Genomic DNA, 57267 nt, shown 5'->3' with positions numbered 1-57267 from the left:
TGCTGTTCTCTTGGGCCAGGCGTAGTACCGGTGCTCGGATCGAGCGCACGGTGCGGGGCCGGCCAGACCGCTTGGGACGGGAGGCCGCGGCGTGCTTGCGGGCGATCAGATTGCGATGCCACCGCCGGACGGACTCCGGACGCACCCGTGGCGGCAGGCTGCGCAGGGTCGGCCGCGGCAGCGCATGCAGGAGCGCGGCGAGCGGAGCACGGTCGGCGGGCTGGAACTGGATCCGTTGGCCGTCGAGCTGGCGGTGCGGCACGGCGAGTTGGTGCCGCAGGATGAGGATCTCGATGTCCTCGTCCTCGACGAGGCCGTTCCGGACGTCGACGCGCTGTGCCATGTGTGCCGTGCCGTGCATGTGACGGCGTGGAACCGAGGGCAGCCTTCAGGCTTGGCCCTGATGGGTGCTGTCGAGGTGTTCGCGGAGGGCTCTGGCCACCAGGTGCTGCGGCGCGGACGCGTCTATGACGACGAAATCGTCGAACTCGGAGAGGGCGCGGTAAGCATCGTCGTAGGCAGCGAGATGCGCGGGGTCCTCCAGGTCGCGGCCTCGGGCCTCGACGCGGCGGGCGGCCTCCTGGGCGGGGACGGCCAGATAGAAGGTGATGTCCGGCCGGGGAAACGTGGTGTACAGGGCGCGGGCAATCCGCTCGCCCCGGTCGCCGCGGGCGCGGATCATGGCATACTGACAGTAGGTGTAGCGGTCCATGACGGCGGTCCGCCTGGTGACGACGGTAAGCAGAATCGCACGGGCGATCGTGACCCAGCGGCACAGCGTCTCGGCGACCACACGACCGTGGCGGCCAAGCAGACGCCCGCCGTCGCGCAGGCCGAGCCGCTGCGCCACCCTGTTGACGATGCGTCGCCCGGCGGCGTTCTTGAAGTATCGCGCTGGCGTCCCCGTCGCGGTCAGCTCGTCGGCCAACCAGTGCGCCAGCGTCGTCTTCCCGGCGCCGTCGACTCCTGTCAGGATGATCAATTTCGGCATCAGGCGCACGCTTGACGGTATCTGCTACAGGATTGTAGAAGTTCGTCGGTGTGCCGACATCCGTGGGGGCACTGTTGCATCGAGCCAGGCCAAGCGATCTTGACCGTCCTGAAGACCCTGGGGCTACCTCCCACGCCGGCACGACAGACCGGCACGACCTGGCGCCAGTCCTACATACCCAGGCCTCGACGATGCTGGCCGTTGACCTCTTCCACGTGGACTGTGCCGTGACGCTGCGGCGTCTGTACTGCTTCTTCGTCATGGAGGTCGGGTCCCGATACGTCCACCTCGTCGGAGTCACCGCGAAGGGAGCCCTGACCGGCCAAGATCCACCGGCAACCGAAGGGCCACCATCCCACCCAGGCGAGCGCGAACGAGAGGGGTCGCCGATTCCCGAGCATCACGCACTCAGCGATCCGGAGCGAGAACGATCGCTACAGACCGCACAGGTACCGAAGAGTCAGGATGAACTTCAAGAACCAAGCAGGCGCGTGTCAGGAAACGGTACCGAGAACTCCAGTCTGACAGTTCTCCGCAACCGCGCCGGCACCGGCCACGGCCCGACCGCCACCCGCACCAGCCTAGGCACCCGGCACGCTCATCTCGCGGTCAACGCCGCCCTCACCTGGTGCCAGCTCATCCTCGACACCCTCGCCGATCCAGAGGCCCCCTGGCGCAAGAACCCCGGGTGAGTCCGCCGAGCACGCCGAGCGCAGCCAGCGGAACGTGGCTACGTAGCAGGCTCAGGCGTGCTTGACACGCCGAACTCCAGTCCTCACGGCACCAGCAGCCAGCGGCCGGCGGAGCCGGGCGCCGCCATCGCCTCCGCGTAGACCTTGGCCGCCTCGGCCAGCGGGCGCCGCGCGGCGATGCGGACCGGAGCCTCACCCGTGGCCGCGAGGGGCAGCAGCTCGCCGAGGCTGGCGCCGTCCGGCTGGGTGAGCACGACGGAGACGGCGATGCCGCGCTCGGCCGGCACATCCCGCCCCGGCTTGGTGCCCACGAAGCGACCGGCGTCGCGGACCGCCGCGATCGCGGCCTCCTGGAGGGCGGCGGCGTCGAGGACCGCGTCGTACGTCGGCCCGGGCAGCTCGGTCAGGACCGTCGACGCGCCGGCGGAGCGGGCGATCTCCTCTGCGCCGGGCCGGACGAGGGCGTCAACGGCCCAGCCGTCGCGCTTGGCCAGGGCGACGGCCCAGCCGCCGACGGAGCCGGCGGCTCCGGTGACCAGGAGCCTGCCGCGCTCCGGGCCGAGCAGGTCGAGCGCCTGGCGGGCGGCCAGGGCGCTGAGCACGCCCGAGGCGGCCTCCTCGGGCGCGAGGCCGTCAGGGACCGGGGCCACGGCGTCGGCGGGGACGACCACCTCGGAGGCGTGCGCGCGGCTCGGCGCGGCCGGGTCGGCGTGCATACCGGCGACGAGGTCGCCTGGCTTCAGCCCGGTCACCTCCGGGCCCACCTCGAGCACGGTACCGCTGAAGTCGAAGCCGAGGCCGATCACGTCCGGCAGGCCGAGCGTGGCATGGTCACCGGCGACGAAGGCGTCAAACAACGTGAAGCCGGCGGCCGCCACGCGGACGCGGACATCAGCCGGGCCGAGCACGGGTGACTCGACCTCCTCGACGGCGGGCGTCGGGTCGGAAGCACGGGATATGAGTGCATACATTGTGTCGTTCCTTCTGGATCTACCGGCCTGGACGACACCACCATCGGCGACTTACTCTCCAATGGGAAGTAGGCACTTTGAGGTGGTGTACCCACCCGGAGGTACGTGATGGCGGGAACGGCAACCGCGCAGCAGATCGAGGCGGGCGCGACGGGCTACGACGCCTTCGCCCTGAACTGCCCGAGCCGGCGGCTGATCGACACGCTCGGCGACAAGTGGGTGAGCCTCGTCGTCGTCGCACTCGGAATCCGCGGGCCGTTGCGCTACTCGGAGCTGGCCGCGCAGATCGAAGGGGTCAGCCAGAAGATGCTCACCCAGACCCTGCGCGGCCTCGAGCGCGACGGCCTGGTCACCCGCACGGTGACCCCGACGGTGCCGCTCCGGGTCGACTACGAGCTGACCGACCTCGGCCGGTCGCTGCTCGTCGTGCTCGGCCACCTCAAGGAGTGGGCCGAGCTCCACATGGGCGCGGTCGACGCCGCCCGGGCGTCCTACGACGCCACGAACGCGTCCTAGCCGCGGTCGGCTCAGCAGCCGGCGGGTTGTGGACGTGAACCTCAGGTTCCGGAAGTGCCGGCGACCTGTCGGTGGCCGTCTAGAACTGCCCGCTCGCGGCCAGTGGGTGCCCGATGACGGCCACTACGGAATGTGGTGGACCCAAGGGAAGGTTCTTCGACGACGATGGTCACGGACCCGGCGTTCGAGAGCACGCCTGTGTCGACCTCGGCGTTGTGGCGGAGTTGCCAGGCCCGCGTGCCCAGGGCAGCCGACCTTCAAGCCGAGACTCAACTGGGCTGGTACCGCAGAGCGACCGCCCCCGACCGGAACTCCTGGCGCCCCACGAGCTTCAGCTCGAGCCGCTCGCTCAGGCCTGCGAACAACGTCGGCCCGTGGCCCGCCACGATGGGCTGCACGACGAACTCGTACTCATCGATCAATCCCAGATCCGCCAAGGCCAGCGGGAGGGTCACGCCTCCCACGAACAGTCCTCTGCCAGGCTCCCCCTTGAGCTGCGCAACGGCTTTCCCCAGGTCACCCTGCACAAGCTCCGCGTTCCAGTCGACCCGGTCCAGGGTGCCCGACACGACGTACTTCTTTGCCCCGTCGATCGTCCGGGCGAAGGGGACCATCCAGTCAGCCATCCAGTCAGGCCACGTTCCCGTCGCCGGCTGCCGCCACGCTTCCATCATCATCTCGTAGGTCACCCGGCCGAAGAGAAGGGCATCGGCTCGTTCCAGACTGTCGGCCCAATAGCGATGCGACTCCTCGTCCGGGATCATCCCCACCCGGTGGTCGCAGCAGCCGTCGAGGGTGACGTTGATCGAGTATCGGAGCGGTCTCATAGGATGCTCTCCCTTGCTGCGGTCGCAGGCACCTGGCGGACCGTAATCAGACCCGCGCCGCCACCCTTTCTCATCGGTCCCCCGGTCGGACCCGCCGGGAGGGCGCGAGGATCGCACACCCGTGGCACCGAAGGACCTGCGCCCTGTCCCGCGAGGTGGGTTTTTGCCTCGTCGAGTCCAGCGCCGCAGAGCAGCTGGATCTCGATCGAACAGTGCGCGTCGAAGTTGGCCTCCTTGGCCCTCCAGACCGTCAGGACGTCCGCCAGCGCACCGGCGTTGAACAGCTGCACGCAGCCCACCCGCATCAGTTCGACGTCGGCGTCCCAGCCAAGCGCCGTCTCGGCACGCACCATTTCCCGCACCTCGCCGAGATCCGTCGCGACGGGTCGCAGGCCATACCGCTGGACCCACGCCTCCCATGACTCCTCGTCCACCGCGCGGCACCTCCCGTCACGTCACGGTCCCGGCCGAATGGTCGCATACGCGTGGCCGGCAGCGGGACGGCACTAATGGGAGCCGCCGAAACTCCGGCCTCGACACCGGCGACACCATGAGCACCACCGCGCTGCGCGCAAAGGGACGCACAGGCCGCCGAGCTCGGACCGTCACGAGGGTCTGCCGCATCGAGCCAAGCCGCACGATCTTGCCCGTAGATCTTCCTACGAACTGGCCTCAGGAGCCGAATGGACCACCCTCGGCCACCCCTTTGACCGTCCCCGAGACCTCCGGACCGGAGATCCACAGTGAAGGCCCCTTGACCTGGCTCGATGCAGCAGACCCCGCCGGGCCCGCCCGCTTGGAGAGCCGGATCGCCCTCGAGGAGACCCTGCGGCGCTTCCCGACCTGGGAGGTCGACCACGCGAACGCCGTCCGCCTGCACACCAGCACCGTCCGCGGCTACGAAAAGCTCCCCATCGCCATCTGATCCCACCCGGCCCGACCTCCGCGGAGACCGAAGCCGACCGCCCGTCGCCGCACCCGACTCGCCAGCCCACTAGGCTCTCCGCGATTTGCCAGGCAATGCTCCCGTTTGGGAGCGGATCGCCGGTCTCCATTGCGGGCGAGGATAGGACGGTCATGACGGCTGGTTCGACATCGGTCGACGGCACTCCGCCGACGGATGACACACCTACCGGTTCGGAAACGACGTGTACGACTGGTCCGCCGGACGTGCCATCGGCGACCGCGGCGCCGGTCGACCCGCCGGCCTCGGACGCCGATGTCGCACCCGATCCCGCGGCGGCGCCAGCCGACGCGGGCACCCCGGCCAGCCCACCGCCGGGCAGGCAGCACTCACCGGCGCCGACGGCCGAGCCCGGAACCGCGGGCTGGGCCCCGCCGACCGGAAATCCCTGGCCGGCGCCCATGCCCCCGTCACCGACCGCAGTGTGGGGAGGGCCCGGCGGCCCGAGCGGGAACGGCCAGGCCATGGGTGGCCCGGGTCGAGGTGACCAAGGCTCGGGGGGCATGTCCGGGCCGGGCAATGAGCCGCGTGGGCAGCGCCCTGCGTTGCTGACCGGGCTCGTCATCGGCCTGGTCGTCGCACTGGTGGCCGGCGTCGTGGTGATCGGTGTCGAGCTGCGCGACCGGGGGAGCTCGTCGCAGGCCCCGGCTGCAGCCCCCGCGGCTCCCGAGCAGCCGATCGTCACCCCGTCGGCCTCGCCGACCCCGGCGTACAAGCCGGCTCCCGTCCGCGGACCCGGACCCGCCTACGCGGGCGAGGCGTTGCAGTTCGTGAATCTCAGACCGGAATACGTGTCGGTCCGTCAGGACGGCACGCTGTACGTCTCCGGCTATTCGAACGCGGCCACGCTCTACTGGATCGACGCCGACGGCACGGCCGTGCCGGTTGTCGGTGACAAGCCGGTGGCCACTCTGAGCGAGGAAGCGGGAGCCCTGATACCCGGCGCCGGGCAGGTCGACTGGGACGACGCGGGCAATCTTTACGTCCCGGACATCAACGGCTACCGCATCGTCAAGATCGACCTGAAAGGCGTCGTGACCCCCGTAGCCGGCAACGGCACCCCCGGCTTCTCCGGCGACGGCGGCCCCGCGACGGAAGCGCAGATCAGCAGGATCGAGGAGGTCGCCGTGCTCGGCGACGGCACGGTCTACTTCGCCGACGACGGGAACCAGCGGATCCGCAAGGTCACACCCGACGGCGTCATCACCACCATTGCCGGCACCGGTCAGCCCGGCTTCAGCCGCGGCCCGACGACGGCCGCGTCCGCCAAGCTCGGCGGCCCGAACACCATCGAGGACGCCCCGGACGGCAGCCTCTACGTCACGAACATCGTCAGCGGAACCGTCCAGCGCATCGACCCCGCCGGCCGGCTCACCACCGTCGCCGGCGTCGGCGGCTGGGACATCAGCTCGACCGGCCGCGCAGGCGAGGGCGGCAGGGCCACCCGGGCGAAACTGACCACCCCCAGCGTCGGCCTCGGCCCCGACGGTTCGCTCTACATCGTCAGCCCTCCGCACGCCAATGTCCGCAAGGTCGGACCGGACGGAATCATCAGGACCATCGCTGGCACCGGGCACGAGGGCGCCGACGGCGACGGCGGCTCGGCAATGGCGGCGACGTTCCTCTATCCCAGGACGGTGGCGATAGACGTCACCGGAGCGGTCTACGTCGCCGACAGCGGGAACTACCGCGTGCGCCGGATCTCATCCGACGGCACCGTCACCACCGTCGTCACCTCGTCGTAACGACCGTGGTCGCGTGATCGAGATCGGCAACCGGCGCCGCAACCTGTTGGGTGCCAGAACGCGGAAGCGGCTCGGGGCCCACCCAGACAGTTGGGCGAATAATGTGGGTAGTAGCGTCGGAGCAACCTCTGGACTGATCTTCGTCACCGAGCCGTCGAGACCCGCCCACAGACTCACAGGGAATGTTGCGACAGTGCCTCAGGAGCCGATTTCACTGCCCCGGTACCGGCTGACCCAACCGCCGCTGTCCGAGACCCGCATGAGCATTGTCTACCGTGCGACGGATACCCAGCTGAACGACCGACCGGTCGTCGTCAAGATCCTCTCTCCGCAGCTCGCGCACATTCCCCAGTATCGCGAACGGTTCTTCCGCGAGGTGCGGGCCGTGGCCACGCTGCGGCACCCGCACATCGTCGACGTCTACGAGGCGGCCACGGAAAGGACCGCGGAACAAGCCGCGGCCGGGCGCTACCAGGGCAGCGGTGAGCAGGAGCCTCTCTACCTCGTCATGCCGTACATCGAGGGCTCCAGCCTACGCGGACTGCTCGCGGACAACAGGCAGCTGGACCTCGCCACCGCGGTCCGGCTGTGCGAGCAGATCGCGTCCGCGCTGGACTTCGCCCATCGGAGGGGAATTGTTCACCGCGACGTCAAACCGGGGAACATCCTCGTCGAGTCCGAGACGGGACATGCCTACCTGTGCGACTTCGGCATCGCCAAGGTGGGCTTCGAACGGGCGCTGACCGCCGTGGGCGGCTTCCTCGGAACGCCCGACTACTCGGCGCCGGAACGCTTCGACCCGGCCCGGTTCGAAGAGCTGCCCATGGCCCTCCGGCCGACAATCGAGCGGCCGCCGCGCGAGGTCGCCGAGGAGAAGCTCGTCGACATCTACGCGCTCGGCGTCGTGATGTACGAGTGCCTCACCGGCAGCCGCCCGTTTGGCCAGCTCGGCGAGCAGGTGCGGCGGGACCCCCCGGCCCTGACCGAGCTGCGCCCCGACCTCCCGCCCGCGCTCGACGACGTGCTGCGGGCCGCGATGGCACGCGACCCCACGCGTCGTCCGTCCTCCTGCGCCGAGTTCGCGAGCAGGCTGGCGGCCGCGGCCGCCAGCCTGCGCTCCGCCCCGTCGCCGGTCGGCCCGGCCTCGCCACCTTCGACGACGACGCGGTTCACCTGGACACCGCCGAGCACCCCGCCAGACCTACCGTTCGGCGCCCCGCCGCTCCCGCCCGGCGGGGCCTGGGGCCCGCCGCCGGGCTCGCCGCCCCCGGCCGACGCGCTCACCGCGTCGCCGGCCGGCGCGACTGGGCAGACCCCGACCGGTCAGGTGGCGCCCGGGCCCGGGAGGCGTCGGCTCGTGGCTGCCCGGCGGGTGGCGGCGCGGCACAGGCGGCCCCTCATCGCGGCCGGGGCGAGCCTGATCGCCGTCGGCGTGCTGCTCGGAGCCACGCTCCCGGCCGCCCTGGACAAGCCGGGAGTCGGAGACCGGCCCGACCAGCGGCAACTGGTCCGAATTCCCGAACCGCTGCGCGCCGACTGCGCCCGCGACAAGCCGGCGGGCGGGGCCGACGTCGTGGTCTGCCACGACGTCGACCAACCAGTCCAGTTCTCCTTCTTCGCCAGCCTCGACGAGATGGACAGCGCCTACGGCGCCGCGACGCGGGACGCGGGGGTCAGCCGTGGCACCGGGGACTGCAGCGTCGCGGTGGGCACCGGCGCCGAGCATCGCTATCCCGGCGTGGACGCGAGCCCCGGCGGCCGGCACGGGCGCCTCCTCTGCCACACGCGCGACGGCACGACCTCCCTCGTCTGGACGGACGACAAGGCGATGGTTCTGGCGACGGCCAGCAGCCGCGCGGGCGACGACCTGGCGCTGCGGGAGTCCTGGAGCCGCTGGGTCGGCCTGAAGGCCTTCCCCACCACCGAGGAGAAGGCTCTGGTCAACCTGTACGACCTCAAGGACTGCCGCCGGCCGGCCGCAGGGACTCTCGAGCGGTTCCACGGCATCGTCGCCGCCATCGAGTGCGCTCCGCCGAACGCCGACGAGGGCGCGACGACGGTCTGGTACTACCAGTTCACGGCCCTGGACGGGCTTCGGTCGACCTACGACGCCCAGGTGAGCGCCGTGCAGGCGCCCAAGGACACATACTGCGGCGATGGTGGCGAGAACCCCGGCACCCTCGGCACCAACCAATGGGACCTTCGCGGTGTCGACCTGGGCAACCTGCTGTGTTACCGCGGCTCCGGGGGCGTTCCGACCATGGAATGGACTCTCGAGTCCATGCGTGTCCTTGGCCGGGTGGTCGGGCACGATCCAGCGGACCTCGCGACCTGGTGGGCGGGCAACCACGGCCCGTCGCAGGTGGAGATCACCAAGGCGGTCAACCGCACTTCCACTCCCCCGTTCCCGACCGCGGCGGAGCGGCAGTTGCTCACCCACATTCCGCCGGCGGCCCGGGTCGACTGCATGCGGCTGTCCGAAGACCAGGTCAAACAGAACGTCGGCGACCAGAAGCCGGTGGCCGCCATCGCGTGCGACTCCCAGGCCGGCAATCCGCGGATCATCTTCTATTACCAGATGGCCGACGCCGCCGCGTTGGCGGCCACCCTCCGATTCAACGATCCGGGCACGGACGCCGACTGCACCCAGCAGCCACCGGACTTCCTCGGCGGCGCCCCCTACCTGAACAACGGCGACACGGGACGTCTCGTCTGCGGCACGAACCAGAGCGGCGCTCGATACCTGATCTGGTCGAACGACCGGCTGAACATTCTCGCCTGCGCGTTCGGCAGCCGCCTTCCCCCCGCGGACCTGATCGCCTGGTGGAGCGCCAACGCCGGTCCCCGGTAGGGCCGACCGGAGACGCCGCGCCCGGTGCCCTGGTGCACTAGGTGCACCTGGTGCGGATCTTCCGGGTTCGGGACCCCTCCCGGAGCGGGAGGGCTAACCTGTCGCCACCGAGCCGGGAGGTGCGGGAGTCGTGAACTCGCTGGGCCGCGCCGGATCGAGCCAGATGGACCTGCTGCCACGGGAGATCGGCAGCCTGGCGCACTGGCAGCCGGAGGCGCCGCCGGGCACGCTGTTCGCCGTCGGGGCCAACGGCGGGATGCGAGTCGCCCCGCGGCCCGGACTCTCGCTCGTGTTCGGGCGCTGCGAGCCCGAGGTCCACGTGTGCGTCGGCGCCGACGACCAGTACGTCAGCCGCCGGCAGGGGCACATCGGCTGGGCCGGCTCACGCTGGGTCCTGACCAACGAGGGCCGCCGGCCGATCCGGCTGCCGGTGACCCGGCTGCTGCTCGGCGGCGACCAGTCACCCCTGGCGAGCGGCTACACGCCGCTGTTCATCGTCGCCCCGAACCAGGAGCACCTGCTGGAGATCCGGATCATCGGTCGGCCGGCTCCGCGGCGTCCGGAGGACGGGCCGGACGCCCAGACGCGGGAGGGCGAGGTCTGGCCGCTCAGCGAGGTCGAGAAACTGGTCCTGGTCTGCCTCGGCCAGAGCTACCTGCGAGGCGACCCGCGTCCGCAGCCGTTGACGTGGAACCAGGTCGAGGCGGAGCTGAGTGAGCTGCGCCCCGAGGAACGGTGGACCGGCAAGCGGGCGGCGCACGTCGTCGCCGCCGTCCGCCGTCGCCTCTCGCTCGCCGGGGTGCACGGGGTGATGGAGGACGAGGTGCCGCCGCCGGCCACCTTCATGATCAATAACAACCTGATCGTGGAGCTGCTGACCAGCACCACCCTGGTCCGCGTGGACCTGTCCCTGCTCGAACGCGAACTCCCAGGTTGACCCGCCGACGGTGGTGGAGTCGACCCAGGTCGGGTGCGGGCCGAGGACCGCCTTGGGAAGAGGCGGAAGGCAGCCCGGTAGGAGAGATGCGAGATGGTTGTTACGCGGTCCGGGGCTTGTTTCCTGCTCGGCCTGCTGGGCCTGGGTTTCGCGGCGGTGCTCGCCGGCTGTGGCGCTGACGCGGAGCCCGCCGGTACCGGGGCGGCGCCGGCATCCGTCGGTGACCGGCCGGCGTCGGGCTCGCCGTCCACAGCGGGATCTCCGACGTCGGCTCCCGCGACGACTCCGGCGCTGCGGGAGGCGCGAGACGGCCGGGACTTCGCTGCCTGCCTGGACCGGGACTGTCAGGTGGAGGTCACCGCGGGCGACGTCATCCAGTTCGCCCCCGAGTTCGTGACGAACACGTTCCTTGTCGACCAGACCGCGGGCGAGCGTGTGGACTTCCGGGTGCGGGACGACCGGTCGGGCGCGTTGAAGGGCTACGTCGCGGGCGACGGCAGCGTCGACACGGGTGATATCCACGTCGACGTGACCTGGCTGGCCGACGGCAGGCTGGTCCTGACCTTCCGTCCTCGGTAACGGCCGGGTGCCGTACCGGGCGAGTCCAGCCCGACATCGGCCCAGCTCACAGGCTCCGGCCGACTTTTCGCACCCCGCAGGCGTCCGGCGCGTCGGGCCGGAAACGCCGATCTTGAAACATTCCCACCAACAGCGGAAAGGTTAAAGATCAAGCCATGACGACGCGTTCAGAATGTGACCGTGCGGTCTCTGGTCACGGTCGGGGTGGCGATGACCGCGTCGAACGCGTCGCCCAGCGGGGTGTGGGTGACCGCGCTCTGCGTACGGATGTCGGTCAGCAGCGGGCTGCCGTCAGGAGCCGTGGGCGCTCGGCGCAGGTCCGTGAAGGTGATCTGTTCGCGTAGGCCCGCGCCGACCAGCGCGGCTTCGATGCTGCCCGGCTGCGGCTCGGGAAGGTCCTCGTCCCCGAGGGTGAATCCCACCGGGGCCGCGGGATCCGGGTGCATCTCTGGCACATGACCGTCGGTATGCGTGAGGCCGATCGCCACGTAGTCGTTGCCGAGCATCCGGGCCAGGTGCTGTCCCATCGGCAGCGCGGTGGTGGCGGGGCCGAAGACGTTCGCGGTCTTCTGGATGTGGTTGTTGTGCGCCGCGAGCACGATCCGGGCGCCGGGCGGCGCGTGCTCGAGCTGCCAGCGCAGTGTCTCGGCCATGTAGATGTCCCGTGTCGACAGGTCGGCGGTGCGGCCCGTGCCCGAGTACAGGTCGTTCATCGCGCGGAACATGTAGTCCACGGCGCAGGCCCCGGCCACCAGCCGTTCGGCGACCGCGTAGCTGTGGGCATCCCCGCGGGCCTCGACCAGTGGTTGGATCGCCCGGAGGCGCAGCTGCAGGCGGGCCAGGACGGCGGTCAGCTCGTTCTGCTGGGCGGCGTCGAGCCGGGCCCAGGCCGGGGCGGCCGAGGCGCCGGAACGCAGGCCCGCCAGGAACGAGTCGCTGATGCGCAGCGCGGTCTCGACCAGGGGCGCGGAGTCGGGATCGGCGATGGCCAGGTAGTCGGCCAGGGGTTCAAGAACGGGGCGCAGCGCGCCGCCGGCGTCCGGTATGTCGATCCCGACGAACCGCAGCGGGTTGCCGCTGGTGGTGTTGTGCTCGCGCAGCCAGGCCAGCAGTCCGCCGGCACCCCAGTCCGCGGCGGCCGGGCTGACCTCGCCGAGGGTCCGGCCGTCCTGGCCGGCCAGCCAACGGTCGAGCACGCCCGCACCGGCGAAGCTGAACTCGAACGCGAAGACACTGAACCCGCAGCGCTCGGCCAAAAACCGCAACACACGCTGACGGATCGTGGAGAACTCCTCGACGAAATGGGCGTTCTCGCCGATGGCGGCGACGCGCGCGTCGCCGACGATCTCCCGCAGAGGTTCAAGATCCGCAAGGTCCGCGCTGGGATCGATCGTGGTCAGGACGGTGCTGTGTTCGCGGATCCACCCGGCTGGCAGGACAGAAGGAATGGCGTTCACAGGGTCCTCGTCTCGTGGTGGGCAGGGGGCTTGCCGCTGCCGTCGCGGCGCGCACACCCTCCGGGGCCGCGGGGCAGGGGTGGTTTTCTCGTCACCCCGACACGATCAGCTCATAGCCGGGAGTGAGGCAGTGGGCCGGGTCGAAGCGTTCCTTCGCCTCGCGAACGGCCGGCCACAGGTCGCGGAAGTGTTCGGCCCAGTCCTGGGGCCGGAAGGACAGGGCGCTCACCGGGTAGAGGACACCGCCGGCGGCGAGCACGCGGCGATACAGCGACGCGTTCTGCTCGAGCACGCGGTCGACGTACTCGCCGACCACCGGGCCGGGCGGTGCGAACCGGATCAGGTTGAAGGTGAAGGCGATGTCGTCGTCGGGCATTCTCACCAGCGGAGTCGTGATCCGACTCGTGCGCAGGGCGGAGAACACGACCATCCCATGGGTGCCGAGGTCCTCGGGCGCGACCTCGGCGAGCGCGGCGCGGGCGATGTCGTCCGCGGCCGATCCGGGCAGGAAGGTCAGCCACCACAGGTGAGGAGCGGCCCATTCGCCGGTCGACCGCACGAGCTCGGTGAACCGGTCGAACGCCTCGACATGGTCGACGTAGGACATGTCCTCGATCTGGGCCTGGGCGCGTTCGTCCGCCAGGCCGGCTAGGACGGCGTCGTCGTCCGGCAGGTCGGCCAGGTCATGGAACAGCACCATCTCCAGCTGGTGCCGCCAGGCACGGGCGTCGCCGTCGGGGCCCGCGTCCAGCGTGATCGCGCCCTGAAGGTGGTCCGCACGGTCCTCGCCTAGCAGCAGCCGCTGGTCGGCGGCCAGACGACCGAGATCGGGATACGCGAGGGTGTACCGGCGGGCCCTGGTGGGCGCGGGGATGAGGGTGAGCGTCGCTCGGGTGATGATGCCGAACTGGCCGAGCCCTGCTCGTACCGAGTGGAACAACTCTGGGTTGTCTCGCGGCGAGCAGGTCACGATCCTGCCCTCGCCGGTGACGACCTCCAGTTCGCACACGCTGTCGGTCTGCATGCCGTACCTGTGTGTCGTCCCACCGACCCCGCCCACCGCCAGGGTGCCGCCGACGGAAAGATCCAGGAAGTTCGGGAGAACCGGGGGGACGAGCTGGTCGGGCAGAGTGGCGGCGAGGACCGAACGCCAGGTGGCGCCGGCACCGACGGTCAACCGGTCATCGCCCGTCCGGTGGATCTCGTCGAAACCCGTCATGTCGACGACGACTCCGCCGTCCACCTGGGACCGGCCGAAGGTGGAGTGGCCCTGCCCGCGGGCGGCGATCCCACGGCCGGTGTCGGCCGCCCACCGCACGGCGACCGCGATGTCCCGTGCCGAAGCTGGCCGGAGCACTCCCAGCGGCATCCGCCTGATCACATGTCCGAAGTCATCCGCCGCCGCCGCTCGGACGTCGTCGGCGAACGACACGTCACCGTCGAGCGGCAGAACCTCCCGCCGGGGAAGGCCGCGGCTCGCGCGCATCGTCCTGTCAATCATGTGTCACGCTCCTCGTGGCAGGAAGCAGGCATCACCCGGCAGCATGAGCAAGGGACGGCGGGGCCGTCTTGAAGGAAATTCACCGTGGCCGTCCGGGAGGTCCGCGACGATGTCCCGCGGGGGCCTGTCACCTCGACCAGGCCGCTCGGGTCCGGCTGGTCCAGGTGCTCGGTCCGGCTGCCGGCGGGCCGCCGGTACCAGGAGGCGTAGTCCATGGGTTGGCGCCTGCCCGGTCGCCCATGATGGAGGGTGACTGGTCGTCGAGGAGGTGACTGTCACTCGGCCGCGCGGGCGGCCCGCCTGGCATGGACGACTCCGCCGGCCTGGCCCAGGCCATACTCGGCGGCGACCTGGACGTCAAGCCCGAGGAGCTGGTGGTCGATGACGACGGCTCGGATGATGACCCGGCAAGCTGGCCGGCCCGACGCCGCCGGAGCGCGAGCCGGTACCGCCCGACGGCGCCGTTCACGACTCGGCGATGGCGAGCCTGAGCGGGCCAGATGGCCTCGGGTGGACGGCGCGCCGCACCCCCGGGTGCGTTCCCTGCTTGCCCGTGGCTATGCCGGTTTCACCGACGCGACCAAGCCGTCCCGGCTCGTCATCCCGGCGAGCGCGGCAGTCCCGCTAGTCCTGAAGATCCGCGATTCGGCTGAGCGGCCCCCGGCCTTCGTGCACGGCGTGCATCGTTCGTACGCGGCCATGATCGGCGCCTGTGCGCCGACCTACCTCGAGGCGTGGCTTGCTCCGCTGGGCGCATATGCACTGTTGGGCCTGCCGATGGACGAGCTCGAGGGACAGGTCGTCGATCTGGGCGACGTCGTCGGCGCCGCCGCTGGCAGGCGCCTGACCGAGCGGGTCCGCGAGGCGCCGACCTGGGGCGACCGTTTCGCGCTCATGGACGAGTTCCTGCTGCGCCGGGCGGCGGAAGGGCCCCGTCCCTCACCCGAGGTCGGCTGGGCATGGCGACGGCTGGTGATCACCGGCGGCAGGATCCCGATCAGCCGGCTCGCCGGTGAGGTGGGCTGGAGCCACAAACGCCTGATCGCCGGGTTCAGACGGCAGATCGGCCTACCGCCGAAGACGGCCGCGCGGCTGGTTCGCTTCGACCAGCTGCTCGCGCGTCTCGACGAACGCCGGCCACCACGCTGGGACCAGCTCGCCGCCGAGGGCGGCTATTCCGACCAGGCTCATCTCGTCCGCGACTTCCGCGAGTTCACGGGAGCGGCGCCCACCGCCTTCATGGCCCGCGTCCTCGCCTCGCCTCAGGCCGCGCCGGCCCCGAGCTGGACCCGAACGCGAACGTCAGGCCGACCACCACAACCATGATCACCGTGACGAGCGTGACCACCGCGTCACGCCCCTCCCCCAGACCGTCCCACATCCGGACGGTCCACCACGGCGGCGCTGTGCGCGGCCATCAGACGTCCCCTTGGCCGGCGCCCGAGTCCTACCGGGTCCGCACCGCTTGACAGGCGGGGTGTATGCCTGGGCTCAGACATGCAGGGTTGGCCGGTAGATGAGCTCTTGGATGTGGCCGTCGAGCGTTCGGCTGTCAATCAGCTCGAGGTCGAAGTCGGCCGCACCCTGGAAGATCGGGTCCAGCCCGGTCTGACCGGTGATCACAGGGAAGAGCGTCACCTGGACGCGGTCGACCAGACCAGCGGCCATCAACGCCCGGTTCATCGACAGGCTGCCGTGCGAGCGCAACGGCACCTCAGACTCCTCCTTGAGCCGAGCGACGACGTCGACGGCGTCGCCGCTCACGACTTTCGCATCCGGCCAGTCGAGAGATCCCTCCAGCGTGGTCGACACCACCGTCGCCGGCAGGCTCCTCATCCGTGTGACCCATGGGTCACGCACCTCGGACTCCTCGGTGCCCGAGGCCAGCATCCGCGCGAACGCCCGATACGTGTTGGCCCCGAAGACCATCCGCTGCTCCTCGCCGTACAGGGCGAGGCGGTGGTCGAGGAGCTCGGGGCCTTGCTTGCCCCAGTAGCCGGTCCAGGTGCCGCTGGCGGCACCGAAGCCGTCGAGGCTGGAAAAGACGTCGAAGGTGTAGGTAGCGGTCATGACGCTCTCCTCGAGTGCGGTTGATCGCGTGTCGGAGATACAGACCGGCAGCCACCGCGAGACTAATCGCCCCTGCTTGCCTTGGCCGGCACCCTGTGGGGTGTCAGAAGTCGGCCCTGGCCCGTGACCTGCGGCGATGCGATGGTCCGGGCATCGGCATGATGGTCACCGTGCTGGCCGAGTACACGCGGCACTACAACGGACGCCGTCCACACCGCGCCCTCCAGCTCCAACCACCTCGCCCCGATCATCCGATCGCCGACCTCACAACCGAACGGATCAAGCGCCAACCTATCCTCGGCGATCTGATCAACGAATACGAGCTAGCCGCATAAAACCGCAGGTCAACCCCGGTGGCCGAGTTCTGGCACCCAACACGTCCGTCCGGCCCCGACAGCGCACACACCGGGATGTCGCCCGCTGCCGCCGGATCCAGCTCGGCCTGCACCGCGGCAGCGACGGGATCTGGGACAAGAAGCGCTGATCAGGCGGCCGCCGCTGCGGCCGGCGCGGTCAGGCTTCCTCCAAGGCCTCCCCGAAGTCGCGCAGGGCCTTGCTGTGGCGGCTGGTCGCCAGCGTGTGGCCGACCACGAGTATGACCGCCACCGGCCACTCGATGATCTCCAGCACGGCAAGGGCGGCGACCCCGCCGAGGAAGGCCAGCTGGTCCAGGGATGGCAACGCCACCTGCCGGTGGCCGGGCAGGTCGATCCAGACGGCACTGCGGGCTGCCGCCCGCTCGGCCGCCGCCCGGGCTCCAGACCCCGCCGGGGACGAACGCACTGAGACCGACGTCATACCCAGGGTGTTCCCACCCGCCGTCCCGGTGTAGCCCCGCCCGGCCCCCGCGTCTTCGCGGGTCGCACCCCTCGTGTGCAGCGCTGGCAGGCGGTGTAGTCCGGCAGTCTTTCGTGAAGCGGGACGTACACAATGCAACCTCCTGCATACGAAATATAGTTTTCGACCACGGCACCCCTGCCACTTCAGCGGGGCAGCCGACCGGCGTGCGCTGAGGACGGCTGGTGCAGCGGGTATAGCGAAGCGGGACCGTGGCGCAGAACTGCCTCCAGCGTTTCGGTGGCGTCGATCAAGCTGTCCGTGATCGCACGACCCGAGGGTCGGGCGCGGTCGGCTGGTCGTTCGAGAAGATACTCACCTACGCCCGCCGGTTGAATCTGCGCCGCCGCCCCCGCCCCCCGTGATTCAACCGGTCCGGAGGATGTAGCGGTCGACGGCGTTGGCGAAGCCGTCATCGTCGTTGGCCGTGGTGACCCGTCGAGCAGCCCGCACAACTTCGAGGCTGGCGTTGCCCATCGCGACGCTGAGACCCGAGTGCGCGAACATCAGCACGTCGTTCGGCATGTCGCCGATCGTCGCTATCTGCCTGGTCGGGATGCCGTACCTTTCGCCCAGATACCGCGCGACGCACCCCTTGTTCGCATCCGGGTGGGTCACGTCCAGGTAGTACGGCTGGGAGCGGGCGGCTGCGACGTGGTCGCCGAACTTGGAGTGGGCTGCCGTCGCGGCGGCGACGACGCGTTCGTAGTCGTCACTCACGCCGACAATCTTGACGACGTCCGCGAGGTCGGCGTAATCCGGCGAAACCGTCGGCGCGAACCCGACGGTCCTGGTCTCGCGATCGACGTGGGGCCCTTCGGGGTCGCGCACGTACCAGTCGGTGCCCTGGTAGAGCCAGACATCGAGCGCGAAGGACGTGAGCAGCGCGATCATAGGCCCGACCACATGGCCGGGAACCACCTTCTGCGCTAGGACGGACATGTCGGGTTGTGCGTAAACACCTCCGTTGAACGCCGCGATGGGGGTGGCAAGGGCAAGCGGCTCGACGAGCATGGACATGCCCCGGGGCGGGCGGCCGCTGGTGACTGCGAAGAGCACGTCGGCGTCGCCCAGCCGGCGGACCGCGTCGATGGTCCGGTCGGTGAGGACCTTGTCCGAGGTCACCAACGTTCCGTCGACGTCGGCGAGAAGGAGGCGGGTCGCCGGGCTGGTCATCGGCTTTCCGGTAGGTGCCAGCGGTGGGGTGTGATCAGCCGGTCGATGGACTCGGGTCCCCACGATCCGGGAGCGTACGGTTGCACCGGCGGCGGGTTATCGAGCAGCGGGCTGGAGACCTTCCAGAGGCGCTCGATACCGTCCGATCGGGTGAACAAGGACTGGTCGCCGAGCATGGCATCCAGTATCAACCGTTCATATCCGGCGAGGCTATGCTCTGCGTTGAAGCAGTCGGCGTAGCGGAACGTCATTTCTGCCTCGCCGAGACGCATGGCGGCGCCGGGCTCCTTCGCGAGGAACTGGGCGGTGATCCAGCCCGGGTCAGCGAAATCGATGACAAGCTTGTTGCCGCTGCTGTCCAGCCGCACGTCGGGGTCGAGCTGGAACATCCGTAGCGTCGGATCCCGGAAACCCAGGGTGATGACTTCTCGGCGCTGCGCCAGTTTCTTGCCGGAACGCAGGTAGAACGGCACGCCGGCCCAGCGCCAGTTGTCCACCTCCACCCGCAGCGCGACGAAGGTCTCCGTTCGCGACTGCGGGTCGACACCTGGCTCGGACCGGTAACCGTCGTACTGGCCGCGCACCACGTGTGCCGGATCGACGGGTTTCATCGCCTCGAAGACCTTGGTCTTCTCGTCCCGCAGCGACGTCGCCCGCAGAGCGGTCGGCGGCTCCATCGCCACGAAGCCCAGCACCTGGAACAGGTGTGTCACGATCATGTCCCGGTACGCGCCGGTCCGCTCGTAGAAGCCGGCGCGGCCACCGATTCCCAGGGTCTCGGGCGCGTCGATCTGCACATGGCTGATGTGATCGCGGTTCCAGACCGGCTCGAACAGGCCGTTCGCGAAGCGCAAAGCGAGGATGTTGTCCACCGCCTCCTTACCGAGGAAGTGGTCGATACGGAAGGTCTGGGATTCGTCGAAGACGGCGTGGATCGACCTGTTCAGCTCCCGGGCCGACGGAAGATCGTAGCCGAACGGCTTTTCGACGATCACGTGGGCGTTCGTCGCGAGACCCGACGCGCCGAGCATCCCGATGACCGACCCGAACGCCGCCGGCGGCACTGCAAGGTGGAATAGGCGGCGGGGGCAGCCGCCGATAGCCTTCTCGGCTGTCCGCACCGCCGCAAGGAGCGGCTCGGGAGAATCCTCGTCCGCGGCACCGAAGTCGAGCGAGTCCTCGAACTCCCGCCACGCCGCGCCCGACGGCGTGACGAGGCCGAACTCGTCGACCGCCTCCCTCGCGCGCCGCCGGAACTCGTCGGGCGTGACCGCACCCTTGACGGGCGCCGACCCCACGATCCGGTATTTGGACGGCAGCAGGCCGGCCGCGGCGAGGTGGAACAGGCCGGGGAGGAGCTTGCGTCGGGCGAGGTCCCCGGTCGCGCCGAACAGGACGATCACATGGTCGTCGGGCACCGCGGTCGCCCCTGTCACCGGCCGGCTATCCGGGGCAACCGCTGTCGCTGTGCTCATTGCGTTGACCTCCTTCTCGTCCGCTTAGCGCTACTTGTCGCCTGCGCTGCGTTCAGGTCGACCTGTCGGCCGAAGCCGCCGATTTCTGCGTTATATGACCTTCGCCCTCTTCTCTGCGTGTCCGCCGAATTCGCTGCGCATCGCGGAGAGGACCTTGTCGGTGAAGTCGCCGAGGCCGCGGGAGTAGAACCGCTCGCTTAGCGCCGTCGCGATGACCGGGGCCGGCACACTCTCATCGATCGCCGCGTGCACGGTCCAGCGGCCCTCGCCGGAATCCGACACGCGCCCGGCGAAGTCCTCCAGACCCGGTGAGCGGGCAAGCGCGTCGGCGGTCAGGTCGACGAGCCAGGAGCCGACCACCGAGCCACGCCGCCAGACCTCGGCGACCTCGCCGACGTCGATCTCGTAGCGGTAGGCCTCGGGGTCGCGCAGCGGGGCCGTCTCCGCGTCAACGGTGCGGTCCCGCCTGCCCGCGTCGGCGTGCCGGATGATGCTGAGACCTTCCGCGATCGCGGCCATCATGCCGTACTCGACCCCGTTGTGGATCATCTTCACGAAGTGGCCGGCGCCGCTCGACCCGCAGTGCAGGTAGCCGTCAGGGGCCGTCCCGTCGCGGCTCCGGCTGGGCGTCGGCGCCGCGCTATCGGCGCCGGGCGCGATGGTCCCGAAGATCGGATCCAGCCGCCGCACCGCGGACTCCTCGCCGCCGATCATGAGGCAGTAGCCCCGTTCCAGCCCCCAGACCCCGCCGGAGGTCCCGCAGTCCACGTAGTGCAGCCCGCGGTCGGCGAGCCGTTTCGCGCGGGCGATGTCGTCCCGGTAGTGCGAGTTGCCGCCGTCGACCACGATGTCGCCGGGCTCGAGCCGGTCGCACAACTCGTCGAGGGTCGACTGCACGACCGCCGCCGGCAGCATCAGCCAGACGACCCGCGGTTTCGTCAGCTTCGTCACCAGGCCGCCGAGCGAGGTCGCGGCCACGGCCCCCTCGGCTTCGAGCGCGTTCACCGCGCTCTCGTTCACGTCGTAGGCCACGCACCGGTGGCCGTCCCGCATGAGCCGGCGGACGAGGTTGGCACCCATCCGTCCCAATCCGATCATGCCGAGCTGCATGGGTCTGTCGGTTGCCATCCCGGCTTCCTTCCTTCTCGCGGCGTTCGTCCCGCGCATTCCTGGCGCTGTCGCGGCCAGGTCCGCGTGAGCGCCGGCGCTAGCCCTTCAGGGTGCGGTAGCGGCGGATCAGGGCGTTGGTGGATGAGTCGTAGGTGAGCTCCGGTTCGGTCCCGCCCGCCAGCTCTGGGGCCATCCGGGCGGCGAGCACCTTGCCGAGCTCGACGCCCCACTGGTCGAAGGAGTCGATTCCCCAGATCGTTCCCTGCGTGAACACGCTGTGTTCGTAGAGCGCCACCAGTGCGCCGAGCACGCGTGGCGTCAGCTGCTCGGCGAGCAGGACCGTGGTGGGGCGGTCGCCCGGCATCACCCGGTGCGGCACGGTCCGCGCCTCGATCTCGTCAGCCTGGATCTCCTCCTCGGTCCGGTGGCTGCGGTGTCGTGGGCGAGCAGCGGGGAGACCTCAAGGGAAACCCAGCCGTCGACTCCGTCGGTTCGGTCGTGAACACCGAGGAACTCGTCCGCCGCGCGCTGCAGGTCACCGATCGCCAGCTCGGTGAAAACCTCCTCGTCCGAAAGGCCGGCCGCGGCGCAGACCCGGATGGCGTCGTCGTAGCCGCCGGATTCGATCGCCTTGTCGAAGATCGACGGATTCGACGTGAGGCCGGTCACCGCGAAGCTGTCGATGTAGCGGCGAAGCTGCCCGGCGTCGAGCATCCGCCGCGTGATGTTGTCGAGCCAGAGGCTCTGCCCGCGTTCGTGCAAGGTCTCGGTCGGCTTCATGCGCTCACCTTCGTCCAGCGCCATGTCCGACGGGCATCCGCCGTTCGGTGGCCACGAGGTCCCGGGCTACCTGCGTGAGGTGGTCCGGGGTGAACCCGAACTTTGTTACGAGTTGCCGCAGCGGCGCGGACGCGCCGAAGGTGTGCATGCCGACGACGGCACCGTGGTCCCCGACGTAGCGGTCCCAGCCCAGGGTCGAGGCCTGTTCGACCGCGACGCGGGCCGTCACGTCCGCCGGCAGCACCTGCTCCCGGTACTCCGGCGACTGCCGGTCGAACAGCTCCCAGCACGGCATGCTCACGACCCGGGCGCCGATCCCGTCGGCCGCCAGCTCGTCGCGCGCGGCGAGGGCGAGCGCCACCTCCGAGCCGGTCGCGAGCAGGATCACGTCTGGTTTCCCGGGACCCGCGTCCGCCAGCACGTACGCCCCCTTTGCAACCCCGGACGCGGCGGCGAGCCGGGACCGGTCGAAGGTGGGCAGGGCCTGCCGGGAGAGAACCAGCGCGGCAGGCTCGCGGCGCAGCGCCGCCACGATCCGCCAGGTCTCGACGACCTCGCCCGCGTCGGCCGGTCGGAAGACGAGCAGACCGGGCATGGCGCGCAACGACGCCAGCTGCTCGACCGGCTGGTGGGTCGGCCCGTCCTCGCCGACCCCGATCGAGTCGTGGGTGAAGATGTGCAGGGTAGGGATCTCCATCAGCGCGGAGAGCCGGATCGCCCCCCGCGCATAGTCGGAGAAGATCAGAAAGCCGGACCAGTACGGCCGGAGCTTCGTGAGCGCCATGCCGTTCGCGATCGCCGCCGAGGCATGCTCCCGGACACCGAAATGCAGGTTGCGTCCCGACTCCGCCCCGGCCTGGAAGTCGCCGGCGCCGGCGAAGGTGAGCCTGGTCTTCGTGGACGGCGTGAGGTCAGCCGAACCGCCGAGCAGCCACGGCACCGCCTGCGCGAGCGCGTCCAGCACCCGCCCCGAACTGTCCCGCGTCGCGATGCCCGCAGGATCGGCGGGGAAGGAGGGCAGCGCGGCCTCCCAGCCGTCCGGCAGCTCCCGGCGCTGCATGCGTTCGATCTCCTCGGCCAGCTCCGGGTAGACGTCGCGGTACTCGGCGAACCTCGCCTCCCAGGCGGCCCGAGCCGCCTCGCCGCGCGCCCGGATGCCCTGGGCGAAGTGGTCGTAGACCTCGGCGGGGACGAAGAAGTCGATGTCCGGGGGCATGCCGAGGAAGCGCTTGGTCGCCCGCACCCCCTCCCGGCCGAGCGGCTTCCCGTGGGCTTTCGGGGAGTCCTCGACGGGCGAGCCGTAGCCGATGTGGCTGTGCACCAGCACCAGGGTCGGCCGGCTGACTTCGGCGCGGAAGCTGTGCAAGGCACGGGCCACCTGGTCGAGGTCGTTCGCGTCGGCGACCGTCGTCACGTTCCAGCCGTGGGCGATGAAGCGGGCGGCCACGTCCTCGGTGAACGTGAGGTCGGTGTGGCCCTCGATGGTCACCCGGTTCGAGTCGTAGATCCAGCACAGGTTTGCCAGGCCCAGATGTCCTGCGAGCGAGGCCGCCTCCGCCGAGATGCCCTCCATCATGCAGCCGTCCCCGGCCAGCGCGTACACGTCGAAGTCGAACAGCCGAAACCCGTCCCGGTTGTACCGCGACCCCAGCCACCGACCCGCGATCGCCATGCCCACCGACATCGCGACACCCTGGCCGAGCGGGCCAGTCGTCGCCTCCACACCACTCGTCCACCGGTACTCCGGGTGGCCCGGGCAGTGCGAGTCAAACTGACGGAACGTCTTCAGATCCTCGAGGGTCACCGCCCGCCGGCCGAGCACCTCGTAGTCGGGATCGACTGCGCGCGCGCCGGCGAGGTGCAGCAACGACCAGAGCAGAGCCGACGCATGCCCCTCGGACAGCACGAAACGGTCCCGATTTGGCCAGATCGGGTCGCCCGGGTCGAAACGTAGGAACCGCTGCCAGAGGGTGTAAGCCACCGGAGCGATATCCATCGGCGTACCGGGATGCCCGGAGGCGGCGCGTTCGATCGTGTCCATACACAACCCACGGATCGTGTTGGCACACAGCATGTCCAGGTCGGTCATGGTGGGCGTCTCCAGTCGGCGCACTGGGCGGCGGGGCCTGAATCGACCCTCGATACCTCAGAGTTACCCACCCACTACCCGATGCAAATGGTGATGTCGGCGGGAGACCGAACGGCAGGCCCGGCAGCTGGCGTGAGCAGAACGGCCCTCGGCGGATCGTCTCCAGCGACGCCGATAAAGCTGTGATCCGCATGAGATCACCGGTTCGACCGTCAGCAAGCGGGGGATGGCACACCGTAGCGTGACCGCGGCAACGGTGGTGGAGGTGTCATGGCGGACACGGACGAGGTCTTCGACGTAATCGTGATCGGCGCGGGACCGGTCGGGGAGACAGCTGCCGCACGCGCTGTCCGGGGCGGTTTGACGGCAGCGGTCGTGGAGCAGCGCCTGGCCGGCGGCGAGTGCCACTACTACGCCTGCCTTCCGAGCAAGGCGCTGCTGCGGCCGGTGGACCTGGCTGGCGACGTGAGCCGGGTGCCGGGGACGGAGCTGCGCGGCCCCATCGACACCGCCGCGGTGCTGGCCCGCCGCGACGAGATCGTGGACCACCTCGACGACGGCGGCCAGGTGAGCTGGATCGAGAACCTCCCGGCGACGTTCGTGCGCGGCCGGGGACGCCTGGCCGGGCCCATGCGGGTCGAGGCGACGACGCCGGACGACGGGACCCGGGCGCTGCGGGCCCGCCACGCCGTCATCGTCGCGACCGGCAGCAACCCCGCCATCCCGGACGTGCCCGGGCTGCGGGAGGCACAGCCGTGGACAAACCGGGAGGCGACCGCCGTCCAGCACGTGCCCAAGCGCCTTGCGGTGATCGGCGGTGGGCCCGTCGGCTGCGAGATGTCCCAGGCGCTGCACGCCCTCGGCGCCGAAGAGACCACCATGCTGGTGCGCGAAGACCGGCTGCTCACCCGGACCGAGCCGTTCGCCGGTGAGCTGCTGGCGAGGTCCCTCCGAGCCTCGGGCATCGACGTGCGCCTCGGCCGCTCGCCGGTCCGGGTCGAGCGGCCGCTGCCGGACGGTTCGGTGACCGTCCACACCGACGACGGCTCGCGGGTCGAGGCCGACGAGATCCTCGTCGGCGCCGGCCGCAGGGTGGCTGTCGGCGACCTCGGCCTGGACACCGTCGGCCTGGCGGCCGACGGCCCGATCGAGGTGGACGCCAGCATGCGGGCGACCAACCTCCACGACGGCTGGCTGTACGCCATCGGCGACGTCAACGGCCGCAACCTGCTCACCCACATGGGCAAGTACCAGGCACGGGTCTGTGGCGACGTGATCGCCGCCCGTGCCGCCGGCCAGCCCGACGACCTCCCCGGGATGCGCGACACCGCCGACAACCGGGCCACCCCCCAGGTCATCTTCACCGACCCCCAGGTCTGCGTGGTCGGGCGCACGGAGTCCCAGGCCCGCGCCGACGGCTTTCCCGTCCGCACAGTCGACTACGACATGGGCACGGTCGAAGGCGCCCAGCTACAGGCCGCGGGCTACACCGGCCGGGCAAAACTGGTCGTCGACTCCGACCGCCGCGTCCTGCTCGGCGCCACGTTCGTTGCCCCTGAAGTGGTTGATCTGCTGCACTCGGCGACCATCGCGGTGGCCGCGGAGGTTCCCCTCGACCAGCTGTGGCACGCGGTCCCCTCGTTCCCGACCGTGAGCGAGATCTGGCTGAAACTGTTGGAAGAGTACGGCCTGTAAGCCCGGACGGCCCCAACGATGATCGGGCTACCTTGGCGAGGTAGCCCTCACCCGGCCGACGGATGCGGAGCTCGACGGTTGATCGGCGTTGTCGGCCGCATCGGGCTTGTCAACGCCCAGCTGACCCGCGACTGCTCGCCAGCAGCTCCCCCAGCCGGTCGGTCAGCGGAGGTGTCCAAATGAAAGCGATCGTGGTGACAGATGAGGCCGCGGGAWCGGCCGGGATGACGCTGGTGGAGCGGCCCGAGCCGGAACCGGCACTGAACGATGTCGTCGTTCAGGTTCATGCGTCGGGATTCACTCCGGGTGAGCTGACGTGGTTCTCGACCTGGACCGATCGCTTCGGCCGTGACCGGACACCGTCGATTCCCGGGCAAGAGCTGGCCGGAGTGGTCACCGCCCTCGGCTATGGCACGACGGGGCTGTCGGTGGGACAGCGGGTGTTCGGCCTCACGGACTGGACTCGCGACGGCACCCTGGCGGAGTACGCGGCTGTCGAGGCACGCAACCTCGCGCCGCTGCCGGGCGACGTCGACTTCACGGTGGGCGCGAGCCTGCCGATGCCGGGCCTGACCGCGTGGCAGGGACTGTTCGAGCACGGCCGCCTTCAGGCGGGGCAGAGCGTCCTCGTGCACGGCGCGGCCGGCGCAGTCGGGTCGATGGTGACGCAGCTCGCACGAGAGGCCGGCGCGTACGTCATCGGCACCGGACGCGCTGCCGACCGTCAGAAGGCGCTCGACTTCGGCGCGCAGGAGTTCGTCGACCTCGACAACGACGCCCTGGAAGACGTCGGCGGAGTCGATCTGGTTTTCGATGTCATCGGCGGCGGCATCGGGAAGCGGTCCGCAGGCGTGATCCGGTCCGGAGGAACGCTGGTGTCCGTCGTCGGGCCGCCGGAGGCGCGGCCCGCGGACGGCTTGGCGATCGATTTCGTTGTCGTGTCCGATCGCGCCCAACTTGGTGAGATCGTCCAGCGGGTGCGGGACGGACGACTRCGGACGAACATCGGCAACGTCTCGACCCTCGACGATGCCGTCGCCGCCTTCAACCCGACCGAGCGGATCACCGGGAAGACGATCATCCGCTTTCGTCCGTAAGGACTTTGGGACAGTGACCGGGCCTCGTGGATCAGCGTCATCCGCGAGGCCACGCGGTATCCCCACGACGTCCGGATTTCGGTGAGCGCCGACCTCCGGGGCGACGCCTCGGAGGACCTGGTCCGAGCGCTGTCCCGCCCCGACACGGCCCATGCTCAGAGCCCTGAAACGAGCTTGCCGCACCCACTGTGGATCATGGAGATCCTGTCAGACTGTCCATATGGCGACACCCTCGAGGACCCCTGCCCGCAGGAGCGGGCGTCCGACGAGCGCGCAGGCCGCCCGGCTCGAGCAGGATCTCAAGGAGGCGGCCCTGGAGCTGTTCCTCGAACGTGGATATGAGGCCACCTCGCTGGACGACATCGCCGCGCTTGCCGGTACGACGAAGCAGTCGCTGTACGCGCGGTTCCGCAGCAAGGACGATCTGTTCACCACCGTCCTCAACTGGGCGATGGAGCGACCCGACTGGCCAAGCCCCGAACCGGGTCACGCAGACCTCCCTGAGGATCTGGAGGCCGCACTGCTCGCGATCGCGGAAGCCGCCGTGCGCAGGGTCCTCGATCCCCGGATGGTCGCACTCGCCCGGCTGGCGATCGCGCAGGCAGCTCGGTTCCCCGAGGTCGCTCGCAAGACGTACTGCATCTGGCCACGACAGAAGGCCGTCGCCAACCTGCTGCGTGAGCACGCTGCCACCGGGGCGATCTCCGTGCACGACGCCGACCTGCTCGCCGAACACTTCCTCGGGATGGTAGCGGTAGCCCCGGCGCGCATGGCATCTTTCGGCATCGTGCACGATCACGAAGAGCAGCAACGCCGCACCGCGGATGCTGTCCGATTGTTCTTGCGAGCCGTGAGACCGGACTGATTCGACACGATCGTCGCCTTACCTGGTGATGGCTTGGATGTCCGGCCCGGCCTCGTCGCCCATCCAGGCGGGGTCGCCCACCAGTGCGTGGGTCAGAACCTCCTCGTCGATGATGGCGACGCGATGCGGTTCCTGCTCGCCGTCTCGAAGTTACGTCGGACCGGGCGGGACTCGTGCGAGACGAGCGACCCTGCTGTCCTGAGCACGGCTGCGGGTTCAGGCGTACGTGGGCTCGCGTTGGGCTCGTCCGAGGAGCTCGCGCCGGCAGGCCGCATCTGAGGTTGACCGAAATCAACCTCGTCAGTATGATTACCCTCGTCGCCGGGTGGCGGCGGGGACCGAGGGGCACTGCTGCTCTCGTGGCTCCCGCGCTTTTCGTCACGTGAACGGAGCGCCTGCCGCGGCGGCGCCAAGCCGAACGGCGCCGCCTGGGCGTCCAGCCCGACAGGCTGCCCTTCCCGCCGGAGTTCGCCGGTTCCGAAGGACACCCGTACCTCCCGATACCGCAGGCCTAACCGGGGGCGAGGAAGACCATGTCAGTGACAGATGCGCGTAATCCGGCCGAACGCCTTGCCGATCTAGTAAGAGCCGACGAGCAGCTGCGGGCGCTGAGCCCCGATCCGGAGGTCGCCGCGGCCGCTCTCCGCCCGGGCCTGTCCTACCAGCAGGTCATCACGACGGTGCTCGACGGTTACGCGGGACGTGCGGCACTGGGCCAGCGAAGCTACCGGCCCGTCTCGGACGCGACAGGACGCGCGCACCGGGCCTACCAGCCCGACTTCGACACGATCAGCTACGGCGAGCTCCTCCGCCGGGTGAAATGCCTCGCCACGTTGTGGCATCACGACGGGCGATACCGCGTCGATCCTGGTGACTTCGTCTGCATCCTTGGCTTCGCCAGCACGGACTACGTCACGGTTGACCTGGCGGTGGCCTGTGCACTTGCCGTGAGCGTGCCCCTGCAGGCCACCCTCGCCGCCGCCGACCTGCGCGGAATCTTCGCGGACACCGCACCGACGACGGTGGCGGCGGAGATGGCGGATCTCGAGTTGGTGGTGTCTCTCGCCGGCCCGCAGGACTCCATCCGCACGATCATCGCGCTCGGTTACGACGCCCGGGTCGACGAGGACCGCGAGCGCCTCGTCGCCGCCCAGGACGACATCGCGAGAAACGGCTCGCGCGCGCGGCTCGTCACTCTCAGCGAGATGGTCGACCTCGGCGCCGAGCTGCCGCCGTGGGAGCCGCTTCCCGCGTCCACCGCGGGCGCCGACCGGATGGCGCTGCTCATCCACTCCTCCGGCAGCACCGGCACTCCCAAGGGTGTCATCGTCACCGAGCGCACGGTGTCCGCGCAGTGGGACCCCAGCGAGCGGCTAGGGCCTGTCGTCCGGGTGGCCCTGGCGCCGTTGAACCACCTGGCGGGCCGACACATGATCTACTCGGCGCTCGCCCGGGGCGGACTGGTGAACATCACCGCTCACAGCGACCTGTCCACCGTCTTCGAGGACATACGGCTCACCCGTCCGACAGAGGTGTCGGTGTTCCCGCGGATCCTCGAGCTGGTCCACCACCATTTCCTCGGAGAGGTCTCGAGACGCATGGCCGCCGGCGCCGACGCGGACTCGGCGCGCGCCGAGGTCATGCGGACGATGCGCGCGGAGTTTCTCGGCGACCGGGTGTGTTCCATCGGCGGCGCGGGTGCGCCCATGACGCCTCACCTGCGGGACTTCATCGAAGAGTGCTTCCAGGTTCGGCTCGGCGGCGGCTACGGCTCGACCGAGGCGGGCACCATGGTCGTCATGGGGCGCGTTCTGCGTCCTCCGGTCACCGACTACCGGCTGCGGGACGTTCCTGAGCTCGGCTACCTCCTCACCGACAAGCCGTACCCGCGTGGCGAGTTCTGCGTCAGGAGCGTGCGGGCCACCCCCGGCTACTTCAAGCGGCCGGAGGCGACGGCCGCCCTGTTCGACGCCGACGGGTATCTCTGCACCGGCGACATCGTGGAGGAGCGCGGACCAGACCAGATCCAGTGGATCGGTCGCCGCAACGACGTGCTGAAGCTCTCCCAGAGCGAGTTCGTGGCCGTCGGCGCGCTCGCGACGACGTTCGAGAACGGCAGCGAACTCATCGACCAGATCTTCGTCTACGGCAACTCCGCTCGTTCCTACGTGCTCGCCGTCGTCGTTCCCAATCCGGACGTCGTACGTGACCGGCTCGGCGACCTCACCGCTACGTCGTTGCGGGACCTGATCCGGTCCGAGCTGCGTGACATCGCCGCCAAGGAGGGCCTCCGATCGTTCGAGGTGCCGCGCGACTTCATCGTCGAGCGCGAGCCGTTCACACACGAGAACGGGCTGCTGTCGAGCGTCCACAAACGCATGCGCCCCGCGCTCGAAGCGAAGTACCGCGACCGACTCGAACAGCTCTACATCGAACTCGAACGCCGACAGGCCGAGAACCTCGTCGCGCTGAAGAACCTCGACAACGACACCAGCGTCCTTGACAAGGTCGTCAAGGCGCTCGAGGTGGCGCTGGGGGTGGAGGAGATCGATCCGTCGGCGCCGCTCGGCTTCGTCGACCTCGGAGGGGACTCCCTCGGAGCGTCCAGGTTCTCGGCGATGCTCGCGGATATCTTCGGCGTCGAGGTGCTGGTCAACGCGATCCTCAGCCCCGCGGGTAATCCACGGTCGTGGACACGCGTCATCGAGTCCGCGCTCGACCGGTCCCGCGCCCAGCTCACGACCTTTGACCGCGTCCATGGCGCGGGTTCCCGTCTCCTCCGCGCCTCGGACCTGGACCTCTCGGCGTTCATCCCCGCCGAAGAACTCGCGCAGGCCCCGGCCGCATCGCCACCCGCGGTATCGACCTGCGTGCTCCTGACGGGCGCAACCGGGTTCCTCGGCCGCTTCCTGTGCCTCGAATGGCTCGAACGCCTCGCGACGAGCGGCGGGACGCTCATCTGCCTCGTGCGCGCGACCGACGAAGCCGCCGCCAGCCGCCGCCTCGCGGCTGTGTTCGACACCGATCCGGACCTGCGGCAGCGGTTCGCCGCGCTGAGCGAGGCACGGCTCGAAGTGGTCGTCGGCGACGTGGCGGAGCCAAAGCTCGGACTCGACGACGCCGACTACGACCGCCTCGCGCGGACGGTCGACCGGATCGTCCACCCAGGTGCGCTGGTCAACCACGTCCTTCCCTATGAGAACCTGTTCGGCCCGAACGTCGCGGGCACCGCCGAGCTTGTCCGGCTCGCACTGGCTCACCGACTGAAGCGGTTCGACTTCGTCTCGTCGGCCGCGACCACCTACCTGCTCGAGCGGAGGGCGCCGCGCGGCGAGGACTCCCCGCTGCTCGACGTGATCGATCTCGACCGGCATCCGATGGGCTACGGCACGAGCAAATGGGCCGCGGAGCAGGTGCTGCTCAGCGCACACCGTACGGCCGGGTTACCGGTGAACGTCTTCCGCGGTGACATGATGCTCGCTCATCGGAAATATCACGGTCAGATCAACGCACCCGATGTCTTCACCCGGCTACTCACCAGCATCGTGCTCACCGGTCTTGCTCCCGGATCCTTCTACCCGTTGGACCGCGACGACACGAAGACCCGCGCACACTACGACGGACTCCCGGTCGACTTCGTAGCCGGGGCAATAGTGGGAATCAGCGCCGAGCCGTACGACGGTTTCCACAACTATCACGTCCTGAACCATCACGCCGACGACGGAATCTCGCTCGACACGTTCGTCGAGTGGATCGAAGGCGCAGGTTATGCGGTCGAGCGCCTGTCAGGTTACAGCAGCTGGGTCGAACGCTTCGAGGCCAAGCTCAAGGCACTGCCCGAAGCGAAGCGCCAGCACTCGTCCCTGACGGTTCTCGGCACGATGAGACAGCCTCGACCCATCGAGCCGATGGTCGGCACGCAGCGATTCCAGGAGGCAGTCCGCCGTCTGCCGGTCGGCCCGGAGGTTCCCCGCCTTACCAGAGACTTCATCCACAAGTGCCTGGACGACATGGCTCGGCTGGGCCTCATTCACAGGCTTGCAACCTCAGCTGACGTCGTGTCGACACGATCCTGACCGGTGAGGATGGCCCCTTCGGTCCCGAACGGCACCAGCCGGTGAACACCGCCTGGATCTGTGCCGTTGTGGCCGCCGAGACCGCGCCAGGCTCGGCGACCACCGTGATGTTCTGCGCGACCCGCAGCAGGGCCGCGGTATCCACCGGGGCGGCGCTCTGGGCCGTAACCGCGGCCACCGGGCCGGCCGAGCCCTCCCGCCAGGTCAGGCCGGCCCGGTAGTGCGGCCGCCCGCCTGGCTGTGACGTCAGACCGCCGTTGTAGCGCCGGCCCGGCTGGCTGTGCACCGTGATCGGCGTTCCGCCTTCCGATAGGTGCGACGCCGCGAAGTCCTCCTGTGGATGCCAGCTCACCACGATCCGCAGCAGTGAGTCCCGCTCGCCCGCCTGGGTGAACGAGCTGACGTAGATCGCGTCCTGGTGCCCGGTGTACGCCACCCCGGCGCCGGGCTGGCCGGTCTGGTCGCCGATCCCGCGACCGTTCGGTCCGCCGCCGTCGCCCAGACGAGTCGTGCCCGCCGGCAGCCAGCCGATCCGGATTCCGCCCCAGCCCGCGTCCGCCGGCGTGCCCACGAACCCCTCGAACGCCTGCTCATCCCGCATGCAGCCCCGCCTCCAATCTCGGACGCCCCGACACACTCCGTTGACCGCACATGGGCGTCAGAGCGTCCCGTCAAGCAGGACCGCCGCGTGTGCGGGCCCGGATGGGCCAGGATCTGTCGGCGATCCGGAGCTTCTGACTCATCCGGTGATGCTGGTAAGTCGCTGGTCTAGCCGACGGTCTCGTCGAGGGCCTCGCGGCAGGACACGGTCAACGGATGGTCATCGCCGAAGACGCGGCGCCTGTGTTCAAAATTTGCTGCGAACATCTCGCGGGCCTTGGGCATGTCGCCGACAGCGCGCGCAATGATCGCGACGTTGTATTCGGCGAGCAGTGTTTCCTGGTGGTCGTCGCCGACTGCTCGACGCAGCCGGGCAAGGAGGTCCTCGTAGAGCGCCACGGCGCCGGCGCCGTCCCCCTGCTGTTGCAGGACGCCTTGGAGGTTCAGCGTGGCGACCACCGCACGTGCGCGCAGCTGGTCCGCGCCGAGATGGTCGCGGGACCGGGTGAGCACGTCCTCGTATAGACCGCGGGCGGCCTGGAGGTCACCCTGGTGGCTCAGGTCGTTCGCACGCCGGATCTTCGCCAGCAGAGCGTCGGGGTCGGTCTCGGCGCCTCCTGGCTGAGCGTCGTCCACTGCGGCTCCCGTTTCAGCGGGTAACGGTACTGGAATGAATCGTCGCATCTCGCCGGGCTCCTGATGCGGCGTTTGGTGTGGCGGGTAGTGGGGCGCCGACTCTCAGCGGGGCGGGTCGACGAGGCCGGGCTCCATCGATGGGGTTGCCGCTGATCGGGTCCCACATCCGCCGTACCCTGTGGTCGTCGCCCGCGCTTACGAGCAGGTCCGTCGGGGTACCGGAAGCACAGAAGGGGCTGTTCAGGAGCCAAGTGATGGCGCCCTTGGCGGGTCAGACGCCCGCACCGCTTCGTCACCGCAGGCGCAGGCGCGACCTTCAGCGGATCATGAACCGCGTCACCCTACGCGGCGACATCCCGGTTGGTCCTGGGTCCATACCTGCCCGGTCGGGCGCACCGACCGCACCGTGAGCGGGAATGGGAGTGGCTGGCAGTAGCGCCAACCCGCGTCCGGGTCGTGGGTCGGCCGCTACTGGCGGAAGGTACCGCGGATTCGCGGTGACCAGCTCGTTCAGCCGCCGACGGACACCCCGTCCAGCCGAGTGAAGGGCTTCTCCGGCGGCTCGCCCCAGCCAGCCACCAGCTGGCCGGGCCGGTGGTGGCGGTTCAGCAGTCCGGCCGGCCCGCGGGTAGCTGGCCCAAGCGCGGCTGACCCGGGTGCGGCGCGGGTGAGGTGGAAAAGGGTTGGACTGCCTGCCGCGGCCGGGCTGCACTGGAACGATGAGCGGCCACGAGACCGAGCTCCGCGTCGTCGACGATTTCCTGCGGCGCTGGCGTGGAGCTCCGGTGAAGCAGCGGTTCAGGCTGGTTCCGGATATGCCCGTCGGCGCGATCCGGGTCGCGGCCATCCATCACTCCGACCCGTGGGTCCGCAGGGCCTGCCTGACATTCCTTGACCATCACGCCAATGACGCCTCGACGCGGACCTTTCTCGACGCGCTCGCCGACCCGGTGACGCCGGTCCGCCTCACGGCGCTGCACGCGGTGTCCTGCGAGCGGTGCCGGGACTCGCCGCTGTGCGTCGCCGACGTGGTGCCGACGCTCGCTGGCGCGCTGCGCGCCGACCCCAGCCCCGAGGTGCGGCACAAGGCGATCCCGATCCTGCTCGGGCTGGCGGACCGCGACCCGCGAATCTTCGAGCTGTTCGCCGACGCGGCCGACGACCCCGACCCGCTGGTAAGTGACGCCGCCCGCGCCGCGAGCGACGGCAGGTGGCGCGACGCGGCGCGCAGCCGACACGACGCCATTCGGCGTCGCCGGACCCGCAAGGGCAAGGCGCGTCCTGAGCGGTCGTGACGGTCTGTCGCGCGGATCGTAGTCGTGGTCGGCCTCGACGGGCGGGCATGGTCGAGTGATGGGTCGCTGCCGTCCTCGCCCGCCGGTCCCTGTCTCGGAGTTCACCGGGTTCCGGTTCCCACACGAGGTGATCACGCTGGCGGTGCGGTGGTACCTGCGGCTCGCGCTGTCCTTACGGGATGTTGAGGAACCTCTGGCCGAGCGCGGCATCGAGGTTGATCACGTCACGGTGTACAGGTGGGTGCAGCGCTTCACTCCGCTACTCCATCAAGATCGCAGGCCGGTGGCGGTACCTGTATCGCGCCATTGACCAGCACGGACAGGTCATCGACGTGCTCGCGAGCGAACGACGTGACCAGATCGCGGCCCGCCGGTTCTTCCACCGGGCCTTGGCCCACGGCCGCCGACCGGTCGAGGCACCACCGACAAGGCACCCGTCTACCCGCGGATCCTCGGGGGAACTGCTACCCGAGGCCTGCCACATCGACGCCGCCCGACAGAACAATCGGATCGAGTCGGACCACAGCACACTCAAAGCCAGACTACGGCCGATGAGTGGGCTGAAACGCTTGCGCTCCGCCCAGACCATCAGCACCGGGCACGCGCTTGCCCAGAACATCCGCCGCAGCCACTACGAACTCGCCACCGACACCGACCCACAGCCACGGCTTGCGACCGCGTTCGCCGAACTCGCCCGCACTATCTGAGCACCAGTCGGGCGGCGGCTCCGCAGCCCCGGCTCCTCTCGACGCAACAGACCCGGGCAATCTTCATTGATCTTCTTGCCCCGTGGCGCAGGTGGGGGCGGGGTGCGGTCTCGATGCCTCCTGCCGGGCTATCATTATCGCGTCTGAACTGTGCTGATCTGGGCACCGATCCGCCAGCGGGGCTCGGGTGGCGCGCGCCCATGTCGTCCGCTTGCTCCTGGTTTGACTGCCTCCGTCAAACCCGGCGCGGTTCACCTGTCATCGCGGGTCCGCCCAGCTCAGCGTCCTTGGCCGTCCGGTTGCACCCGCGACCGTCGACCCACAGGTCGTCCACGCCCTGCCAGGCTTACTCGACCTAATGAACCTCGACCTAATGAACGTTGCCTGGGCGGAACCCGACCAGCAGCGACGGATCGCCGTCCTCGAGCAGTGCCTGGCCCCCACGGTCACCTACACCACCCCGCTGGCGGCAGCCGACAGTATCGACGGCGTCGCCACCGTCATCGGGCAGGTCCGCGCCCAGTTCCCCGGGGTTCTCCCCGTGCGCACCACCGGCGTCGACCTGCACCACCGCCATGCCCGCTACGGCTTGGTCATGAGCGACGGAACCCAAAGGAACCCCGTCAAGGGACTCAACGTCATAACCCTCAACGAAGTCCCGCTCATCCAGTCCGTGACCACCTTCCTCGGCCCACCCCCACCCATCACCTACACCTACGGTGCCCCCGACTAAACGCTGAACCGGACGCACCTGCAGAGAGGATAGAGATCGTGTCTGACCGCCGTATGAGCCGCGTCTCCCAGACAAGCGCTGTCGTACTCTCGACCGCCGCGGCCTCACTGGGCTACGCCGCCGTCGACGCCGACCCTGCCGCCGCCTGGCCGTCGGGCTGCAAATGGGAACCACACAACGCCTACCTACTGGAACGACTCCTACAGCCAGGCCGGCTACGGCACCGTCTGGGACAACATGGCGCAGGTGTGGAACAACGAGAACACTCCCGTCGACTTCAAGAAGATAGGCGCAGGGTACGAGCAGCAGGCCGACATAAAGTTGGTAGCCGGCGCCTGGGGGGAGGACTACGAATGGTTTGGTAAGGCTATCAATGCCTATGTGTGCTCGGGCGGGCTCTACCCGAACGGAGTCCAGCACGTAGTAGCGTCGGTCAACCGCACATACACCGACGGCCGCTCGAACAATGAAAACAACGCCGTCCTCACGCACGAACTGGGGCACACGCTCGGGTTGGGGCACGTTTCCGGTACCTCGCCGGCGTCAATAATGTACATCAACATCGGCCCTGACTACCAGGGGTTCTGGACGCCTCGGGCTTACGATGTCAATGACATCAATGCGATCTACTAGGAATTTCAAGCGCAACCCAGAAAGGAACCTCCGATGGCCCTCCGCAAGCACATCCGTGTCTTGGCGCTTCCTGTTCTCTTTGCTGCCGTGGTCGGTTGCTCCGGTGGATCCGATCCTGGAGCAACGCCGAACTCGGAGGCCCAGGCGCGGCCGAGTTCTGACGCTCAGCAGCAGCCCGAGGGCCCAGGTGACGGGTTAACGCGACTCCGGGAGTATAACTCTATCGCGGAGCTGGCCACGTATTCGGACCTGGTAGTCCGAGTGCGGGGAGCCGCCAAGGTCGAAGAAGCCACGGTTTTCTCGATGCCCCACGTGATCACGAACTTCGATGTCGTTGAGGTGGTTCGCGGAAAGGCTCCTGACACCATCAGGGTCCGACAGGTCGGAAGCCCTGGGTCCCAGCACATACTGAAGGCCGACGGAGCCTACCTCCTCTTCCTGAGGGAATCCGAACAAGCCGTCGGCCAGTACGTGATCGTCGGAACCGTGGCTGGGATCTTCCGTGACGAGTCGGGAAAGGCCGTACGCTTGGACCCGGAGTCTCCGGACATTCCGAAGGAAGTGCAGCTGGACAGCTTGAGGGCCGAGGTTCTTGATGCGCCGAAGGCCGACTGAACGGGAGACCAGGCCGCGAAATGGTGCTTACGGTGAATCGACTGGTACTGAGAGGTACGCTTGGCTGCCAAGGCGCTGGACGCCGATTCGGATCAGGTGCGGGCCGCGATAGCGGACCGGTTCGGGCTGGCTGGTGAGGAGCTTTCCGATGACGTCAGGTTCGTCGAGGACCTGGGGTTCGACTCGCTTCAGATGCTCGCGCTGCACAACATCGCGGCAGACCTTGGTGCGGAGGAGGTAGGCGACGGGCAGTTCGAGACACTCGGCGAGCTGCGCGCATTGTGCCAGCCGGCGCACGGCCACGGCCGCGACGGTCCTGGGAAGCCCAATCCGAATGGCGCGGGTGGGCCGGGTGTGTGGGGTGACGCCACGTCGGCTACGCACGGGCGTGCGCCGCTGACGTCTCCGCTGTCGACGGCGGCGTTCGAGCTTTCCCAGCCCGGGCGCCCTGACCTTCCCTTTTTGTACGCCCTCGCCACGTCATCCGAGACCGGGTACCGGTGGCGGTACCACGGACGCATCCCACCGATGGAGAAGTTCGAGGCCGATCTGTGGCAGAACGTGCTTGCCCAGTTCGTCGTCCGGCGCCGGGCCGATGGCGAGCCGGTCGGCCAGATCGTCTGCTATGCCCCCGACCTTAACAACGGGCACGCGAGCCTTGGTGCAGTGTTCACCCCCCGGGTGAGCGGCTCCGGCCAAGCGCTCCAGGTCGTCCGGCTGTTCCTCGATTACATCTTCGCCAACTGGCGGTTTCACAAGATCTATCTGGAGATCCCCGAGCACAACTATGACGCCATACGCTCGGGTGACGGGAAGGCGTTCGAGATCGAGGTCCGTATCAAGCGCCACCTCTTCCACGGCGGGCGTTACTGGGACCAGCTGATCCTCGCCGTGACACGCGAGCGTTTCCAGGAGCTTCATAAGTCCGACACCGACCGCCCGTCCGCAGACGCTGAAAACAGAACCGGGTATGCGGGTCGAGAGCTCGGCGGGCGTTGAGCCGGGCGGCCTGGCGGGTCAGGTGGTCAAGCTCGGCGAGGTTGGGTGTCTGGTGGGCCGCCTCGGCATAGAGCCGTGCCGCCGTCGCCAGGTCGCTGTCGCGCTCGTGGAGGTAGGCCGCCTCCGCCGTGTGGCGGGACAGCGAGGCGTCCAGCGCCGCGGGCGCGGCCAGGCCGGCGAGCGGCCCGTCGGCCTCGCCGAGCTGCATACCTCGGCGGACGGATGGTTCGTATGGTCGCAACATGGTCGTCCAGCCGGAGCTCGAACCAGCTGTCGACGCCCTGAGCAGCACCGTTCCATGGTGCTGGATCTCAAGCGATAGATCCCGAACCGCATTCGCCCTGTGGGGTGCGGAAAGTCGGCCTGGGCCTGTGAGCTGGGACGATGCCACGGACCGGCCGTGGGCATGATGGTCAACCATGTCCGTACGCCTGCTCTACCTGGTCTTTGCTCGGATGTGTGGCTGGCTCGTCCTGCTCGGTCGATCGTCGGCATCGAAGGACATCGAGCCGCTCGTACTGCGGCACGAGGTCGCGGTGCTGCGCCGCACCCAGCCGCGGCCGCGATGGGACTGGGCGGACCGGGCCGTACTCGCCGCACTGATCCAACGGCTACCGAGACGGCTACGAACGCACCGGCTGGTCACCCCCGGCACCGTTCTGCGCTGGCACCGCCGCCTGGTCAGACGGAAGTGGACCTACCCCCGCCGGACCGGACGACCGCCGATCAGCGCGGAGATCACCGCGCTGATCGAACGACTCGCCACCGACAACACGACGTGGGGGTACAAGAGGATCCAGGGCGAGCTGCGCAAGCTCGGCCACCGCGTCGGCGCGTCCACCATCCGCCGGGTCCTGAAGACCCTGGGGCTACCTCCCGCGCCGGCACGACAGACCGGCACGACCTGGCGCCAGTTCCTACATACCCAGGCCTCGACGATGCTGGCCGTTGACCTCTTCCACGTGGACTGTGCCGTGACGCTGCGGCGTCTGTACTGCTTCTTCGTCATGGAGGTCGGGTCCCGATACGTCCTCCACCTCGTCGGAGTCACCGCGAACCCGGACGGGCCGTGGACCACCCAGCAGATCCGCAACCTCGTCATGGACCTCGGGGACCGGGCGTCCGACTTCCGGTTCCTGGTACGCGACCGCGCTGGACAGTTCACCGCCTCGTTCGACGCGGTCCTCGCCGACGCCAGCATCACCGCAGTCAAGATCCCGCCCCGAGCTCCCCGGGCCAACGCCTACGCAGAACGGTTCGTCCGCACGGTCCGCGCCGAGGTCACCGACCGCATGCGATCCTCAGCGAACGACACCTACGAACCGTCCTGACCGAATACACAGCTCACTACAACGGACGACGACCCCACCGCAGCCGTAATCTTCGACCACCGCGGCCCGACCACCCCATCGCCGACCTGACCACCGAACGGATCAAGCGCCAACCCGTCGTCGGCGGCTTGATCAGCGAATACGAACGAGCCGCATAAAAGCCCAGCTCATCCCGCAGGTAGCCGAGTTCCGGAACCCCACAGCCTTGTCGCTCGTCAGGGTTCGCGGCGCCGAGCGTCGTACCGTGCCTCTGCGGAGCGTCCTCAGCTGTCTGCAGCGAGCGCACGCCGGTCAGGACGATGCGCCCCCGCTAGTCCCAGCATTATTTGTTGCCATAACAATGAATAACTTGCGTCAACGTCACTGGCGTTGCATGGGCAAGGCGAAAGGAGGTCGTAGCCCCTTCGGGCCGGTCGCGGTCGCACTTCCGCGCCCTGCCTGCCGATTGCCCTCCGCCCTGCTCAGCGCGGTCGCGGCCGGCGGAGCCGATCGCGGGCACTTCCGGCACCCGGCCGTCGCTCATCTGGGCCAGCGGCGTCTTCTGCACGCGGTCCGCGAATGGGAGGCGTCTACAACCCGTGTCGACTCGTCGAGAACGGTCGGGTCGTGGGGGGCCGAAGGCGGGCAAGGCCCGTCGGATGTGGTCCGTCCTTCGGCCCCCACGAGCCGTCAGTCCGCGATCGGGGTGTTGCCGAGGACCTTGTATGCGGCGGGCTGACCCTTGTCGTCGAGCGTGGTCGACAGGCCGCCGAGGACACAGACAGCCGGGGTCGCCGGAATGGCCTTGCCGTTGCAGCGGAACTTCAGCCCGGCCGAGGCCGGAAGCTCGGTCTCCTTCATCGCCTTGATGGTGGAGGTGAGGGCGGCGGAGGTGATGTCACCGGAGATGCCCTGCGTCGCCGCCTGGAAGCCGGCCAGGATCATAAACATGATCATGCTGTCCTGGTTGCTGAGGTCGATGTCCTTGCCGTAGGTCTTGGCGACCGTCGCGTAGAGGTCCATCGACGGGCTGTCCGGGCCGATCGGCGTGGACGCGCTGATGACCATGTCTTTCAGCGTGCTACCAGGGATCGACTTGCGGGTGGCGTCGGTGATGCACTGCGAGATGGCGCTGATGGTGCCGGTGAAGCCGACGGCCTTGAGGCCGTTCATCGCGCTGATGCAGAACGAGTCACTGCCGGTGATGAAGACTTGGTCGGAGCCGTTGTCGACGACCTGCTGCATCTGGGGCGTCATGTCGGCGGTGCCGGGCGCGACGCGGAGGAGCTCGTAGCCGATGCCGGCCTTCTGGTAAAGCGGTGGCGCGATGTCCTGGGCGGCGCGCAGCGCGGCCGGGACGTCGACGACGATCGACGTGACCTTCTTGTTGCCCTTGTCCTTGGCGACCTGGATCGGCAGGTCAATGACGGCGAAGGTCAGGTTGGCCAGCACGAACGTCGTCTGGCTGGCGAGCAGCGACGGGTCGGTCGACCCGTAGATCATGACGGGGATCTTGGCATCGTTCAGCGGCTTCCACGCGGCCTCGACGACACCGGACGTACCGATCATGACGGCGGCGGCGCCCTTCTCGACCATCTGGTTGCCGCAGTCGGTGGCCTTCGACAGGTCGGCGAGGGTCTCACAGATCGTGATCTCGATCGGCCGCCCGCCGATCCCGCCCTTGTGCTCGTTGAGGTACTTGGCGGTCGCCTGGGCGACCCTGTTGTCGTTGGTGTGGTCGGTGTTCGGGCTGGGCCCTTCCGTGATCACACCGATCTTGACCGGAGTGCCGGTCGCCTTCGCGACCGGGCCGAGGACGCCGTCGGCGGCCGCGGAGCCGTTTGCCGGGGTGGCAGCGCCCTTGTCGTCGGAGCCGCCGCCACAGGCCGACACGAAGGCCAGGCTCGCGGCCAGGACGGCGACGCCGGCCAGCCGTAACCCACCCAGACGGGCAGACGACTGCGCGGATGTAATGGACCGGAATATCTGGGAGGCCGTCTGCCCGCCGGGTCTCTGGACGTGCGACATGCGTGCAACCTTTCGTCGAAACGAGTGACCGGGTTTGGTTGGAATGGCCGGCGACAGACCCCGGGAATGCCTCACGGTGACATGCCGGCCAGGACGCCGTCGGGCCGCAGGAGAACGTCCTCGACGTCGGCGTCGCCGACGACGCACAGACAGACGACGTCGCTGGACGCTCCCAGGTCGGCGGGTGTGGCGGCGACCTTCGCGGTGGTGTCGGCGAACGGTTCCAGGGACGCGGGCCTGCGCGCCCAGAGTGTCAGTGGATAGCCGTCCTCGACGATCCGTCGAGCCATGGGCCCGCCCTGGCTGCCCAGTCCGATAAATCCGACCCGGATCACGCAGTTCACCAGTCCCGCAGCGCGTTCAGGACCGCCTCGGCCAGCTCCGGGCGGCAGATGAGCAGGTCTGGCAGGTAGGGGTCGGGCTCGTTGTAGCGCAGCGGCGAACCGTCGAGGCGGGAGACGTGCAGCCCGGCGGCCGCGGCGACGGCGACGGGCGCGCAGGAGTCCCACTCGTACTGGCCGCCGGAGTGGGCGTAGATGTCGACCTGTCCGCGGACGACGGCCATCGCCTTCGCTCCGGCCGAGCCCATGGGAACCAGCGCGGCATCCAGTCGGGTGACGAGGTGGTCCACGCAGGCGGGCGGACGGGTCCGCGACACCGCGAGACGGATCGGGCCCACGGCCCGCGGGACGACGGCGGGAGGTCTGCCGGTGTGCAGCACGAGGTCGGCGGCGGGCAGCGCGACGGCGCCGGCGACGGGGCTGCCGTGGACGGCGAGGGCGACGTGGACGGCCCAGTCGTCTCGCGGGGGCTCTCCGTACTCGCGGGTGCCGTCGAGCGGATCGACGATCCAGACGCGGTCATACCCGAGCCGGGCGCGATCGTCGGTGCGTTCCTCCGAAAGGATGGCGTCGTCGGGACGAGCCTGTGCCAGGCGATCGAGCAGGAGCTCGTTGGACTGCTTGTCTCCGGCGGCACCGCCCTGGTCGCGGATGGTGAGCAGGAGGTTGCCTGCCTCGGCGGCGAGGGCGGCCGAGAGCGTGTGGTCGTCTATGTCGTTCATGCCTCGTCCGCCGGGGTGAGGTGGCCGGTGTCGCGGAGGTAGGTGACGACCTGCTCGGCACTGGTCTCGGGGGTCACCGCGCCGGAGGCGTCGAGGTGGATGTCGGGGTTGAGGGGCGCCTCGTAGGGGGAGTCGATGCCGGTGAAGTTGGTGAGTTCGCCGCGGCGGGCTTTGGCGTAGAGGCCCTTGCGGTCGCGGGTTTCGGCGACGTCGAGGGGGGTGTCGACGAAGACCTCGATGAACTCGCCGTCGGCGAGCAGGTCGCGGGCGAGTTGGCGTTCGGCCCGGAACGGCGAGATGAACGACGTCAGCACGATCAGCCCGGCGTCGGCCATGAGGCGGGCGACTTCGGCGATGCGGCGGATGTTCTCGACGCGGTCGGCTTCGGTGAAGCCGAGGTCCTTGTTCAGGCCGTGGCGGACGTTGTCGCCGTCGAGGAGATAGGTGTGGAAGCCCTGGTCGTGGAGTCGTTTTTCGACGAGGTTGGCGATGGTGGACTTGCCGGCGCCGGACAGGCCGGTGAACCAGACGACGGCGGGGCGTTGGCCCTTGCGGCTGGCGCGGGCGGTTTTGTTGACCTCGACGGCCTGCCAGTGGATGTTGTGGGCCCGGCGTAGGGCGAAGTGCAGGAGGCCGGCGGCGACGGTGGCGTGGGTGAACCGGTCGATGAGGATGAACCCGCCGGTGTGCCGGTTGGCGGTGTAGGGGTCGAACGGTACGGGCCGGTCGAGGTTGAGGTTCGCGACGCCGATCTCGTTGAGCTCCAGAGTCCGCGCCGCGGTGTGTTCGAGGGTGTTGACGTTGACCTTGTACTTCGGCTGCGCGATCGTCGCGTTGAGGGTGCGGGTGCCGAGTTTGAGCAGGTAGGGCCGGCCGGGCAGCATCGGCTCGGGGCTCATCCAGACGAGGTGGCACTCGAACTGGTCGGCGACCTCGGCAGGGCTGTCGGCGGCGGCGAGCAGGTCGCCACGACTGATGTCGATCTCGTCGGCGAGGGAGATCGTGACCGACTGGCCGGCGACGGCCTCGGCGAGGTCGCCGTCGGCGGTGACGATCCGCTCCACGGTGCTTTCCTGGCCGCCGGGCAGGGTGCGGACCCGGTCGCCGGGGCGGACCGTGCCGCCGGCGATCTGGCCGGCGAAGCCGCGGAAGTCCAGGTCGGGCCGGTTGACCCATTGCACCGGCAGGCGGAACGGGCCGGCGGCCGACGCGTCGTCGATCTGCACGGTCTCCAGGTGGCCGACCAGGGTGGGTCCGGTGTACCAGGGGGTGTTCGCGGACGGTGCGGTGATGTTGTCGCCACGCAGAGCGGACAGGGGGATGCAGGTGATGGCCTCGCCGTCGAGGCCGATCTGGGCGGCGAAGGCCCCGTAGTCCGTCTCGATGGCGTCGAAGACGTCCTTCGAGTAATCGACGAGGTCGAGTTTGTTGATCGCGAGCACGACGTGGCGGATACCCAGCAGCGAGACCAGGTAGCTGTGGCGGCGGGTCTGGGTGAGCACACCCTTACGGGCATCGATCAGAATCACCGCGAGATCCGCCGTCGACGCGCCGGTGACCATGTTGCGGGTGTACTGCTCATGCCCCGGGGTGTCGGCGACGATGAACTTACGGTGCTCGGTGGAGAAGAACCGGTAGGCGACGTCGATCGTGATGCCCTGCTCGCGCTCGGCCGAAAGCCCGTCGACAAGCAGCGCGAAGTCAAGCTCACCGCCCTGCGTGCCGACCTTCTTCGAGTCGGACTCCAGCGCGGCGAGCTGGTCGGAGAACACCAGCTTCGCGTCATAGAGCAGCCGCCCGATCAGCGTGGACTTGCCGTCATCGACGCTGCCGCAGGTGATGAACCGCAGCATCGACTTGTTCTCGTGCCGACGCAGGTACTCCTCGATATCGTCGGCGACGAGGTCATCGGTCGCATGCGCCATTTGTCCTCCCTTATTGGGTGGCCTCCGAGCATGCGAAAGAAGAGCATTTTCGCATGCTCTTCGGCCAGGTCAGAAGTACCCCTCGTGCTTCTTCTTCTCCATCGACCCGGACGAGTCGTGGTCGATGACCCGACCCTGACGCTCCGAACTCGTCGTGAGCAGCATCTCCTGGATGATCTCCAGAAGGGTCGCCGCCTCGCTTTCCACGGCGCCGGTCAGCGGGTAGCAGCCGAGCGTACGGAAACGAATGGAACGCTGCTGGGGAACCTCGCCGGGGTTCAGCCGCATCCGGTCGTCATCCACCATGATCAGTGTGCCGTCGCGTTCCACCACCGACCGCGGCTGCGCGTAGTACAGCGGGACGATCGGGATGTTCTCCTTGTGGATGTAGAGCCAGACGTCCAGCTCGGTCCAGTTCGACAACGGGAATACCCGCACCGACTGTCCCGGCCCCTTACGCGCGTTGTACAGCCGCCACAGCTCCGGACGCTGGTCCTTCGGGTCCCAGCGGTGCCGCGCCGAGCGGATCGAGAACACCCGCTCCTTCGCCCTCGACTTCTCCTCGTCACGGCGCGCGCCACCGAACGCCAGATCGAAGCCGTACTTGTCCAGCGCCTGCTTCAACCCCTCCGTCTTCCACACATCGGTATGCATCGCCGAACCGTGGTCGAACGGGTTGATGCCCTGCGCGAGCGCCTCGGGATTCTGGTGGACCAACAGGTCCAGACCCAGATCCCTGACAAGCGTGTCGCGGAACTCGTACATCGCCCGGAACTTCCACGTCGTGTCCACGTGCAACAACTGGAACGGCGGCTTCGACGGGTAGAACGCCTTCATCGCCAGATGCAGCATCACCGCGCTGTCCTTGCCCACCGAATACAGCATCACCGGCCGCTCGGACTCCGAGACGGCCTCCCGGAAGATCTGGATGCTCTCCGCCTCCAGACGCTGCAGATGCGTCAGATGACTCATGGCGCATACCTGCTCTCTCTCCGCGTAAACCACGCGGTGCGCGCGCGACGCCACGGTTCTCGGCATTGTGCTGACATCAGCTACTCTTCGCTGCCCACGCGGATTCGGCCGCGTCGTTCAGTGCCTCGCCCTTCGCGAACCCGTAGTAGACGGAGAACTGGAGCACGATCTCGTCCATCTCCTCCTTGGTGAGATCGCCGGAATGCAGAGCCGAGGAGACGTGGGTACGCAGGGGTGTGGGTGAGTCGTCGAGGGCGACACACGCCACGGTGATGATCCGCCGCTCCCGGCGGGTGAGGCCGGGTCGCTGCCAGACATGGCCGAAGACGAAGTTCAGGATGCCGGCGTGGCGGTAGGGCGAGGTGGGCGGCGGCGCCTGGGTGAGGTTGACGTCGACGAATTCCCGCACGCCCTCCTCCAGCCGCTTGTCCCAGTTGTTCTCCCCGAGCGTCTCGTTCGACAGCTCGGGCCACGGCTCCGGCTCCCGGCCGTTCTCGCGGGCGATCCGGGCCGACTGCTGGGCGATGACCATCTCGAGGTGGGACGCCTTGGGCCATCCGCAGTAGACGGCGAAGTGCAGGACGAACTCGAGCATCGTCTCGACGTCGAGGTCACCGCTGTTCAGCGCGGCATAGACCTGGTCATCGATGGGCCCCGGAGAATCCGCGGCGGCGACGCAGGTCAGCGCCACCCACCGCCGGTCGCGGCGGCTGAGCCCCGGCCGGGACCACACCTGGCCGAACACGAAGTCGCGGGTGGCGGCCTCGTAGGGAGTCGTGGCCGGCGTCGGTTCGCGGGTCGTCACCTCGCGGTAGGTCTGGTCCGCGTCGCCCATGTCGGGATCTCCTGCCCTCGTGTGTGGTGGTCGCCGGTCAGCTCATCCGGAGCGCGACGCGTACCGAGTCGCGGCCGGGAGTCGACCGGGTCAGGAGCGCGAAGGCATCCTCGAACTTCTCCAGCGGGAACGAGTCGCCAAGCAGTTCGGCGGTCGGTACCTCGCCCGCGTTGATGAGCGCCACGGCGCCGGCTGCGTCGAGGCCGGCACCGGGGTGCAGCGTGATGCGGCGGGTCGGGATCCAGTCGCTGTGGAATCCTTCGAGCGGGCGGTCCTTCATGCCGGCGATGACGACGTGGCCGCCTTTGTGGACGAGGTCCATGGCGAGGTTCACGGTCACCGGGTTGCCAGCGGCGGCGTCGATGACCACGTCGGCCATCTGGCCGCCGGTGATCTCGCGGACTCGTTCGACGGGGTCGGCGGCCTCGACGTCGATGGTGTGGTCGGCGCCGATGCGGCGCGCGCAGTCCAGACGGAACGCGTCCTTGGCCGTCCCGGTGACGATGACGCTGGCCGCGCCGGCCGCCTTCGCCGCGACGATCGTGGCCATGCCCATGTGCCCGGGCCCCTCGATGACGACGACGTCACCGCTCTTCACCGGCGCGACCCAGGTGACCGCGCAGCTCAGCGGCTCGAAGACGGTGAGCTGGTCGGCCGGGACGTCGTCGCGCAGCTTGTAGACCATCGAGCCGGGCAGCAGCTCCAGGTGCTCGGCGAAACCGCCATAGAGCCCGGAGCCCTCGTCGACGGAGAAGTCGTGCCCGTAGATGCGGTGCCCCTGCGGGGTGAACACAATGTCCCAGACCGCGACCCGGTCGCCCTCGGTGACGCCCCATTTCTCGGCGGCGGCCGGGGTGATCTTCTCGATGCGCCCGACGATCTCGTGGCCCGCGATGGAGGGGAACTCGCCGCCCCACGAGGTGTGGACGTGGCCGCGGAAGTGGTCGATGTCGCTGTGGCACAGGCCGGTGGCCTCGACGCGCAGGACAGCGCCGCCAGGCTGGGGGTCGGGGACGGGGAGGTCGCGTAGCTCCCAGGTCTCGTCGCCGTTGAACACGATCGCCCGAGTCATGGCAGCACCTTCTCCAGGAATGTGTTCGCCCGGTCGACGGCGCGACGGGTCGCGGAGTCGAGGCCCTCGGCCTCGACCGCCGGCCCGACGAGCTCGAGCTCGAAGAGGCCGGTGTAGCCGGTCTCGAGGACCGCGTTCAGAAACGTCTCGACGGGCATGTCGCCGTCGCCCGGCACGACCCGGGTCCCGGCCGGCAGCGGTCCGCGGTCGTGGGCGAGGACGTCGCAGAGCTGGGCGACCGCGAGGCGGTCGCCCACCTGGTGGACCGCCGCGGCCAGGTCGGGCTCACGCCAGCAGTTGCCGAGGTCGACGATGAGCGCGAGGCCGGTGCGGTCGGCGACCTCGGCGGCCTCGCCCAGGGTGTGCACGAACGAGCGGTTCCTGCGCTGCGTCGGTTCGATCGCAAGCCGGACGCCCTGGGAGGCGGCATGGGCGACGCAGGGCGCGGCCGCGGCGGCGAGCGCGTCAGTGAGCTCGTCGAACGACCGGCCAGGTCCAGCACCGGGCGTGATGTAGACGCATCCGCCGCGCAGCGCCGCGAGGTCGATGGCCTGGTTCACCTCCTCACGGGTTGCCTCCCAGGTCTCGGGCGCGCCGAGGTCGAACTGGTCGGCGATGAGGGTGGTGAGGCGCAGTGACCGGGAGGTGAGGGCATCGATCGCCTCGTCGCGTCCGTGGGCGCTGAGCTTGGCGTCGAGCACGCCCACGTGGTGCAGGTCGAGCGAGTCCCACAGGACCAGTTCTTCGGCGAACGTCCACGGGTAGGTGCACATCTCGCTCACTGACAGCCGCGGATGGATCATGAAAGTGCCTCTCGGATGTCGCGGATCTCGGCTTCGAGCCAGCGGACCTCGCTGAAGTTCTCCCGTCCGCTGCGCGCCAGCAGCAGTTCGTGAGCCTCCAGCTGCACCCGCAGGGCGACGGGATCCTTGGGTGTCTGCGAGAGGACGATCTCGGCGAAGTGCAGTGCCTCCAGCGCCCGGCCGGCCGCGAGGTGGGTCTCCGCCCGGTCGATCAGCGGTGCGGTGCCGCCGGCGAGCTCGATGAGCTCCTCATAGATCGCCGAGGGGGGCACGTCGTAGAGCTCGGTGGTCGACTCGTAGCGGAACCAGCCGGTGTGCTCCTCCCAGATCGCCCGCACGATCCAGGGGACCTTGCCGTGCCCCTGCGGRATGGCGAGCTCGGGAGGGAGGGTGATCTGGCCCATCAGCGTCCACAGGTCGACGCCGGCGTTCATGCCCCCGATCGTCCGGTCACGCACGTACTGGGTCGCGTCCCTCATCTGGGTCAGCCGCGTCCGGATGTTCTCGGCTCCCCGGATCGGCTCGCCATGACCTGTGATCAACAGGTCCGGGGCCAGGCCGATGACCCGGTCGACGGAATGGAGGTAGGCGATGGCACTGCGGATCTTGTCGCCGCGGACCGTGTACAGRTTCGGGATATGGCCGAACAGGGGTCCGAACAGGTTGCCGGTGAACAGGATGCGCTCGTCGGGGAGCCAGACGACCAGCGAGTCGGTCGTCTCCCCACCCGGCGTCGAGTACAGCTCGATCCGGCGGCCGCCGAGGGTGAAGGTGTGGCTGTCGAGGAAGGTGGTCGTCAGGACCGGCTCGGGCGGCTGGTAGGTGGGGTCGACCCTGGTGATGTCACGGTTCCAGAGCCGTCGGCTGCGGCGGGCGAAGAACGGCTGCAGCCGGTGGAAGTACTCCCGGACGTCCGGATGGTTCGCCTGCGCGATGGTCTCGATGCCCGGTGCGTCCAGCTGTGACCAGCCGCCGACGTGGTCCGGGTGGCCCTGGGTGAACACGATGACGCGCACCGGGTTGGCGCTGACCGCGGCGAACCGCGTCCTGATCTGGTCCGCCTCGTTGTACATACCGGTGTTGATCAGCAGGTCGCCGGCCGGGGTCGTGACGAGATAGCTGTTGGAGATGCCCTTCGACGCGAAGATGCCGTCGGCGAGTGGCACGGCGTCCTGGACGCCTTCGCCCTCCCGGACGATGAGCGCGTTGAGAGGCTGCTCCTGCGAGTCCGGGCTAATCGGGTTCTCCGCGCTCATCGGGTGCGGTCCTTTCCCACCTCGGGTCGGATCTGGAAGGCGTCCGTGTAGAAGGCGAACCGGTCGCGCAGCTCGTCCGCGTCGAGCCCGAAGTCGCCTTCCAGGTCGTAGACGACCCGGCCGCGCTTGCCGCGGGGGTGCGAGGCCAGGTAGTGCTCGATGTCCGCCCGGGTCTCGTCGGTGACCGTGAGGCCGGCGCGTTCCAGCACGCCGGCGGCCGCCTGGACGTCGTTACCGACGATCTCGTCGAACCTCAGCTCGACGAGCTGGCCCGCGGGCACCAGGTGCCGGTCACGCAGGTAACCGCGCAGCATCCGCTCTAGGCGGTCGACCCAGTAGGCGACATGGGCATCGATATCGGGCCGTTTCTGGCTGGTCTTCAGCGCGAGGCCCCGCATTGTCAACAGCGACTGGAGGGTCGCCACCGGGTCACGGTGGATCATGACGACGGTCGCGTCGGGGTAGGTCGTCATCAGCGGGATGAGTTGCTCGCTGTGTTGGTTCGACTTCAACATCCAGCGTTGCTCGCTGGGGAACTGCCAAGCGATCGTCCGCAGGACGTCCTTCATGTAGCGGTAGTGCGGCGTCTGGTCGTGGCTCAGGTAGTGGTCCCGGAAGCCGGGGACGTTCGCCATCCACTCCCACTGGTAACTGGCGAAGTCGGGCACCTGCAGCTCGTTCTCGCCGCAGGCGTGGTCCGGTGAGTGCTCGTGCATGGCGGCGAAGATCTCGTTGCTGCTCATCCGTTGCCACCGCGCGTCCGACCGCGTCCAGCGCGGGTCCACCCCGTCCGGCCCCGCCGTCTCGCCCACGCTCGGGGCCGGCTGCGCGGCCAGGTAGACCGGGAGATGCCGCAGCCGGCGGTCGGCGGCCAGCAGGTTCTCCAGATGGGTGCTGCCCGACCGGGGCAGCGCGATGACGTTGATCGGCCGCTCGATGGGCGCGTCGAGGCAGGCGGGGTGGTCGTCCCAGTAGCGCTGGATGAGCAGCCGGTTCGCCGCCGCCCGGACGCACTGGTCGACGAACGTCGCCTTGTACGTCCGCCACACGTTGGCGTCGGCCTCGACCTCGGCCAGCAGCAGGCCCAGGCGCTGGGTGAACTCCAGCGAGCCGAAGTCGTGCAGGCCGGTCTGCCGGCTGGCCCCCTCGAGCACCGCGTCGATGCTCATGTCGAGCGGCCGTGCCTCGTCGGCTTCCAGGGCGGCCCGTTCCGCCGGGTCGCGTGTGTCGTCGCGCATTCCTTCGACGCGCAGCACTTTTACGCCCATGGCGGCAGCTCCGTAACGTCGGTCTTTCCCGCGTTCGCCAACCAGCCGCCATCGACGACGACGAGGTCGCCGGTGTGATAGCGCGACCAGTCGCTCATGAAGTACACGCCGATACCCTCGAAGTCCTCGGCTTTGCCCGCTCGGCCTGAGGGGTTGTAGCGGCGGTTGCGGTCGAACAGGGGGCTGTCGACCGGGATCTGGACGGTCTCGCTCTCCGTGTACCCGGGGCAGACCACGTTGCAGCGGATGCCGTAGCGGCCGGCCTCGACCGCGATGCCACGGGACATGGCCGCCATCGCGCCCTTGGACGCGTTGTAGTGCTGCATGCCGGGGCTGCCGGTCAGCGCGGACAGGCTGGCGCAGAACAGCAGCGACCCGCCGGGGTCGCCCGCGTCGTAACGCCGCTTCATGTGGCGCGCGCCCTCACGCATGACGAAGAACGCGCCGTGCTGGTTGACCGCCAGCAGGTTGTGCCAGGCGTCGCTCGTCATCTCCGGGAAGCTGCGCTCCCTGCGCATCAGGCCGGCGTTGGCGATGACGCCGTCGACCCGGCCCAGCTCCTCGGCCGCCTCGGCCATCGCCTCGACGACGCGGGCCTCGTCGGAGACGTCGACCTCCTGCGCGAGCACGCGGTGGCCGAAGCCGGCCAGCTCCTTGGCGGCCTCGGCGTTCTTGTCCGCCCGTCGGCCCCAGATGACCAGGTCACCACCGGCCCGGGCGACACCCCGGGCGAAGGCCAGACCGATCCCGGCGTTGCCACCACTGACCACGACCACACGGCCCGTTAAGTCGAACATGTTGCATTGCTATAGCAAAATTTGCATTGCAGTCAAGCCCCTGGGGTGGCCCCGAAGCGCGTACCGGTCCGCTACCGTTGCTGTATGGCCCGGCCCGCGCCCGCGTCCGCCCGCGCGACGAACATCGTTGCCTTCCTCACCGCGCACCCGTCCCGTGGCTTCACGATCAGCGAACTCGTCGCGCACCTGGGCATGAACATCGCCTCGGCCCACGCCACCCTGGCCGTGCTGTGCGACTGCGGGTTCCTCATCCGGGACCCGGCGCATCGGACCTACATGCTCGGACCGGCACTGGCGGCAACCGGGTTCGCGGCGATCGAACAGAACCCGGCGATCGAAGCCGCGATCGAGCAGGCCGAGGCGCTCTCAAGCGAGCTCGACCTCGAGATCGGCGTCTCCGCCCTCGCGGGGCGCGACGTCATCTTCCTCGCCCGCCGCGGCCCGCAGCCACGCGCGACGAGCATCGGCTACCCCGGCGACCGGACGCCGCTGCTGGCACCGATCGGAGCGGTGTTCCTGGCCTGGGCCGACGACGACACGGTCGCCGCGTGGCTCGGCCGGGCCGCGCTCACCCCCGCACTCGAGGAGCTCTACCGAGGCGTACTTGCCGAGATCCGCGCCAGGGGCTTCAGCGTCCCGCTTCCCGCGATCGCCGCGCCCACAGTGGTCGACGCCATGACAAGGATCCGCGACGAGCCGACCGACGAGGACGCCGAGCAGCAGCTCACCGGCGCCCTCGCGAAGACCGACGAAATGCTGCTGTCCTTCGACGGCCTGGCTGGCTCGGACGAGATAGCGGTCAAGACCATCGCCGCCCCGATCTTCGACCCGATCGGCCGAGTCCTGCTCTCGTTGAGCATCACCGGACCCGAGCACCCGATCCAGATCGACCACATCCTGGAACTGGGCCACCGCCTGGTCCAGTCCGCCGCGATCGCGACACGCCAGGCACGCGGCCGCGTTCCGAGCCGCGACCTCCCCACCGCCACGGCGGCCGGCCCCACCCGCCGCCGCTAGGGACTTCCCCGCGGATCAGGGTGGTCCGGTAGCAGACCACGCCCCGAATCGAGTTCTGGCGCGCTACACCCACCGCAACGCTTCCCACCGGACGCACATCCGGTGGCCAGTTGCGGATAGTATCCGCTCGGCTTCGCACTGCGGTGTCAGCTGAGTCTACCCACGGCCCGATCATGTGCTGCGGGTGCAGTTTGCGCTGGCGATGGCTGGCCACGGTCCAGGTCGAAGGCTCGTCCTTCGCACTTGGAGGTAGGTCATGGACGTCAGGCAGGACATCGTGTTCAAGCGGTGCGGATGCACCGACGCCGTCACCGGCCGGCAGCTTGCCGGCCGCTGCCCACAGCTGGCGGAGCCGGGGCATGGCAGCTGGTACTTCGCCGTCCAGGTCACCACCAGCGGCGGCCGCAAGACCCGCTACCGCCACGGCGGCCACGCGACCCGCGAGGCCGCGGTCGCGGCCCGGCAGGCCATCCTCGCGGCGCCGGTCGACGAGGCCGCGGCGGGGGCCTGGACCGTCGGACGGTGGCTGCGCTGCTGGCTGGCGCAGTCCGAGCCGCGTCTACGGCCGTCCACGCTGCATGGTTACCGCGACCACGTCGACCGCTATCTGATTCCCGCTTCTCGGCCGGATCGCCCTCGCCGATCTCACCTGCCAGCGGCTGCAGCGGTGCTTCGACCAGCTGGCTCGCCGGCGTACCCGCGCCGGGATGCTGATCGCGCCGTCTACCGTGGACCGGATCCGTGCCACCTTGCGCTCCGCCCTGAACACCGCCGTGCGCGAGGGCCTAATCGCCAGCAACCCGCTCCCGCAGATCCGCCTCCACAAGCCGACCCGGCCGCATCCAGTCATCTGGACCGATGAGCGTGTCGCCGCCTGGCGCAGAGACGGTGCCCACCCACCCGTCGCCGTCTGGACCCTACGACAGATGATCACCTTCCTGGCCGGCATCGAGGACGACCGGCTCGCCCCGCTGTGGTGGCTGATCGCGCTGCGCGGCCTGCGCCGCGGCGAAGCCGCAGCCCTGCACCACGAAGACCTCGACGCCGGCGCGTGCGAGCTGACCGTCACCCACCAGCTGCTCGCCCTGCCCGGCGAGCTGTACTGCGGGCCGCCCAAGAGCCGAGCCAGCAACCGCACCATCACCCTCGACCAAGCCGGCACCCGACAACTCGCCGAGCACGCCATCGCCCAAGCCGTCGACTCGCTACACCACCAAACGGCCGAGCAGCGTCGCAGCGACACCCGCACCCACACCGGACCCGGCTGGCAACACGGACGGAGGTGCTGTTCATCCCCCGGACCAGCCGTCTCACGCTGCTCATACCGTTCCTGTGGGTGTTCCCGGGGTCGATACGTCGGGACCGAGCACGCGAAGGTGCCCCGGGGCGTGCGGGGTGACCGTTAACGCCGACTGCCCTTCCAGGTCCACGCCGACGGCGACGCGGTCGCGGGCATCCCGGCCGAGATTGTCGTGCATCGGCATGTCACGGCTGCTCGTCCGGCCGAGCTGACCCCGCGGGCCAGGCCGGCGGTCCGGCGTGCTCCGCGAGGCTGGGTACGCCCTCGGCCGGCAGCTGTTCGGCGGGACGTTGACCTGCCTCGGCGCCGGCCGGGTGGTGCAGGTCGAAGGCCGGGCGTTCGGAGCGGATCCGCGGCAGCGACAGGAAGTTGTGCCGGGGTGGCGGGCAGGAGGTCGCCCATTCGAGCGAGTTCCCGAATCCCCACGGGTCGTCGACGCCGGCGATGGGACCTTTCCGGTAGGACGCCCAGACGTTGTAGAGGAACGGGAGCGTGGAGACACCCAGGAGGAAGGCGCCCGCGGTAGAGATGGTGTTCAGCGTCGTGAAGCCGTCGCCTGGGCCGTAGTCGGCATACCGGCGCGGCATGCCCTGCATGCCGAGCCAGTGCTGGACGAGAAACGTCAGGTGGAAGCCGAAGAAGACCAGCCAGAAGTGGACCTGACCGAGCCGGTCGTTCATCATCCTGCCGGTGACCTTCGGGAACCAGAAGTACACGCCGGCGAACGCGGCGAACACGACCGTGCCGAACACGGTGTAGTGGAAGTGTGCGACCACGAAGTAGGTGTCGCTGACGTGGAAGTCGATCGGCGGGCTCGCGAGCAGCACCCCGGTAAGGCCTCCTAGCAGGAAGGTGACCAGGAAGCCGAGGCTGAACAGCATCGGCGTCTCGAAGGTGAGCGAGCCGCGCCACATCGTCCCGATCCAGTTGAAGAACTTGACCCCGGTGGGCACGGCGATCAGGAACGACGTCGCGGCGAAGAACGGCAGCAGGACGGCGCCGGTGACGAACATGTGGTGTGCCCACACGGCGAGCGAGAGCATGCCGATGCCGATGGTGGCGAAGACCAGCCCTTTGTAGCCGAAGAGGGGCTTGCGGGAGAACACCGGGAGGATCTCGGTGACGACCCCGAAGAAGGGCAGCGCGATGATGTAGACCTCGGGGTGCCCGAAGTACCAGAACAGGTGCTGCCAGAGGATCGCGCCGCCGTTGGCAGCGTCGAAGATGTGCGCGCCGAACCGCCGGTCGGCCTCCAGCGCCAGCAACGCGGCCGCCAGTGGTGGGAAGGCGGCGATCACGAGTATCGACGTGACCAGGAAGTTCCAGCAGAAGATCGGCATGCGGAACATCGTCATGCCGGGTGCCCGCAGGCACAGCAAGGTTGTGATCATGTTGACGGCGCCGAGGATGGTGCCGGTGCCGGAGACGACCAGCCCCGTGATCCACAGATCCCCGCCGACGCCGGGTGAGTAGGCCTTGCTGCTAAGCGGGGTGTATGCGGTCCACCCGAACGCGGCCGCTCCGTCGGGAGTGAGGAAGCCGGAGATCAGCAGCAGGCCGCCGAACAGGAATAGCCAGAACGACAGAGCGTTCAGCCGCGGGAAGGCGACGTCGGGGGCGCCGATCTGCAGGGGGATCAGGAAGTTCGCGAACCCGAACGCCAGCGGCGTCGCGAACAGCAGGAGCATCAGGGCGCCGTGCACCGTGAAGAACTGGTTGTACTGGTAGTTGGAGAAGTACTGGAGCCCGGGCCGCGCCAGCTCGGCCCGCATCATCTCCGCAAGCACCCCGGCGAAAAGGAAGAAACCGAACGAAGCGACCGTGTACATGACGGCGATGTCCTTGTGGGACGTCGTCCGGATGTACTCCAGGAAGTTCTTCCGCTGCCGGACGTGCACCGACTCGTCAACATCGAGCCCAACCGCCCGCTCCTGCACAGCCGTCACCGGGGTTCCTCTCTGGGATCCTGTGCCGCCACCGGCCCGTCTCCGGGTCTGTGGGCCGACAGAATAGTGCAGCCTGGCGGATCACCATCGCGGCCGAGTCGGGCTTGTTGACATAAGGTCAGTTCGGTCGGATATGCGGGCAACGTTCGCGGGGATATCAGTGAGGCCGCGCGGCCGTGCGCGTTTTGGTGCATTAGTTCTTTGCGCGGAGCGGACAGAGGGCGCCCGCACGGCGAGCAGTGCCTGTCTGGAGTGCCGCCGCCGAGGGATGCCTTGGAACGCCGAAGCTCTTCCCCACAGCGAGGCCGTGGCCAATATGGATTCCAGCTGGGACGCCTGGTCGACGCCCTGTGTCGTCCGCCAGTGCGCTGCTCGAGCCCGAGGGTATCGCGAAGAAGATTCTTGAGATAACCCGGATGGGACGATACCGGAACAACTATGGATGCCTGCCCGCGCCCCAACGCTAGGGCGGACTCAGAGCGGCCCCCGCGCTATCCTCCAGGCGAAGCGAATCTGCTCTGCGGTAGGGAGATGGGGATGCCTAACCGACGGCCCAACACCACCACTGACGCCGGTGCGCCCGTGGCCAGCGATGAGTACTCGCTGACCGTCGGCCCCGGTGGTCCGAACCTGCTGCAGGATGCCTACCTGATTCAGAAGCTGGCTCACTTCGTCCGTGAACGCGTGCCCGATCGCGTATACCACGTCAAGGGCGGGGGTGCCTTCGGCTACTTCGAGGTGACCGCCGATGTCACCCAGTGGACCAAGGCCGCCTTCCTCGCAAAAGTAGGCAAGCGGACGCCGATGCTTGCGCGATTTTCCTCGGTGGCCGGCGAGGAGGGTTATCCGGATACAGACCGCGATGTCCGTGGCTTCGCCCTCAAATTTTACACCGAAGAGGGCAATTACGACCTTGTCGGCAACAATACCCCGGTCTTCTTCGTGCGCGACCCGATGAAGTTCCCTGACTTTATTCACTCGCAGGAACGTATGCCCGACAGTGGCCTGCGCGACAACAACATGCAGTGGGATTTCTGGACACTCTCTCCGGAGTCGGCGCATCAGGTGACAGTCCTGATGAGCGACCGGGGAACGCCGCGCACGTGGCGCAACATGAACGGTTACAGCAGCGACACCTACATGTGGGAAAACGCCGCAGGCGAGAAATTCTGGGTGAAATACCACTTCAAAACCGAGCAGGGCATCCAGAACATGACCGACGCCGACGCCAAAGCCATGCGCGCCGAGGACCTCGACTACCACCGGCGTGACCTTTGGGAGGCGATCGCCCGCCAGGATTACCCGTCATGGCGCCTCGAGATGCAGATCATGCCTTACCAGGAGGCTGCGGACTACCGCTTCAACCCCTTCGACATCACCAAGGTATGGCCACACGGGGACTACCCGACGATCCCGATCGGCCGCATGGTGCTCAACCGCAACCCCGAGAACTTCTTCGCCCAGATCGTGCAGGCCGGGTTCGACGTGGCGAACTTTGTCCCGGGCATCGGCCCCAGCCCGGATCGCATGGTGCTGGGCCGGATGTTCGCATACGGCGACTCGAACCGCTATCGCACCGGTCCGAACTATGAACAGCTGCCGGTCAACCGGCCCCTCAACGAGGTGCACAACTACAACAAGGACGGCCCGATGCGCTACGAGCACAATGGGAACCAGCCCGTATATGCGCCGAACAGCTACGGCGGTCCGACGGCCGAGCCGCGGCGCTACCGTGATCCGAGCTGGTTCGTAGAATCTGCCGAGATCATGCGCACGGCCTACCAGGCGCACAAGGACGACGACGATTTCATCCAGCCCGGCACACTCTACCGGCAAGTGCTGACACCGACCGATCGGGACCACCTGGTCCGCAACATCGCCGGGCACCTGAGCCAGGGCGTGGAACGCTTCATCCAGGAGCGCGCGGTCAAGGAATACTGGGCCAAGGTCGACCCCGATCTCGGCGCGCGTGTCGCCCACGAACTGGGCTTGGTCACAGTACGGTAGCCGTGAACGATGCAACTAGCTCGGCTAGTGTCTCGTGATTCTGTTTCGTTTATGTGGTCGTTCGGCTAGAATGGCGAGGTGGAGCTAACGGCGGATATGCGGTCGGAACTGCTGTCCATGGTGAATGACAGCGACGTTCCTGCGAATGT

51 protein-coding genes and 3 pseudogenes (1 of these 54 only partly in view) are annotated in these 57267 nt (G+C 68.9%); 25 read left to right on the top strand and 29 right to left on the bottom strand.

All coding sequences use genetic code 11. The annotated features are described in order from the left end of the window. Together BCD48_RS53055 and BCD48_RS01700 are read right to left on the bottom strand one after the other, a co-directional pair. Window positions 1-361, bottom strand: partial view of a helix-turn-helix domain-containing protein gene (locus tag BCD48_RS53055; protein ID WP_241841437.1) — the 5' end (the start) only. Its footprint begins 548 nt before the window's first position; only the first 361 of its 909 coding nucleotides appear in the window; its start codon is at window positions 359-361; the stop codon falls past the left edge of the window. Window positions 362-388: 27 nt separating this feature from the next. Continuing rightward, the gene (locus tag BCD48_RS01700; protein ID WP_083418041.1) at window positions 389-991 is read right to left on the bottom strand and encodes a dTMP kinase; all 603 of its coding nucleotides are present in this window, start codon (window positions 989-991) and stop codon (window positions 389-391) included. 96 nt (window positions 992-1087) lie between these two features. Here BCD48_RS01700 and BCD48_RS53050 point away from each other — a divergent pair. After that, a pseudogene (locus tag BCD48_RS53050) lies at window positions 1088-1296 on the top strand (integrase catalytic region); the annotation flags it as partial. A 186-nt stretch (window positions 1297-1482) separates the two neighbouring features. Next, a complete protein-coding gene (locus BCD48_RS56330; RefSeq protein WP_071046436.1) occupies window positions 1483-1683 on the top strand; it encodes an abortive infection family protein in 201 nt (66 codons plus the stop codon). Between the two features lie 83 nt (window positions 1684-1766). Here the strand turns inward: BCD48_RS56330 and BCD48_RS01690 are convergent, their stop codons facing one another. Continuing rightward, window positions 1767-2654, bottom strand: coding sequence for an alcohol dehydrogenase catalytic domain-containing protein (locus BCD48_RS01690; protein ID WP_071046435.1), 888 nt, complete (start codon window positions 2652-2654; stop codon window positions 1767-1769). A gap of 108 nt (window positions 2655-2762) precedes the next feature. Between BCD48_RS01690 and BCD48_RS01685 the strand changes: the two genes are divergently transcribed. Next, window positions 2763-3170, top strand: coding sequence for a winged helix-turn-helix transcriptional regulator (locus BCD48_RS01685; protein WP_071046434.1), 408 nt, complete (start codon window positions 2763-2765; stop codon window positions 3168-3170). A gap of 269 nt (window positions 3171-3439) precedes the next feature. Here the strand turns inward: BCD48_RS01685 and BCD48_RS01680 are convergent, their stop codons facing one another. Together BCD48_RS01680 and BCD48_RS01675 are read right to left on the bottom strand one after the other, a co-directional pair. After that, complete coding sequence (locus BCD48_RS01680) at window positions 3440-3997, bottom strand: dihydrofolate reductase family protein (RefSeq protein WP_071046433.1); 558 nt, start codon at window positions 3995-3997, stop codon at window positions 3440-3442. Continuing rightward, a complete protein-coding gene (locus BCD48_RS01675) occupies window positions 3994-4431 on the bottom strand; it encodes a hypothetical protein (RefSeq protein WP_071046432.1) in 438 nt (145 codons plus the stop codon). Before BCD48_RS01675 ends, BCD48_RS01680 begins: the two co-directional genes overlap by 4 nt. 347 nt (window positions 4432-4778) lie before the next feature. Here BCD48_RS01675 and BCD48_RS48460 point away from each other — a divergent pair. The 5 genes and pseudogenes from BCD48_RS48460 to BCD48_RS01650 all read left to right on the top strand — a co-directional run. Next, a pseudogene (locus tag BCD48_RS48460) lies at window positions 4779-4922 on the top strand (cytochrome P450); the annotation flags it as partial. 542 nt (window positions 4923-5464) lie between these two features. Then, window positions 5465-6706 (top strand): NHL domain-containing protein, encoded by a 1242-nt coding sequence (locus BCD48_RS01665; RefSeq protein WP_071046430.1) that lies wholly within the window; start codon window positions 5465-5467, stop codon window positions 6704-6706. Between the two features lie 259 nt (window positions 6707-6965). Then, on the top strand, window positions 6966-9557 hold the full coding sequence (locus tag BCD48_RS01660) for a serine/threonine-protein kinase (RefSeq protein ID WP_131803704.1): 2592 nt from the start codon (window positions 6966-6968) through the stop codon (window positions 9555-9557). A gap of 130 nt (window positions 9558-9687) precedes the next feature. Next, window positions 9688-10494, top strand: coding sequence for an FHA domain-containing protein (locus BCD48_RS01655; RefSeq protein ID WP_198543031.1), 807 nt, complete (start codon window positions 9688-9690; stop codon window positions 10492-10494). Between the two features lie 93 nt (window positions 10495-10587). Beyond that, complete coding sequence (locus BCD48_RS01650; protein WP_071046428.1) at window positions 10588-11073, top strand: hypothetical protein; 486 nt, start codon at window positions 10588-10590, stop codon at window positions 11071-11073. A gap of 167 nt (window positions 11074-11240) precedes the next feature. Here BCD48_RS01650 and BCD48_RS01645 read toward each other — a convergent pair whose 3' ends face one another. Together BCD48_RS01645 and BCD48_RS01640 are read right to left on the bottom strand one after the other, a co-directional pair. Then, on the bottom strand, window positions 11241-12530 hold the full coding sequence (locus BCD48_RS01645; protein ID WP_198543030.1) for an erythromycin esterase family protein: 1290 nt from the start codon (window positions 12528-12530) through the stop codon (window positions 11241-11243). 91 nt (window positions 12531-12621) lie between these two features. Beyond that, window positions 12622-14031: an FAD-binding protein gene (locus tag BCD48_RS01640; RefSeq protein ID WP_083418031.1), complete on the bottom strand. Its 1410-nt coding sequence runs from the start codon at window positions 14029-14031 to the stop codon at window positions 12622-12624. Between the two features lie 305 nt (window positions 14032-14336). Between BCD48_RS01640 and BCD48_RS52865 the strand changes: the two genes are divergently transcribed. Both BCD48_RS52865 and BCD48_RS01630 read left to right on the top strand, forming a co-directional pair. Then, on the top strand, window positions 14337-14522 hold the full coding sequence (locus tag BCD48_RS52865) for a hypothetical protein (RefSeq protein WP_071046427.1): 186 nt from the start codon (window positions 14337-14339) through the stop codon (window positions 14520-14522). A gap of 19 nt (window positions 14523-14541) precedes the next feature. Continuing rightward, window positions 14542-15357: an AraC family transcriptional regulator gene (locus BCD48_RS01630; protein WP_157910405.1), complete on the top strand. Its 816-nt coding sequence runs from the start codon at window positions 14542-14544 to the stop codon at window positions 15355-15357. A 165-nt stretch (window positions 15358-15522) separates the two neighbouring features. Here BCD48_RS01630 and BCD48_RS01625 read toward each other — a convergent pair whose 3' ends face one another. After that, the gene (locus tag BCD48_RS01625) at window positions 15523-16101 is read right to left on the bottom strand and encodes a dihydrofolate reductase family protein (protein ID WP_071046425.1); all 579 of its coding nucleotides are present in this window, start codon (window positions 16099-16101) and stop codon (window positions 15523-15525) included. Between the two features lie 158 nt (window positions 16102-16259). Between BCD48_RS01625 and BCD48_RS01620 the strand changes: the two genes are divergently transcribed. Next, window positions 16260-16436, top strand: coding sequence for an integrase core domain-containing protein (locus BCD48_RS01620; protein ID WP_071046424.1), 177 nt, complete (start codon window positions 16260-16262; stop codon window positions 16434-16436). Between the two features lie 178 nt (window positions 16437-16614). Here the strand turns inward: BCD48_RS01620 and BCD48_RS01615 are convergent, their stop codons facing one another. From BCD48_RS01615 to tkt, 7 genes are all read right to left on the bottom strand, one after another. Then, entirely contained in the window at window positions 16615-16899 is a 285-nt protein-coding gene (locus BCD48_RS01615; protein WP_071046423.1) for a hypothetical protein, read from the bottom strand. Window positions 16900-17304: 405 nt separating this feature from the next. Continuing rightward, window positions 17305-18114 (bottom strand): Cof-type HAD-IIB family hydrolase, encoded by an 810-nt coding sequence (locus BCD48_RS01610; RefSeq protein ID WP_071046422.1) that lies wholly within the window; start codon window positions 18112-18114, stop codon window positions 17305-17307. Continuing rightward, window positions 18111-19589, bottom strand: coding sequence for a glucose-6-phosphate dehydrogenase (gene zwf / locus BCD48_RS01605; RefSeq protein WP_071046421.1), 1479 nt, complete (start codon window positions 19587-19589; stop codon window positions 18111-18113). Before zwf ends, BCD48_RS01610 begins: the two co-directional genes overlap by 4 nt. 90 nt (window positions 19590-19679) lie before the next feature. Next, window positions 19680-20699, bottom strand: coding sequence for a phosphogluconate dehydrogenase (NAD(+)-dependent, decarboxylating) (gene gnd, locus BCD48_RS01600; RefSeq protein WP_198543033.1), 1020 nt, complete (start codon window positions 20697-20699; stop codon window positions 19680-19682). Between the two features lie 97 nt (window positions 20700-20796). After that, window positions 20797-21078 carry a phosphoglucose isomerase-related protein gene (locus BCD48_RS01595; protein ID WP_071046419.1) on the bottom strand — a complete coding sequence of 94 codons (282 nt, stop codon included), beginning with the start codon at window positions 21076-21078 and terminating at the stop codon, window positions 20797-20799. Further along, on the bottom strand, window positions 21063-21479 hold the full coding sequence (locus BCD48_RS01590; protein WP_083418038.1) for a transaldolase family protein: 417 nt from the start codon (window positions 21477-21479) through the stop codon (window positions 21063-21065). Before BCD48_RS01590 ends, BCD48_RS01595 begins: the two co-directional genes overlap by 16 nt. Before the next feature lie 4 nt (window positions 21480-21483). Beyond that, a complete protein-coding gene (tkt, locus tag BCD48_RS01585) occupies window positions 21484-23568 on the bottom strand; it encodes a transketolase (RefSeq protein WP_071046456.1) in 2085 nt (694 codons plus the stop codon). Window positions 23569-23838: 270 nt separating this feature from the next. Here tkt and BCD48_RS01580 point away from each other — a divergent pair, with 270 nt between their 5' ends. From BCD48_RS01580 to car, 4 genes are all read left to right on the top strand, one after another. Beyond that, complete coding sequence (locus tag BCD48_RS01580; RefSeq protein ID WP_071046417.1) at window positions 23839-25263, top strand: dihydrolipoyl dehydrogenase family protein; 1425 nt, start codon at window positions 23839-23841, stop codon at window positions 25261-25263. A gap of 179 nt (window positions 25264-25442) precedes the next feature. Continuing rightward, window positions 25443-26360 (top strand): NADP-dependent oxidoreductase, encoded by a 918-nt coding sequence (locus BCD48_RS01575; RefSeq protein WP_071046416.1) that lies wholly within the window; start codon window positions 25443-25445, stop codon window positions 26358-26360. 220 nt (window positions 26361-26580) lie between these two features. Further along, entirely contained in the window at window positions 26581-27225 is a 645-nt protein-coding gene (locus BCD48_RS01570) for a TetR/AcrR family transcriptional regulator (protein WP_071046415.1), read from the top strand. Between the two features lie 533 nt (window positions 27226-27758). Beyond that, on the top strand, window positions 27759-31301 hold the full coding sequence (gene car, locus BCD48_RS01565; protein ID WP_071046414.1) for a carboxylic acid reductase: 3543 nt from the start codon (window positions 27759-27761) through the stop codon (window positions 31299-31301). Here car and BCD48_RS01560 read toward each other — a convergent pair. Beyond that, window positions 31252-31902, bottom strand: coding sequence for a hypothetical protein (locus BCD48_RS01560; RefSeq protein WP_071046413.1), 651 nt, complete (start codon window positions 31900-31902; stop codon window positions 31252-31254). The two genes, car and BCD48_RS01560, sit on opposite strands and share 50 nt — an antisense overlap. Window positions 31903-32069: 167 nt before the next feature. Beyond that, window positions 32070-32537 (bottom strand): tetratricopeptide repeat protein, encoded by a 468-nt coding sequence (locus BCD48_RS01555; RefSeq protein WP_071046412.1) that lies wholly within the window; start codon window positions 32535-32537, stop codon window positions 32070-32072. 719 nt (window positions 32538-33256) lie between these two features. On the opposite strand from BCD48_RS01555, the gene BCD48_RS01550 reads away from it, so the two are divergent. The 7 genes and pseudogenes from BCD48_RS01550 to BCD48_RS01520 all read left to right on the top strand — a co-directional run bounded on the left by BCD48_RS01550 (window position 33257) and on the right by BCD48_RS01520 (window position 39008). Continuing rightward, entirely contained in the window at window positions 33257-33832 is a 576-nt protein-coding gene (locus BCD48_RS01550; RefSeq protein WP_071046411.1) for a HEAT repeat domain-containing protein, read from the top strand. Between the two features lie 179 nt (window positions 33833-34011). Beyond that, complete coding sequence (locus BCD48_RS01545) at window positions 34012-34539, top strand: transposase (protein ID WP_241841436.1); 528 nt, start codon at window positions 34012-34014, stop codon at window positions 34537-34539. A 373-nt stretch (window positions 34540-34912) separates the two neighbouring features. Next, on the top strand, window positions 34913-35272 hold the full coding sequence (locus BCD48_RS01540; RefSeq protein WP_131803703.1) for a nuclear transport factor 2 family protein: 360 nt from the start codon (window positions 34913-34915) through the stop codon (window positions 35270-35272). A gap of 237 nt (window positions 35273-35509) precedes the next feature. Continuing rightward, window positions 35510-35905 carry a matrixin family metalloprotease gene (locus BCD48_RS01535; protein ID WP_071046409.1) on the top strand — a complete coding sequence of 132 codons (396 nt, stop codon included), beginning with the start codon at window positions 35510-35512 and terminating at the stop codon, window positions 35903-35905. A gap of 33 nt (window positions 35906-35938) precedes the next feature. After that, entirely contained in the window at window positions 35939-36520 is a 582-nt protein-coding gene (locus BCD48_RS50450; RefSeq protein ID WP_131803702.1) for a hypothetical protein, read from the top strand. A 60-nt stretch (window positions 36521-36580) separates the two neighbouring features. Then, a complete protein-coding gene (locus BCD48_RS01525) occupies window positions 36581-37519 on the top strand; it encodes a GNAT family N-acetyltransferase (protein ID WP_071046407.1) in 939 nt (312 codons plus the stop codon). A 419-nt stretch (window positions 37520-37938) separates the two neighbouring features. Further along, window positions 37939-39008 (top strand): annotated as a pseudogene (locus BCD48_RS01520) (transposase). A 511-nt stretch (window positions 39009-39519) separates the two neighbouring features. Here BCD48_RS01520 and BCD48_RS01515 read toward each other — a convergent pair. The 11 genes from BCD48_RS01515 to BCD48_RS01465 all read right to left on the bottom strand — a co-directional run bounded on the left by BCD48_RS01515 (window position 39520) and on the right by BCD48_RS01465 (window position 50848). Continuing rightward, on the bottom strand, window positions 39520-40857 hold the full coding sequence (locus BCD48_RS01515) for an ABC transporter substrate-binding protein (RefSeq protein ID WP_083418027.1): 1338 nt from the start codon (window positions 40855-40857) through the stop codon (window positions 39520-39522). 71 nt (window positions 40858-40928) lie between these two features. After that, a complete protein-coding gene (locus BCD48_RS01510) occupies window positions 40929-41192 on the bottom strand; it encodes an NAD(P)-binding domain-containing protein (RefSeq protein ID WP_491677104.1) in 264 nt (87 codons plus the stop codon). A gap of 5 nt (window positions 41193-41197) precedes the next feature. After that, entirely contained in the window at window positions 41198-41920 is a 723-nt protein-coding gene (locus tag BCD48_RS01505) for a 3'(2'),5'-bisphosphate nucleotidase CysQ (RefSeq protein ID WP_083418026.1), read from the bottom strand. After that, window positions 41917-43845, bottom strand: a complete 1929-nt coding sequence (gene cysN, locus BCD48_RS01500) for a sulfate adenylyltransferase subunit CysN (RefSeq protein WP_071046406.1) — start codon at window positions 43843-43845, stop codon at window positions 41917-41919. The genes BCD48_RS01505 and cysN overlap by 4 nt, the downstream gene beginning before the upstream one ends. Before the next feature lie 69 nt (window positions 43846-43914). Continuing rightward, window positions 43915-44850, bottom strand: a complete 936-nt coding sequence (cysD, locus tag BCD48_RS01495) for a sulfate adenylyltransferase subunit CysD (protein WP_491677105.1) — start codon at window positions 44848-44850, stop codon at window positions 43915-43917. A gap of 43 nt (window positions 44851-44893) precedes the next feature. Continuing rightward, complete coding sequence (locus tag BCD48_RS01490; RefSeq protein WP_071046404.1) at window positions 44894-45652, bottom strand: carboxymuconolactone decarboxylase family protein; 759 nt, start codon at window positions 45650-45652, stop codon at window positions 44894-44896. Between the two features lie 37 nt (window positions 45653-45689). Then, on the bottom strand, window positions 45690-46724 hold the full coding sequence (locus BCD48_RS01485) for a zinc-dependent alcohol dehydrogenase (protein WP_071046403.1): 1035 nt from the start codon (window positions 46722-46724) through the stop codon (window positions 45690-45692). Then, entirely contained in the window at window positions 46721-47497 is a 777-nt protein-coding gene (locus tag BCD48_RS01480; RefSeq protein ID WP_241841435.1) for a sugar phosphate isomerase/epimerase family protein, read from the bottom strand. The genes BCD48_RS01485 and BCD48_RS01480 overlap by 4 nt, the downstream gene beginning before the upstream one ends. A gap of 26 nt (window positions 47498-47523) precedes the next feature. Beyond that, window positions 47524-48783, bottom strand: coding sequence for an MBL fold metallo-hydrolase (locus BCD48_RS01475; RefSeq protein WP_071046401.1), 1260 nt, complete (start codon window positions 48781-48783; stop codon window positions 47524-47526). Then, window positions 48780-50051, bottom strand: a complete 1272-nt coding sequence (locus BCD48_RS01470; RefSeq protein WP_071046400.1) for a sulfotransferase family protein — start codon at window positions 50049-50051, stop codon at window positions 48780-48782. Before BCD48_RS01470 ends, BCD48_RS01475 begins: the two co-directional genes overlap by 4 nt. Beyond that, a complete protein-coding gene (locus BCD48_RS01465) occupies window positions 50042-50848 on the bottom strand; it encodes an SDR family NAD(P)-dependent oxidoreductase (RefSeq protein WP_071046399.1) in 807 nt (268 codons plus the stop codon). Before BCD48_RS01465 ends, BCD48_RS01470 begins: the two co-directional genes overlap by 10 nt. Window positions 50849-50932: 84 nt before the next feature. Here BCD48_RS01465 and BCD48_RS01460 point away from each other — a divergent pair, with 84 nt between their 5' ends. Both BCD48_RS01460 and BCD48_RS01455 read left to right on the top strand, forming a co-directional pair. Next, a complete protein-coding gene (locus BCD48_RS01460; RefSeq protein ID WP_071046398.1) occupies window positions 50933-51865 on the top strand; it encodes an IclR family transcriptional regulator in 933 nt (310 codons plus the stop codon). 749 nt (window positions 51866-52614) lie between these two features. Beyond that, window positions 52615-53271, top strand: coding sequence for a hypothetical protein (locus tag BCD48_RS01455; protein WP_131803701.1), 657 nt, complete (start codon window positions 52615-52617; stop codon window positions 53269-53271). 79 nt (window positions 53272-53350) lie between these two features. On the opposite strand, the gene ctaD is transcribed toward BCD48_RS01455, so the two are convergent. Next, on the bottom strand, window positions 53351-55111 hold the full coding sequence (gene ctaD / locus BCD48_RS01450) for an aa3-type cytochrome oxidase subunit I (RefSeq protein WP_083418025.1): 1761 nt from the start codon (window positions 55109-55111) through the stop codon (window positions 53351-53353). Window positions 55112-55648: 537 nt separating this feature from the next. Between ctaD and BCD48_RS01445 the strand changes: the two genes are divergently transcribed. Beyond that, a complete protein-coding gene (locus tag BCD48_RS01445) occupies window positions 55649-57118 on the top strand; it encodes a catalase (protein ID WP_071046396.1) in 1470 nt (489 codons plus the stop codon). Window positions 57119-57267 lie beyond the last annotated feature (149 nt).

It is taken from the genome of Pseudofrankia coriaricola (genome assembly GCF_001854805.1).
Lineage (GTDB): Bacteria > Actinomycetota > Actinomycetes > Frankiales > Frankiaceae > Pseudofrankia.
Note: the sequence above shows the minus strand (reverse complement) of the source record. Positions and strands in the feature narration are given on the sequence as shown.

What these genes read in the sequence shown, in the direction of transcription:
- BCD48_RS01690 (WP_071046435.1), bottom strand. Translation starts at nt 2,654, where the DNA reads ATGTATGCACTCATATCCCGTGCTTCCGACCCGACGCCCGCCGTCGAG.
- BCD48_RS01625 (WP_071046425.1), bottom strand. Translation starts at nt 16,101, where the DNA reads ATGACCGCTACCTACACCTTCGACGTCTTTTCCAGCCTCGACGGCTTC.
- BCD48_RS01650 (WP_071046428.1), top strand. Translation starts at nt 10,588, where the DNA reads ATGGTTGTTACGCGGTCCGGGGCTTGTTTCCTGCTCGGCCTGCTGGGC.
- BCD48_RS01465 (WP_071046399.1), bottom strand. Translation starts at nt 50,848, where the DNA reads ATGTTCGACTTAACGGGCCGTGTGGTCGTGGTCAGTGGTGGCAACGCC.
- BCD48_RS01570 (WP_071046415.1), top strand. Translation starts at nt 26,581, where the DNA reads ATGGCGACACCCTCGAGGACCCCTGCCCGCAGGAGCGGGCGTCCGACG.
- BCD48_RS01590 (WP_083418038.1), bottom strand. Translation starts at nt 21,479, where the DNA reads ATGAAGCCGACCGAGACCTTGCACGAACGCGGGCAGAGCCTCTGGCTC.
- cysN (WP_071046406.1), bottom strand. Translation starts at nt 43,845, where the DNA reads ATGGCGCATGCGACCGATGACCTCGTCGCCGACGATATCGAGGAGTAC.
- BCD48_RS01535 (WP_071046409.1), top strand. Translation starts at nt 35,510, where the DNA reads ATGGCGCAGGTGTGGAACAACGAGAACACTCCCGTCGACTTCAAGAAG.
- BCD48_RS01505 (WP_083418026.1), bottom strand. Translation starts at nt 41,920, where the DNA reads ATGAACGACATAGACGACCACACGCTCTCGGCCGCCCTCGCCGCCGAG.
- BCD48_RS50450 (WP_131803702.1), top strand. Translation starts at nt 35,939, where the DNA reads ATGGCCCTCCGCAAGCACATCCGTGTCTTGGCGCTTCCTGTTCTCTTT.
- car (WP_071046414.1), top strand. Translation starts at nt 27,759, where the DNA reads ATGTCAGTGACAGATGCGCGTAATCCGGCCGAACGCCTTGCCGATCTA.
- BCD48_RS01560 (WP_071046413.1), bottom strand. Translation starts at nt 31,902, where the DNA reads ATGCGGGATGAGCAGGCGTTCGAGGGGTTCGTGGGCACGCCGGCGGAC.
- BCD48_RS01470 (WP_071046400.1), bottom strand. Translation starts at nt 50,051, where the DNA reads ATGGGCGTAAAAGTGCTGCGCGTCGAAGGAATGCGCGACGACACACGC.
- BCD48_RS01660 (WP_131803704.1), top strand. Translation starts at nt 6,966, where the DNA reads ATGAGCATTGTCTACCGTGCGACGGATACCCAGCTGAACGACCGACCG.
- BCD48_RS01580 (WP_071046417.1), top strand. Translation starts at nt 23,839, where the DNA reads ATGGCGGACACGGACGAGGTCTTCGACGTAATCGTGATCGGCGCGGGA.
- BCD48_RS01540 (WP_131803703.1), top strand. Translation starts at nt 34,913, where the DNA reads ATGAACGTTGCCTGGGCGGAACCCGACCAGCAGCGACGGATCGCCGTC.
- BCD48_RS01680 (WP_071046433.1), bottom strand. Translation starts at nt 3,997, where the DNA reads ATGAGACCGCTCCGATACTCGATCAACGTCACCCTCGACGGCTGCTGC.
- BCD48_RS01445 (WP_071046396.1), top strand. Translation starts at nt 55,649, where the DNA reads ATGCCTAACCGACGGCCCAACACCACCACTGACGCCGGTGCGCCCGTG.
- BCD48_RS01685 (WP_071046434.1), top strand. Translation starts at nt 2,763, where the DNA reads ATGGCGGGAACGGCAACCGCGCAGCAGATCGAGGCGGGCGCGACGGGC.
- BCD48_RS01610 (WP_071046422.1), bottom strand. Translation starts at nt 18,114, where the DNA reads ATGACCAGCCCGGCGACCCGCCTCCTTCTCGCCGACGTCGACGGAACG.
- gnd (WP_198543033.1), bottom strand. Translation starts at nt 20,699, where the DNA reads ATGCAGCTCGGCATGATCGGATTGGGACGGATGGGTGCCAACCTCGTC.
- BCD48_RS01490 (WP_071046404.1), bottom strand. Translation starts at nt 45,652, where the DNA reads ATGGGCGACGCGGACCAGACCTACCGCGAGGTGACGACCCGCGAACCG.
- BCD48_RS52865 (WP_071046427.1), top strand. Translation starts at nt 14,337, where the DNA reads ATGGACGACTCCGCCGGCCTGGCCCAGGCCATACTCGGCGGCGACCTG.
- BCD48_RS01700 (WP_083418041.1), bottom strand. Translation starts at nt 991, where the DNA reads ATGCCGAAATTGATCATCCTGACAGGAGTCGACGGCGCCGGGAAGACG.
- tkt (WP_071046456.1), bottom strand. Translation starts at nt 23,568, where the DNA reads ATGACCGACCTGGACATGCTGTGTGCCAACACGATCCGTGGGTTGTGT.
- BCD48_RS01480 (WP_241841435.1), bottom strand. Translation starts at nt 47,497, where the DNA reads ATGTGCACCTACCCGTGGACGTTCGCCGAAGAACTGGTCCTGTGGGAC.
- zwf (WP_071046421.1), bottom strand. Translation starts at nt 19,589, where the DNA reads ATGAGCACAGCGACAGCGGTTGCCCCGGATAGCCGGCCGGTGACAGGG.
- BCD48_RS01460 (WP_071046398.1), top strand. Translation starts at nt 50,933, where the DNA reads ATGGCCCGGCCCGCGCCCGCGTCCGCCCGCGCGACGAACATCGTTGCC.
- BCD48_RS01550 (WP_071046411.1), top strand. Translation starts at nt 33,257, where the DNA reads ATGAGCGGCCACGAGACCGAGCTCCGCGTCGTCGACGATTTCCTGCGG.
- BCD48_RS01515 (WP_083418027.1), bottom strand. Translation starts at nt 40,857, where the DNA reads ATGTCGCACGTCCAGAGACCCGGCGGGCAGACGGCCTCCCAGATATTC.
- BCD48_RS01485 (WP_071046403.1), bottom strand. Translation starts at nt 46,724, where the DNA reads ATGACTCGGGCGATCGTGTTCAACGGCGACGAGACCTGGGAGCTACGC.
- BCD48_RS01620 (WP_071046424.1), top strand. Translation starts at nt 16,260, where the DNA reads ATGATGGTCACCGTGCTGGCCGAGTACACGCGGCACTACAACGGACGC.
- BCD48_RS01545 (WP_241841436.1), top strand. Translation starts at nt 34,012, where the DNA reads ATGTTGAGGAACCTCTGGCCGAGCGCGGCATCGAGGTTGATCACGTCA.
- BCD48_RS01665 (WP_071046430.1), top strand. Translation starts at nt 5,465, where the DNA reads ATGTCCGGGCCGGGCAATGAGCCGCGTGGGCAGCGCCCTGCGTTGCTG.
- BCD48_RS01615 (WP_071046423.1), bottom strand. Translation starts at nt 16,899, where the DNA reads ATGACGTCGGTCTCAGTGCGTTCGTCCCCGGCGGGGTCTGGAGCCCGG.
- BCD48_RS01640 (WP_083418031.1), bottom strand. Translation starts at nt 14,031, where the DNA reads ATGATTGACAGGACGATGCGCGCGAGCCGCGGCCTTCCCCGGCGGGAG.